The sequence below is a fragment of the Cohnella terricola genome (assembly GCF_007786475.1).
Taxonomy (GTDB): domain Bacteria; phylum Bacillota; class Bacilli; order Paenibacillales; family Paenibacillaceae; genus Cohnella; species Cohnella terricola.
In genome coordinates this window covers 1-57,671 of record NZ_VNJJ01000018.1, presented here as the reverse complement: position 1 = coordinate 57,671, position 57,671 = coordinate 1, and the positions used below count along the sequence as shown (strand labels likewise).

Annotated in this window: 48 protein-coding genes, 1 rRNA gene and 1 riboswitch (1 of these 50 running past the window's edge); of the genes, 36 read left to right on the top strand and 13 right to left on the bottom strand. The window is 53.9% G+C overall.

The features are described 5' to 3' along the window. Positions 1 to 82 carry the start of a tetratricopeptide repeat-containing glycosyltransferase family 2 protein gene (locus FPZ45_RS21990; protein WP_144706560.1) on the bottom strand. Its footprint begins 1,823 nt before the window's first position, so the window shows 82 of its 1,905 coding nt (coding positions 1-82); the start codon lies at positions 80 to 82; its stop codon lies off the left edge, out of view. A 96-nt stretch (positions 83 to 178) separates the two neighbouring features. On the opposite strand from FPZ45_RS21990, the gene FPZ45_RS21985 reads away from it, so the two are divergent. The 12 genes from FPZ45_RS21985 to FPZ45_RS21930 all read left to right on the top strand — a co-directional run bounded on the left by FPZ45_RS21985 (position 179) and on the right by FPZ45_RS21930 (position 15,244). Further along, positions 179 to 1,978 carry a glycosyltransferase gene (locus tag FPZ45_RS21985; RefSeq protein ID WP_144706558.1) on the top strand — a complete coding sequence of 600 codons (1,800 nt, stop codon included), beginning with the start codon at positions 179 to 181 and terminating at the stop codon, positions 1,976 to 1,978. Between the two features lie 178 nt (positions 1,979 to 2,156). Beyond that, the gene (locus FPZ45_RS21980) at positions 2,157 to 2,354 is read left to right on the top strand and encodes a cold shock domain-containing protein (RefSeq protein ID WP_094047522.1); all 198 of its coding nucleotides are present in this window, start codon (positions 2,157 to 2,159) and stop codon (positions 2,352 to 2,354) included. Positions 2,355 to 2,575: 221 nt separating this feature from the next. Then, positions 2,576 to 3,130, top strand: coding sequence for a ribosome hibernation-promoting factor, HPF/YfiA family (gene hpf / locus FPZ45_RS21975; RefSeq protein ID WP_144706556.1), 555 nt, complete (start codon positions 2,576 to 2,578; stop codon positions 3,128 to 3,130). A 193-nt stretch (positions 3,131 to 3,323) separates the two neighbouring features. Then, positions 3,324 to 5,837: a preprotein translocase subunit SecA gene (gene secA / locus FPZ45_RS21970; RefSeq protein ID WP_144706554.1), complete on the top strand. Its 2,514-nt coding sequence runs from the start codon at positions 3,324 to 3,326 to the stop codon at positions 5,835 to 5,837. Positions 5,838 to 5,874: 37 nt separating this feature from the next. Then, positions 5,875 to 6,994 (top strand): peptide chain release factor 2 gene (gene prfB / locus FPZ45_RS21965; RefSeq protein ID WP_186438512.1). Its coding sequence is split into 2 segments (ribosomal slippage): positions 5,875 to 5,952 and positions 5,954 to 6,994, totalling 1,119 coding nucleotides; the frame shifts between segments, so codons are not numbered across the junction. Between the two features lie 153 nt (positions 6,995 to 7,147). After that, positions 7,148 to 8,074 (top strand): YitT family protein, encoded by a 927-nt coding sequence (locus FPZ45_RS21960; protein ID WP_425457040.1) that lies wholly within the window; start codon positions 7,148 to 7,150, stop codon positions 8,072 to 8,074. Positions 8,075 to 8,397: 323 nt separating this feature from the next. Continuing rightward, entirely contained in the window at positions 8,398 to 9,450 is a 1,053-nt protein-coding gene (gene argC / locus FPZ45_RS21955) for an N-acetyl-gamma-glutamyl-phosphate reductase (protein ID WP_144706550.1), read from the top strand. Between the two features lie 30 nt (positions 9,451 to 9,480). After that, positions 9,481 to 10,710: a bifunctional glutamate N-acetyltransferase/amino-acid acetyltransferase ArgJ gene (gene argJ, locus FPZ45_RS21950; RefSeq protein ID WP_144706548.1), complete on the top strand. Its 1,230-nt coding sequence runs from the start codon at positions 9,481 to 9,483 to the stop codon at positions 10,708 to 10,710. A 13-nt stretch (positions 10,711 to 10,723) separates the two neighbouring features. Continuing rightward, positions 10,724 to 11,515, top strand: a complete 792-nt coding sequence (gene argB / locus FPZ45_RS21945) for an acetylglutamate kinase (protein WP_144706546.1) — start codon at positions 10,724 to 10,726, stop codon at positions 11,513 to 11,515. Between the two features lie 45 nt (positions 11,516 to 11,560). Continuing rightward, entirely contained in the window at positions 11,561 to 12,751 is a 1,191-nt protein-coding gene (locus FPZ45_RS21940) for an acetylornithine transaminase (protein ID WP_144706544.1), read from the top strand. A 21-nt stretch (positions 12,752 to 12,772) separates the two neighbouring features. Continuing rightward, positions 12,773 to 13,732: an ornithine carbamoyltransferase gene (gene argF, locus FPZ45_RS21935; RefSeq protein ID WP_246120542.1), complete on the top strand. Its 960-nt coding sequence runs from the start codon at positions 12,773 to 12,775 to the stop codon at positions 13,730 to 13,732. 273 nt (positions 13,733 to 14,005) lie between these two features. Continuing rightward, positions 14,006 to 15,244, top strand: a complete 1,239-nt coding sequence (locus FPZ45_RS21930) for an argininosuccinate synthase (protein ID WP_144706542.1) — start codon at positions 14,006 to 14,008, stop codon at positions 15,242 to 15,244. Between the two features lie 152 nt (positions 15,245 to 15,396). Here FPZ45_RS21930 and FPZ45_RS21925 read toward each other — a convergent pair whose 3' ends face one another. After that, positions 15,397 to 15,774 carry a hypothetical protein gene (locus FPZ45_RS21925; RefSeq protein WP_144706540.1) on the bottom strand — a complete coding sequence of 126 codons (378 nt, stop codon included), beginning with the start codon at positions 15,772 to 15,774 and terminating at the stop codon, positions 15,397 to 15,399. A gap of 113 nt (positions 15,775 to 15,887) precedes the next feature. On the opposite strand from FPZ45_RS21925, the gene argH reads away from it, so the two are divergent. The 3 genes from argH to FPZ45_RS21910 all read left to right on the top strand — a co-directional run bounded on the left by argH (position 15,888) and on the right by FPZ45_RS21910 (position 18,195). Further along, on the top strand, positions 15,888 to 17,303 hold the full coding sequence (gene argH / locus FPZ45_RS21920; protein ID WP_144706538.1) for an argininosuccinate lyase: 1,416 nt from the start codon (positions 15,888 to 15,890) through the stop codon (positions 17,301 to 17,303). A 158-nt stretch (positions 17,304 to 17,461) separates the two neighbouring features. Next, positions 17,462 to 17,800 carry an AbrB/MazE/SpoVT family DNA-binding domain-containing protein gene (locus FPZ45_RS21915; RefSeq protein WP_144706536.1) on the top strand — a complete coding sequence of 113 codons (339 nt, stop codon included), beginning with the start codon at positions 17,462 to 17,464 and terminating at the stop codon, positions 17,798 to 17,800. Continuing rightward, positions 17,797 to 18,195: a type II toxin-antitoxin system PemK/MazF family toxin gene (locus tag FPZ45_RS21910; RefSeq protein ID WP_144706534.1), complete on the top strand. Its 399-nt coding sequence runs from the start codon at positions 17,797 to 17,799 to the stop codon at positions 18,193 to 18,195. The genes FPZ45_RS21915 and FPZ45_RS21910 overlap by 4 nt, the downstream gene beginning before the upstream one ends. Positions 18,196 to 18,311: 116 nt before the next feature. On the opposite strand, the gene FPZ45_RS21905 is transcribed toward FPZ45_RS21910, so the two are convergent. Then, positions 18,312 to 19,778: a VanW family protein gene (locus FPZ45_RS21905; protein ID WP_186438511.1), complete on the bottom strand. Its 1,467-nt coding sequence runs from the start codon at positions 19,776 to 19,778 to the stop codon at positions 18,312 to 18,314. Between the two features lie 247 nt (positions 19,779 to 20,025). Between FPZ45_RS21905 and ftsE the strand changes: the two genes are divergently transcribed. The 8 genes from ftsE (at position 20,026) to FPZ45_RS21865 (ending at position 27,363) form a co-directional block, all read left to right on the top strand. Further along, on the top strand, positions 20,026 to 20,712 hold the full coding sequence (gene ftsE / locus FPZ45_RS21900; RefSeq protein WP_144706530.1) for a cell division ATP-binding protein FtsE: 687 nt from the start codon (positions 20,026 to 20,028) through the stop codon (positions 20,710 to 20,712). Next, positions 20,702 to 21,619 (top strand): permease-like cell division protein FtsX, encoded by a 918-nt coding sequence (gene ftsX / locus FPZ45_RS21895; protein WP_144706528.1) that lies wholly within the window; start codon positions 20,702 to 20,704, stop codon positions 21,617 to 21,619. The genes ftsE and ftsX overlap by 11 nt, the downstream gene beginning before the upstream one ends. A gap of 53 nt (positions 21,620 to 21,672) precedes the next feature. Beyond that, positions 21,673 to 22,842: a murein hydrolase activator EnvC family protein gene (locus FPZ45_RS21890; protein WP_144706526.1), complete on the top strand. Its 1,170-nt coding sequence runs from the start codon at positions 21,673 to 21,675 to the stop codon at positions 22,840 to 22,842. 148 nt (positions 22,843 to 22,990) lie between these two features. Further along, positions 22,991 to 24,472 carry a S41 family peptidase gene (locus FPZ45_RS21885; RefSeq protein ID WP_144706523.1) on the top strand — a complete coding sequence of 494 codons (1,482 nt, stop codon included), beginning with the start codon at positions 22,991 to 22,993 and terminating at the stop codon, positions 24,470 to 24,472. Between the two features lie 131 nt (positions 24,473 to 24,603). Next, entirely contained in the window at positions 24,604 to 26,010 is a 1,407-nt protein-coding gene (locus FPZ45_RS21880) for a PDZ domain-containing protein (RefSeq protein ID WP_144706522.1), read from the top strand. A 46-nt stretch (positions 26,011 to 26,056) separates the two neighbouring features. Further along, positions 26,057 to 26,167: riboswitch (guanidine-I (ykkC/yxkD leader) on the top strand. 133 nt (positions 26,168 to 26,300) lie between these two features. Next, on the top strand, positions 26,301 to 26,639 hold the full coding sequence (locus FPZ45_RS21875) for a DMT family transporter (RefSeq protein WP_144706520.1): 339 nt from the start codon (positions 26,301 to 26,303) through the stop codon (positions 26,637 to 26,639). Next, complete coding sequence (locus tag FPZ45_RS21870) at positions 26,639 to 26,956, top strand: DMT family transporter (protein WP_144706609.1); 318 nt, start codon at positions 26,639 to 26,641, stop codon at positions 26,954 to 26,956. The genes FPZ45_RS21875 and FPZ45_RS21870 overlap by 1 nt, the downstream gene beginning before the upstream one ends. Positions 26,957 to 27,144: 188 nt before the next feature. After that, positions 27,145 to 27,363, top strand: a complete 219-nt coding sequence (locus FPZ45_RS21865; protein ID WP_144706518.1) for a hypothetical protein — start codon at positions 27,145 to 27,147, stop codon at positions 27,361 to 27,363. On the opposite strand, the gene FPZ45_RS21860 is transcribed toward FPZ45_RS21865, so the two are convergent. From FPZ45_RS21860 to FPZ45_RS21840, 5 genes are all read right to left on the bottom strand, one after another. Continuing rightward, complete coding sequence (locus FPZ45_RS21860; protein WP_144706516.1) at positions 27,358 to 27,921, bottom strand: hypothetical protein; 564 nt, start codon at positions 27,919 to 27,921, stop codon at positions 27,358 to 27,360. The two genes, FPZ45_RS21865 and FPZ45_RS21860, sit on opposite strands and share 6 nt — an antisense overlap. 235 nt (positions 27,922 to 28,156) lie before the next feature. Next, positions 28,157 to 28,846 carry an SdpI family protein gene (locus FPZ45_RS21855; protein ID WP_144706514.1) on the bottom strand — a complete coding sequence of 230 codons (690 nt, stop codon included), beginning with the start codon at positions 28,844 to 28,846 and terminating at the stop codon, positions 28,157 to 28,159. Further along, positions 28,830 to 29,117 carry an autorepressor SdpR family transcription factor gene (locus tag FPZ45_RS21850; protein ID WP_144706512.1) on the bottom strand — a complete coding sequence of 96 codons (288 nt, stop codon included), beginning with the start codon at positions 29,115 to 29,117 and terminating at the stop codon, positions 28,830 to 28,832. The genes FPZ45_RS21855 and FPZ45_RS21850 overlap by 17 nt, the downstream gene beginning before the upstream one ends. A 389-nt stretch (positions 29,118 to 29,506) precedes the next feature. Then, positions 29,507 to 30,616, bottom strand: a complete 1,110-nt coding sequence (locus FPZ45_RS21845) for a TFIIB-type zinc ribbon-containing protein (RefSeq protein WP_144706510.1) — start codon at positions 30,614 to 30,616, stop codon at positions 29,507 to 29,509. Between the two features lie 12 nt (positions 30,617 to 30,628). Beyond that, a complete protein-coding gene (locus FPZ45_RS21840; protein WP_144706508.1) occupies positions 30,629 to 31,651 on the bottom strand; it encodes an SPFH domain-containing protein in 1,023 nt (340 codons plus the stop codon). A 274-nt stretch (positions 31,652 to 31,925) separates the two neighbouring features. On the opposite strand from FPZ45_RS21840, the gene uvrB reads away from it, so the two are divergent. From uvrB to uvrA, 3 genes are all read left to right on the top strand, one after another. After that, entirely contained in the window at positions 31,926 to 33,926 is a 2,001-nt protein-coding gene (gene uvrB, locus FPZ45_RS21835; RefSeq protein WP_144706506.1) for an excinuclease ABC subunit UvrB, read from the top strand. 177 nt (positions 33,927 to 34,103) lie between these two features. After that, on the top strand, positions 34,104 to 35,087 hold the full coding sequence (locus FPZ45_RS21830; protein WP_144706504.1) for a diaminopimelate dehydrogenase: 984 nt from the start codon (positions 34,104 to 34,106) through the stop codon (positions 35,085 to 35,087). Positions 35,088 to 35,222: 135 nt separating this feature from the next. Beyond that, positions 35,223 to 38,081, top strand: a complete 2,859-nt coding sequence (gene uvrA, locus FPZ45_RS21825) for an excinuclease ABC subunit UvrA (RefSeq protein ID WP_144706502.1) — start codon at positions 35,223 to 35,225, stop codon at positions 38,079 to 38,081. Positions 38,082 to 38,137: 56 nt separating this feature from the next. Here uvrA and FPZ45_RS21820 read toward each other — a convergent pair whose 3' ends face one another. Both FPZ45_RS21820 and FPZ45_RS25445 read right to left on the bottom strand, forming a co-directional pair. Continuing rightward, positions 38,138 to 38,683 (bottom strand): hypothetical protein, encoded by a 546-nt coding sequence (locus tag FPZ45_RS21820; RefSeq protein ID WP_144706500.1) that lies wholly within the window; start codon positions 38,681 to 38,683, stop codon positions 38,138 to 38,140. 72 nt (positions 38,684 to 38,755) lie between these two features. Further along, entirely contained in the window at positions 38,756 to 38,908 is a 153-nt protein-coding gene (locus tag FPZ45_RS25445) for a hypothetical protein (RefSeq protein ID WP_186438509.1), read from the bottom strand. Positions 38,909 to 39,155: 247 nt separating this feature from the next. On the opposite strand from FPZ45_RS25445, the gene FPZ45_RS21815 reads away from it, so the two are divergent. The 8 genes from FPZ45_RS21815 to FPZ45_RS21780 all read left to right on the top strand — a co-directional run bounded on the left by FPZ45_RS21815 (position 39,156) and on the right by FPZ45_RS21780 (position 54,204). Beyond that, complete coding sequence (locus tag FPZ45_RS21815) at positions 39,156 to 39,365, top strand: hypothetical protein (protein ID WP_144706498.1); 210 nt, start codon at positions 39,156 to 39,158, stop codon at positions 39,363 to 39,365. 150 nt (positions 39,366 to 39,515) lie between these two features. Further along, positions 39,516 to 42,041 carry a U32 family peptidase gene (locus FPZ45_RS21810; protein ID WP_144706496.1) on the top strand — a complete coding sequence of 842 codons (2,526 nt, stop codon included), beginning with the start codon at positions 39,516 to 39,518 and terminating at the stop codon, positions 42,039 to 42,041. Between the two features lie 194 nt (positions 42,042 to 42,235). Next, the gene (locus tag FPZ45_RS21805) at positions 42,236 to 43,723 is read left to right on the top strand and encodes a UDP-glucose dehydrogenase family protein (protein WP_144706494.1); all 1,488 of its coding nucleotides are present in this window, start codon (positions 42,236 to 42,238) and stop codon (positions 43,721 to 43,723) included. After that, on the top strand, positions 43,623 to 44,498 hold the full coding sequence (gene galU / locus FPZ45_RS21800) for a UTP--glucose-1-phosphate uridylyltransferase GalU (protein WP_144706492.1): 876 nt from the start codon (positions 43,623 to 43,625) through the stop codon (positions 44,496 to 44,498). Before FPZ45_RS21805 ends, galU begins: the two co-directional genes overlap by 101 nt. Positions 44,499 to 45,007: 509 nt before the next feature. Then, positions 45,008 to 45,712, top strand: coding sequence for a heptaprenylglyceryl phosphate synthase (gene pcrB / locus FPZ45_RS21795; RefSeq protein ID WP_144706490.1), 705 nt, complete (start codon positions 45,008 to 45,010; stop codon positions 45,710 to 45,712). 4 nt (positions 45,713 to 45,716) lie between these two features. Beyond that, on the top strand, positions 45,717 to 48,113 hold the full coding sequence (pcrA, locus tag FPZ45_RS21790) for a DNA helicase PcrA (protein ID WP_144706488.1): 2,397 nt from the start codon (positions 45,717 to 45,719) through the stop codon (positions 48,111 to 48,113). A 152-nt stretch (positions 48,114 to 48,265) separates the two neighbouring features. Continuing rightward, positions 48,266 to 50,272, top strand: coding sequence for an NAD-dependent DNA ligase LigA (gene ligA, locus FPZ45_RS21785; RefSeq protein ID WP_144706607.1), 2,007 nt, complete (start codon positions 48,266 to 48,268; stop codon positions 50,270 to 50,272). 35 nt (positions 50,273 to 50,307) lie between these two features. Further along, positions 50,308 to 54,204, top strand: a complete 3,897-nt coding sequence (locus FPZ45_RS21780) for an AAA family ATPase (protein ID WP_144706486.1) — start codon at positions 50,308 to 50,310, stop codon at positions 54,202 to 54,204. A gap of 118 nt (positions 54,205 to 54,322) precedes the next feature. Here the strand turns inward: FPZ45_RS21780 and FPZ45_RS21775 are convergent, their stop codons facing one another. The 3 genes from FPZ45_RS21775 to FPZ45_RS21765 all read right to left on the bottom strand — a co-directional run bounded on the left by FPZ45_RS21775 (position 54,323) and on the right by FPZ45_RS21765 (position 56,215). Then, positions 54,323 to 54,706: a hypothetical protein gene (locus FPZ45_RS21775; protein WP_144706484.1), complete on the bottom strand. Its 384-nt coding sequence runs from the start codon at positions 54,704 to 54,706 to the stop codon at positions 54,323 to 54,325. A 147-nt stretch (positions 54,707 to 54,853) separates the two neighbouring features. Next, positions 54,854 to 55,165 (bottom strand): DUF4395 family protein, encoded by a 312-nt coding sequence (locus FPZ45_RS21770; RefSeq protein ID WP_246120541.1) that lies wholly within the window; start codon positions 55,163 to 55,165, stop codon positions 54,854 to 54,856. 180 nt (positions 55,166 to 55,345) lie between these two features. Next, entirely contained in the window at positions 55,346 to 56,215 is an 870-nt protein-coding gene (locus tag FPZ45_RS21765) for a helix-turn-helix domain-containing protein (protein WP_144706482.1), read from the bottom strand. Positions 56,216 to 56,335: 120 nt separating this feature from the next. On the opposite strand from FPZ45_RS21765, the gene FPZ45_RS21760 reads away from it, so the two are divergent. Both FPZ45_RS21760 and FPZ45_RS21755 read left to right on the top strand, forming a co-directional pair. Further along, positions 56,336 to 57,295 (top strand): phytanoyl-CoA dioxygenase family protein, encoded by a 960-nt coding sequence (locus FPZ45_RS21760; protein WP_144706480.1) that lies wholly within the window; start codon positions 56,336 to 56,338, stop codon positions 57,293 to 57,295. 261 nt (positions 57,296 to 57,556) lie between these two features. Then, positions 57,557 to 57,671: ribosomal RNA gene (locus FPZ45_RS21755) — 16S ribosomal RNA — on the top strand; the annotation flags it as partial.

Below are 57,671 nucleotides of genomic sequence, written 5' to 3'. Positions count from 1 at the left end.
CTAACGATTGCACGCTTTCTAGACAGCGCGACAGAAGCTTTTCTTCGTCTCTGACAATCATGCAAAGAGAAATTAGATTCATAAATCCTCCAAGTCATTCTATTAACTATAATATTAATATATCGGATTGAAGAGGAAATACCGATATAGAACTTAAATAATGAGGGGTGAAAGCCAAATGAAAACAAGCATTATTATATTAACTTACAATAAATTGGACTACACCCGGCACTGTATAGACAGTATTCGTAAATATACAGCAGTGGATAGCTATGAAATCATTGTCATAGATAACCAATCAACGGATGGAACGGTCGAATGGTTGCACAAACAACCTGACATTCGCGCAATCTACAACGATACCAACCTCGGATTCCCGAAAGGCTGCAATCAAGGGATCGAAATCGCGACGGGCGACAACATATTGCTGTTAAACAACGATACGATCGTAACGAAAAATTGGTTGAATAACTTGACGGATTGCCTATATAGCGACGACAAGATCGGTGCCGTAGGCTCGGTCACGAACAATTGCTCTTACTCTCAAAGCATTCCAGTTAGCTATTCGACTCTAGAAGAGATGCAGGCTTTCGGGGCAGAGTACAACGAGAGAAAAACCGAGAAGTGGGAAGAGCGAATTAAGCTAGTGGGCTATTGCATGCTCATTAAGAATAGTGTTGTGAAAGAGATCGGGCTATTAGATGAAAGATTTACGCCCGGGAATTACGAGGACGATGATTATTCCCACCGCATTCGGTCGGCCGGGTATAAGCTGATGCTTTGCAAGGACACCTTTATCCACCACTTCGGGAGTACGTCATTCCGTGACGATGCCGACCATTTTAGGGCTTTGTTGCAAACGAACGCCCGTAAGTTCGAGGAGAAGTGGGGGTTTAATCCGAAATACTCCAGAAATATCCGCCTTGAAATTCTGAATATGATCGACGCTCCCAGTCACAAGAATATAAGGATACTGGAGATTGGCTGTGCGTGCGGCGCTACGCTGCTGGAAATCAAAAATCGATATCCCGGCGCCGAATTGTTCGGTATCGAACTCAATAAGCACTCGGCGAATATCGCTTCCTTAATCGCCGATGTGAGAGCAGAGAATATAGAACAAGAAAACCTGGCATACCCCTTGGAACATTTTGATTACATTATTTTCGCGGACGTGCTCGAACATCTATATGATCCCTGGTTTGTTGTCGGCAATATGATGAAATACTTAAAACCTGACGGGAGACTATTGGCGAGTATTCCGAACGTGATGCACTATAGCCTGTTAAGAGATGTGATAAACGGCAATTGGACCTATACGGATGCGGGATTGCTGGATCGGACTCACGTCAGATTTTTTACCTGGAAAGAGATTGTTCTTCTCTTCGATAAGGCCGGGTACAAAAATGTTCAATATTCGATGACGCAAGTACCGATTGCCCCGGAGGATGAAGAGTTTATTGACAACCTTGCTAGAATAAGCAACGGGACGGACAAGGCGCAATTCATGGCGTATCAATATATCGTGTCTGCCCAGAAGCCGATTGAAGATACTCTTAAGAGCGATGTTGCCAACGATGAACACTTGTCCCGGATACTGGAACTGTTAAATCATATCGAAAATAACCAAGACGTCGACAACAGCGTATTGGAACTTCTGTCGTTATTAGCGAACGGGACGATCGGCGACGAACAAATCATCCGATTCGCCGATCAGAGAACAATCAGTGATCGCACGTTAAATGCGATTGCCGTAGGCAGCTACCAACAAAAACTATACGATCATGTGCTTCCGCTGTTGGAGAAATCGTATTCCCTGAATCCTCGGAACGAGGATACGCTCTATAATTTAGGCAGCGTCTTATCCGATTTCGGTGAGCTCGAAATGGCGATATCTTTCTTGGAACAGATAGAAAATAAAGACGAAGAAATTGTAAATATGATACAAGCGATGAAAGACGAAAGCCTCCAAACGAGGTAATACAATCGGCATTTATCGCGAAATCCAATCGACTCCCGAAAAGGCTGTCACCTAAGGAGTGTATCCGCTTACAAAAAATCATTGACACCAATCTTTACCTGATGGTATATTCGGTTTGTGGGCTAGGTAAGGATTCCTAAGTCTAACGTCATTTGAATATGAAGGGAATGTTTAACACATGCAAGGTAAAGTAAAATGGTTCAACGCGGAAAAAGGTTACGGTTTCATTGAAACAGAGCAAGGTGGCGACGTGTTCGTTCACTTCTCCGCTATTCAAATGGACGGTTACAAAGCTCTTGAGGAAGGTCAATCGGTAGAATTCGATATCGTTCAAGGCGCAAGAGGCCCTCAAGCCGCTAACGTTACCAAACTGTAATCATCCCGGCGCGTTTGCGTCGAACAAACATACATGTTTTGAAGTACATGCCAAGTTCATCTGTTACGAACCCTGGAGAAATCCAGGGTTTTTTCTATTGTAGTAAGCCTCTTAGGATTCCACATTAAAGTTTTCAAAAAATTCAAAATTATTAACGGAATGTTTTGAAACGCCCATCCCGAATGTGGTAAAATGAAATCAAGCAAAGGAGGAGTTGCCCCATGAAATACAACATTCGAGGTCAGCGTATGGAAGTTACGGATGCTTTAAGAGAGTACGTCGAGAAGAAGCTGAGTCGTCTGGACAAGTATTTTGAAGCACCTCCACAATCCGATGTTCACGTAACCCTGAGCGTCACGAAAGGCCAGCAAACTATCGAGGTTACGATTCCTCTGCCGGGAGCACAGTTGCGCGCGGAGGAGAAACGGGAGGACATGTACGCATCGATCGATTTCGTAGTGGACAAACTGGAGCGCCAAATCCGCAAACATAAGACGAAGATCAATCGCAATTTCCGCGAGGCGGGTTCGGCAAGGGCGCTGTTCAAGGAAGACTTCGGAAACGGCGTAACGACGTTGGCCAGGGATGAAGAAGAGGATATGGAGCTTGTCAGAACGAAACGCTTCAACCTCAAGCCGATGGACGTCGATGAAGCGATTCTGCAGATGAACCTCGTCGGACACAACTTCTACGTATTCGCCAACACCGATACCAAGGAAGTTAACGTGGTATACCGCCGCAACGACGGCAAATACGGGCTGATCGAAGCCCAATAATCCATAATCATTCATCCGACCCCGGCGTCCGCGCCGGGGTTTTATTGCCATTAGAGACGTAAATCCCGACCAAGAGGCGGTTTTTTGTATTAAATAACTCCCATTTCCAGTCGCCCTTTCTTGCCCAGCCTTCTCCGAACTGATAAAATGTAAAGATATAGTTAGACCCGCGAGAGAGAGGGGTATATTCGATATGCTTGGACTTGTCAAAAAAATATTCGGAGATGCCAATGAACGTGAGGTGAAACGGCTTCTTAAGACCGTCGATCAAATTAACGGGTTGGAGTCTTCCGTAACCCCGCTAAGCGACGATCAGCTTCGCGCGAAGACGGATGAATTCCGTGGGCGCATCGCCAAAGGCGAGTCCTTGGAAGATATCCTTCCGGAAGCGTTCGCCGTCATCAGGGAAGCGGCTAAGCGCGTGCTCAACATGCGCCATTTCGACGTGCAACTGATCGGAGGCATGGTGCTTCACCAAGGCAAGATCGCCGAGATGAGAACCGGCGAAGGGAAGACGCTTGTAGGTACGCTAGCGGTTTATTTGAACGCGTTAAAAGGCGAAGGCGTCCATGTAGTAACAGTCAACGATTATTTGGCGCAACGCGATAGCGCGCTGATGGGACAAATCTATTCATTCTTGGGCATGACGGTCGGCTGCAACCTCCATGGGCTTTCCCATGAGGAGAAACAAGAAGCTTACGCATGCGATATCACATACGGCACGAACAACGAGTTCGGGTTCGACTACTTGCGCGACAACATGGTTCTGTACAAGGAACAGATGGTTCAGCGTCCGCTTCATTATGCGATCATCGACGAAGTCGACTCGATCCTCGTCGACGAGGCGCGTACGCCGCTTATCATTTCAGGACAAGCGCAGAAATCGACCGAGATGTATTACGCAGCGGATCGGATGGTTAGTCGTCTGACCGATACCGAGGACTTTACGGTCGACATTAAGATGCGCAGCATCGCTCTTACGGAAGCCGGCGTGTCGAAAGTCGAACGCGCGTTTAACATCGACAACTTGTTCTCCCACGAGCACGTCACGCTGAACCATCACGTTAATCAAGCGCTCCGCGCGCGTTATATTATGAAACGGGACGTCGATTACGTCGTTCAGGACGACGAAGTCGTGATCGTCGACGAATTCACCGGGCGTTTGATGGCCGGCCGCCGTTACAGCGAAGGCCTCCATCAAGCGATCGAGGCGAAGGAAGAGATCACCGTTCAGAACGAGAGCATGACGCTCGCGACGATCACGTTCCAGAACTACTTCCGGATGTACCGCAAGCTGGCCGGCATGACCGGTACGGCGAAGACGGAAGAAGAAGAGTTTAAGCGGATTTACGGCCTGGAAGTCTTGCAAGCGCCGACGAACCGTCCGATGGTCCGTGACGATATGCCGGACGTCGTTTACAAATCCGAGAACGGCAAATACAAATCCGTTGTCGAAGAGATCGTTCGCCGTCACGCGACGGGACAACCCGTGCTCGTGGGTACCGTCTCGATTGAGAACTCCGAGCGCATCTCGGAACTGTTGAAGAAGAAAGGCGTAGCCCACCAGGTGCTCAACGCTAAGCACCATGCCGCGGAAGCAGAGATCATTTCCAAAGCGGGGCAGCACGGCGCAGTCACGATTGCGACGAACATGGCCGGTCGCGGTACGGATATTTTGCTCGGAGACGGCGTTGCCGAAATAGGCGGTCTCCACATTATCGGGACGGAACGGCACGAATCGCGCCGGATCGATAATCAGCTGCGCGGACGCGCAGGCCGTCAAGGCGACCCGGGTTCTTCGCAGTTCTACCTGTCGATGCAGGATGAACTGATGAGAAGGTTCGGCGCCGACAACATCATGGGCATGATGGAGCGTCTCGGTTTCGACGAAGAATCTCCGATCGAGAGCCGTCTCATCTCGAGAGCGATCGAGTCCGCGCAGAAGCGAGTCGAGGGCAGCAACTTCGACACCCGGCGCATCGTCCTCCAATACGATGACGTCATTAACTTGCAGCGGGAGAAAATTTACGGAGATCGCCGCGCGGTTCTGAACGCCGAGAACATTCGGGAGATTATCTCCGGAATGATCCGTTCCGTCATTACGAAAGCGGTCGAGAGCCATTGTTCCGACAGCGACGTTCCGGAAGATTGGGATATGGACAGCCTCGTCACCTACGCTCATTCGCACTTCTTGCCGGAGGATCGGTTAACGAAGGAAGATCTGTGGGGCAAGGAAAAAGAAGAAATGATCGAGTTGCTCGTCGAGATGGTCAACAAGCTATACGACGAACGCGAAGAGTCGATCGGCGAAGAGACCATGCGCGAATTCGAGAAAGTTGTCGTTCTGCGCGCAGTAGACAGCAAGTGGATGGATCACATTGATTCCATGGACCACCTGCGTCAAGGGATTCACCTTCGCGCATACGGCGGTAACGATCCACTTCGCGAGTATCAATTCGAAGGCCATAATATGTTCCTCGACATGATCTCTCGGATCGAAGAAGAGGTAACGATGTATATCATGAAGGCCCAAGTGCAGGCTGCGCCGAAGCGCGAAGCCGTGGCAGAAGGCCAAGCCGTCGATACAAAAGCGGACGAAGGTCCGAAGAGACCGGCAACCCGCAGCGCCAATGCAGTCGGACGTAACGATCCATGCCCATGTGGCAGCGGGAAGAAATACAAAATGTGCCACGGTCGCATAGACTGATAGCAGCGGCACGAAGATTTCAATGAGGTGATTCATCATGTTCGAGCTAGACGTTTCCTTAAAGCAAGACCTTCGCGCGAACGCGAAGCGACTTCAGCAACTTAGGGGGTCTCTTTGACTTAGATCTGAAGAAAGAACAGATCGAGAACTACGAAGTCAAGATGAGCGATCCGAATTTCTGGGACGATAACGAGAAAGCCCAATCCCTGATCGGCGAGATGAACGCGATCAAGTCGGTCGTCGAGCAGTATGAAGGCTTGGCGAGCGAATGCCAGGACCTCGTGGATATGCTTGAGATTCTGGAAGAGGAAGCCGACGAACAGATGGCGGCCGAATGGGGCGAGAGCGTGGAGAAGCTGACAGGCAAGGTGGACGGCTTCGAATTGCAGCTGCTGCTGAACCAGCCGTACGACAAGCTGGACGCGATTCTCGAGCTTCATCCCGGCGCCGGCGGCACCGAGTCGCAAGATTGGGCGCAGATGCTGTACCGGATGTACACGAGATGGGCGGAGAAGCGTGGTTTCAAGATCGAACTGCTCGACTATCTTCCGGGCGATGAAGCGGGAATCAAGAGCGTGACGCTCCAAATCCGTGGGCATAATGCTTACGGTTACCTGAAAGCGGAGAAAGGCGTGCATCGCCTTGTGCGAATCTCACCGTTCGATGCTTCGGGCAGACGCCACACGTCCTTCGTTTCCTGCGATGTCGTGCCCGAGATCAACGACGAGATTCAGATCGACATCCGTCCCGACGATCTGCGTATCGACACGTACCGTTCCAGCGGAGCGGGCGGACAGCATATCAACAAGACGGACTCCGCCATCCGGATCACGCACTTGCCTACGGGGATCGTCGTCGCTTGCCAGACGCAGCGTTCTCAGATCCAGAACCGGGAGAAAGCGATGAAGATGCTCCAATCCAAGCTCTATGAGTTGAAGATCCAGGAGCAGCAGAAAGAACTGGCCGAAGTTCGGGGCGAGCACTTGGATATCGCGTGGGGCAGCCAAATTCGCTCCTACGTTTTCCACCCGTACAGCATGGTTAAAGACCACCGCACTTCCGTCGAGACGGGGAACGTCGGCGCGGTCATGGACGGAGATCTGGATGCCTTCATCGACGGCTACCTGCGCAGCCAGATTAAACAGGAAGTCCAATAAGGGATTAGCGATAAGGAAAACTTCTTGCGCCTGACCGCGCAAGAAGTTTTTTGTTTCATAAGTTATTCGGTGCGCATCCGTACATAATTAAAGGTAAAATGCCGATCCATATCGAAAGAAGCAATAAGTCGAATATCGGAAAGAGGAACGCTCATGTCCATGAATGAAAACGAGCAGGAAAATCGAGTTCCTACCGTTCCTACGCTGCCGAACAAAAGGAAAATGCCTCGTTACTCAAAGCGCGCGCGAACGATATACAGTTATATCGCGATGTTGGTCGGCTCTTTTTTCATCGCGGCAAGCTTTAACTTATTCCTGTTGCCGAACCGGATCGCTTCCGGCGGCGTATCGGGGATCTCCGTCATTATCGATACGCTCGCGAATATCCCTCCCGCTTATACGCAGTGGGCTCTTAATATACCGATTTTCATTGCAGGCGTTCTCGTGCTGGGGAAACAGTTCGGAATCAAAACGGCGATCGGCACGATCGTCTTGCCTTTATTCGTTCTTCTGACCTCCCATTGGACGCCTCCGACGGACAATCCGCTTCTCGCGGCGCTCTATGGGGGACTGGGCGTCGGCCTCGGGTTGGGCCTAGTGTTCCGAGGCCGCGGGTCGACGGGCGGGCTCGATACGATGGCGCAGATCATTCACCGCGTAATCGGAATACGCCTTGGACTTGCGGTGGCGATGTTGGACGGTCTCGTCATTATATCCGCGGGTTTATTCATTTCTCTCGAAAATGCGCTTTATGCATTAATCGGTTTATTCGCCACCAGTAAAACGATCGATGTTATTCAGTCCGGCTTTCAAACTTCCAAAGCCGCGTTTATTATTTCTAAGCATCCCGACCGCGTCTCCGATGCCATCCTGCATGAGTTGGATCGCGGCTTAACCCGGCTGCAAGGGGTTGGAGGATATACGGGGGATGATCGCCCCGTGCTGCTAGCCGTAGTCGGTCAGAACGAAGTGGTCAGGCTGAAGTTGCTCGTGCGAGACGCGGATCCCGACGCTTTCGTCATCATTACGAACGCGGCCGAAGTGCTCGGAGAAGGTTTCCATGACGAGCGATTGCTCTAAAGATGTTACCCATCGCTAATGTTCTTGAACGAGAGGATCGTTCAGGGTTAGCGATGTTTTTATTTTTATCGTATTGTTAACGATTTCCTCAAAATTAGGGCGCATCAAACCATTGAATAATTAATACATTGAATGTATAATAATACACAATTCAACCGAACGGATCGTGAGGTTGGCCTCTCAAAATCGTTAAAACTTGGATCGAAACAATCTTTCAATCAGACAAGTAATCCGTTACAATTGAGGATGGTTTTGTTTATGGTCGGCGAGAGGCCGGCTGCATTGGACGGCTTCGTACTTATGATATGCATGGGGGAAATCTTATGAATTCTGCGCTTATCCGCGCGGCTATCGTCGGATCTACCGGTTATGGCGGCGTCGAACTCATTCGTCTGCTTCAATCTCATCCCAAAGTCACCGTGACTTCGGTCATTTCGTCTTCAACGGCGGGGGCGCCGATTGCCGAGGGGTTTCCTCATCTGACGGAAATCCGCACCGATCTGCTCGACGGTCTCGACGTCGATCTAATTCGCGGCAAAGCGGATGTCGTTTTCCTGGCGACGCCTCACGGCGTCAGCATGAAGCTGGCTCCGGAATTTCTGGCGGCAGGCCTTAAAGTGATCGACTTGTCCGGAGATTTCCGTTTGAAATCCGGCGAAGTCTATCGCCAGTGGTACAAACACGAGCCGGCGGACCAAGAGCTGGTGGAACGGGCCGTATACGGTTTGTCCGAAGTATACGGGGAGCAGGTCGCGAAATCCGATTTTATTTCCAATCCCGGTTGTTTTACGACGACGTCGCTTCTCGGTCTCTATCCGGCGGTCAAAGCAGGTTGGATTGATCCTAACAGCATCATCATCGACGCGAAATCCGGCGTATCCGGAGCGGGTCGGGGACTGAACCTTAGCTCCCATTACTCCGAGATCAATGAGAACTTTAAAGCTTATAAGATCAATCGGCACCAGCATACGCCAGAGATTGAGCAAGTGCTGACGGAAGCCGCGGGACGCCCAGTCGTGACGACGTTTACGACCCATCTCGTGCCGATGACCCGGGGCATTATGGCGACGATGTACGCCTCTCTGACGGAGAAACGGTCCGACGCCGATTTCGTCGAGTTGTACCGTCAATTTTACGAAGGGCGCAAGTTTGTTCGCGTTCGTCCCGCCGGGCATTGGCCGGCGACGAAGGAAGTGTACGGCACGAACTATTGCGACATCGGGTTCTCCGTCGACGAGAGAACCGGGCGCCTCACGATCATTTCCGTTACAGACAACTTGGTCAAAGGCGCGGCCGGCCAAGCGATTCAGAATTTGAACCTGCTCATGAACTGGGACGAGACGCTCGGGCTGCAGTTCACGCCGGTTTATCCTTAATATACGGACGAGAGGAACGGACCGATTATCATGGGAAAACAAAGCTACACGATCGTGGAAGGCGGAGGCGTCACGACGCCGAAAGGGTTTAAGGCTGGCGGGCTCCATTGCGGCTTGAAAAAAACGGAGCGCCACGATCTCGGAGTCATCTTATGCGAAGTTCCGGCCGCGGCTGCGGCCGTATATACGACCAATCTTTTTCAAGCGGCGCCCCTTCAGGTAACCCGTGAAGCGCTGGGCGCTGGCGGCGTGCTTCGCGCGGTCATCGTGAACAGCGGCAACGCCAACGCGTGCACGGGAGCGCAAGGGGATGCGGACGCGCGCGCGATGCAATCGAACGCGGCGGAAGCGCTCGACGTGAGCAAAGACGAGGTCGCGGTGGCTTCCACCGGCGTCATCGGCGAATTGCTGAAGATGGACCGCGTCAATGCGGGCATCGAGAAGCTTCCGGGCAAGCTGCGAAGCGACTTGCAGGGCTCCGACGATTTCTGCCAGGCGATTCTGACGACCGATCTCGTGAAAAAAACGAGCTGCGTCGCCGTCGAGATCGACGGGCGGCAAGTGACGATCGCGGGCGCGGCGAAAGGCTCCGGCATGATCCACCCGAATATGGCGACGATGCTCGGCTTCGTGACGACCGACGCCAAGATCGGTTCGGGTCTGCTGCAAGAAGTTTTGCGGGAAGTGACGAACCTCAGCTTTAACATGATCACGGTAGACGGGGATACGAGCACGAACGATATGCTGGTGGCGATGGCAAGCGGTCTTGCCGATAACAGCGAGCTTACCCGTTCGCATCCGGATTTCGCCGCATTCGTCGATGGTTTGCGGCATGTCTGCACGGAGCTGGCCAAAGCGATCGCCAGAGACGGCGAAGGCGCGACGAAGCTGATCGAGACGACGGTCGTCGGCGCGGACAGCGACGAAGCGGCGCAGGCAATCGCCAAGACGATTATCGGCTCCAGTCTCGTGAAGTCGGCTGTATACGGCGCGGACGCCAACTGGGGACGCATTATCGCCGCCGTCGGCCGGGCCGGACAGCCGGTGAACGTTGGGACGGTAGACATCCGTTTGGGCGACATTCTCGTGTTGGAACAATCCCGTCCGATTCCTTTCGACGAAGAGATAGCGTTAGAGTACTTAAAAGGCGATACCGTCGCGATTCACGTCAACCTGAATATGGGAAGCGGGCAAGCGACGGCATGGGGCTGCGATCTGACGTACGATTACGTGCGCATCAACGCTGCATATCGGACGTAAGGAGAACGGGCTTATGGGGAAACAGCGATTCGTGATGAAATGCGGAGGAAGCACGCTTGCGGCTCTTCCGAACGTTTTTTTCGAGGACTTGCGAGAACTGCAGGCGAAGGACGTCGAGCCGGTCATCGTGCACGGCGGCGGGCCTGCGATTAACGAGACGCTCGGCAAGCTCGGCATCGAGAGCCGGTTCGTGAACGGTCTTCGCGTTACGGACGAAGCAACGCTCGACGTTGTCGAGATGGTGCTGGCCGGACGTATCAACAAGGAGATCGTGCGCAAGCTGCAGCAGAACGGCGCCAAAACGATCGGACTTTCCGGCACGGACGGCAAGCTGATCGAGGCTCGCCCGGTCGCGAACGCCGCCGAGGTCGGTCTCGTCGGTGATGTCGTCGGCGTGAACGCATCGCTCGTCGAAGGCGTCATCGGGCTCGGTTATTTGCCCGTTATCGCTCCGATCGGCATCGACGAAGCGGGACAGCGGTACAACATTAATGCGGATACTGCAGCGGGAGCCGTCGCTTCCTCACTAGGCGTGGACACGATGATCGTCGTCACGGACGTTCCGGGAATCATGCGGACGGTGGACGGCGAGAAGAAGGTGCTGCCGAAGGTTACTTTCGCGGATATCGAAGAGATGATCGCCAGCGGCGAAATCTACGGCGGCATGATTCCGAAAGTACGGGCGGCGATGAGCTGCCTGCACGGCGACGTGAAGGAAGTGCGGATCGTGGACGGAGCGGTTGAACGGGTGCTCAGCCGAGCGCTGACGGAAGGCGATATCGGAACGCGGATCGTAAGAGCGTAATTCATATAAAGGCAACCCGAATCGGTGATAAAAGGAGAGAGCGATATGAGTGAAAGCGCAATGTTCTCGACGTATGCGAGATATCCCATCACTTTGGTGAAGGGGAAAGGAAGCCGCTTATGGGACGATCAGGGGAAAGAATACCTGGATTTCATGACCGGCTTAGCGGTAACGAGCCTCGGCCATGCGCCTGATGCGGTCAAAGACGCGCTGGTGCAGCAGCTTGATCAGCTATGGCACGTATCTAACCTGTTCAGCAATCCGAACCAGGAGAAAGCGGCGAGACTGCTCGTCGACAACAGCTGCGCCGATGCGGTATTCTTCTGCAACAGCGGCGCGGAAGCGAACGAAGCGGCGATCAAGCTCGCGCGCCGGTATCATCAGAAGGTCAAAGGCAACGACCGTTACGAGATTATTACGTTTAATCAATCTTTCCACGGACGTACGCTGGCGACTTTGACGGCGACCGGCCAGGACAAAGTGAAGGAAGGCTTCCTTCCGTTGCCGGAAGGTTTCCGCCATGTGCCGCTGCATGATTTGGCAGCGCTGGAAGCCGCGGTGAACGATAAGACGGCTGCGATTATGCTCGAACTCGTGCAAGCCGAAGGCGGCGTCATCCCCGTCGATCCGGATTTCTTGCGGGGAGTTCGCGCGCTGTGCGACCGCGAAGGTATTTTGCTGATTCTGGACGAAGTGCAGACCGGCATGGGACGCACAGGCAAGCTGTTCGCGTATCAGCATTACGATGTAGAGCCCGACGTATTCACGCTTGCCAAAGGGATCGGCAGCGGCTTTCCGGTCGGGGCAATGCTAGGCAAAGCGCACCTCAAGCCCGCATTCGTGCCTGGCGCGCACGCCACGACGTTCGGCGGCACGCCAATCGCGATGGCGGCCGTCGCGGCGACAATCGAGACGATGCTCAAAGAGAACGTCGTTGAACGCGCGGCGGAAGCTTCCGAATACCTGATCGGACAACTGGAGGAGAAGCTTGGCGACTTGCCTAACGTCGACCAAGTGCGGGGCAAAGGCCTGCTGATCGGCATTCTCTGCAACGAGCCGGCCTCGGAAGCGATCGCCGAGCTGCATAAGCGGGGATTGCTCGTCGTGCCTGCCGGCCCGAACGTCATCCGGTTGCTCCCGAACCTGCTCGTTACCCATGAAGAGATCGACACGGCGGTCGGACTGATCGCATCGGTGCTCTCCGAAAAAGCGGCGGCGAAGTCCGTCAGCCCTTAAATATAAAGGAGGTTGTTGCGCTTGACTACGGCAGCAAACCTGGAACAGATTGCAGCGCAATTGAAAGGCCGCGATTTTCTCGGCTTGGTCGATTATACTCCGGAGGAAATCCGGTACTTGCTCGACCTCGCCATCGAGATTAAACGCAAGCAGAAAGCCGGGGAAGTCTATCAGCCGCTGAAAGGCAAATCCCTCGGCATGATTTTCGAGAAATCGTCCACTCGTACGCGCGTTTCCTTCGAGGTTGGGATGTACCAGCTCGGCGGCCAGGCTTTGTTCCTGAGCCGCAACGATATTCAGATGGGTCGCGGGGAAACGATCCTCGACACGGCGCAAGTCATGTCCCGTTATCTGGACGGCATGATCCTTCGCACGTTCGGCCATCGCAACGTCGTGGAACTGGCTCGCGGAGCGACCATTCCCGTCATTAACGCCTTGAGCGACCAATCCCATCCGTGCCAGGCGCTTGCCGATTACCAGACGGTGCTGGAGCACAAAGGGAAATTGGAAGGCCTTAAGGTCGCCTACATAGGCGACGGCAACAACGTGCTCCATTCCTTGATGATGGGAGCGGCTAAGCTCGGCATGCGCTTTGCCAGCGCTTCTCCGGAAGGCTACGATCCGGATGAGAAATCCGTGAAGTCGTCCAAGGAAGCGGCGGCGGAGACCGGCGGCAGCGTCGAGATCCTTCGCGATCCTCGCGAGGCGATCGAAGGCGCGGACGTCGTCTACACGGACGTATGGGCGAGCATGGGCTTCGAGGAAGAGCAGAAGGAACGCGAGAAAGCGTTCAAGAACTATCAAATCAACGAGGAACTCGTTAAATACGCGAACTCGGACTATCTGTTCATGCACTGCTTGCCGGCTCACCGCGGCGAGGAAGTGACCGAAGGCGTCATCGATGGCAAAAACTCGGTCATTTTCGACGAAGCCGAGAATCGCCTGCACGCGCAGAAAGCGATTATGGCCGCGCTTATGTAAAGCAGGTCGACGATCCAGCGGGATTAGTTGCATAAAGAGCAATTAATTCCGGGAAAAACCGTCGCTTCGAAGACTTAGTTGCATTTTCTACACTTAATTGTTGCGTTTTCCCTCTCGGGTAGTGAAAAGAAGGAAATTAGTTGCACAAAATACAACTAATTCGCGGATCGCACGTTTGGCTCGGTAATTAGTTGCACGAAATGCAACTAATGCGGTTCCTGAACGAGAGGGATACCGACTGATATTTTTCAATAAAAGGAGCTTCAAATTCCCATGGCAAAAAACAAAATCGTGTTGGCCTACTCCGGCGGCCTCGACACCTCGGTCATCCTGACGTGGCTGAAAGAAACGTACGATGCGGAGATCATCACCTTCACCGCCGACATCGGCCAGAAGGACGAACTGGACGGCCTCGAGGAGAAAGCGCTCAAGACCGGCGCGTCCAAAGTATACATCGACGACCTTCGCGCCGAGTTCGCGAAAGACTTCATCTTCCCGATGTTCCAAGCGGGCGCTCTTTACGAAGGGCAATACTTGCTTGGCACGAGCATCGCGCGTCCGCTGATCGCCAAGCGCATGGTCGAGATCGCGATTGCGGAAGGCGCAACGGCGATCGCGCACGGCGCGACCGGCAAAGGCAACGACCAAGTTCGCTTCGAGCTGACAGCGGCTGCCCTTGCCCCGAATATCCAAGTAATCGCGCCTTGGCGCGACGAAGCGTTCCGCGCCGCGTTCCCTGGACGCGCCGAGATGATCGCTTACGCAGAGAAGCATGGCATCCCGGTTCAGGCTTCGGCCGCCAAGCCGTACTCCACGGACCGCAACCTGCTTCACATCAGCTTCGAGAGCGGCATGCTCGAGGACCCTTGGTTCGATCCGAGCGCTCCGGAAGTTGAAGAAATGTACGTACTCAGCGTTTCCCCGGAGAGAGCTCCGGATCAAGCCGAGTACATCGAGCTCGACTTCGAAGCTGGCAATTGCGTCGCCATCAACGGCGAACGTCTGAGTCCGCTCGAAGTGATGGACCAGCTGAACGAAGTCGGCGGCAAGCACGGCATCGGCCGCGTCGACATGGTGGAGAACCGCTTCGTCGGCATGAAGAGCCGCGGCGTGTACGAAACCCCAGGCGGAAGCATCCTGTTCGCCGCTCACCGCAAGATCGAGTCCTTGACCATGGATCGCGATGTCATGCATCTTCGCGATTCCTTGATCTCTAAATATAGCTCTCTCGTGTACAATGGTTTCTGGTTCGCGCCGGAACGTCTCGCTATTCAAGCTCTCGTGAACGAGAGCCAGAACAACGTGACGGGCACCGTTCGTCTCAAGCTGTATAAGGGCAACATTATCGCCGCCGGACTCAAGAGCCCGGTCAGCCTCTACAACCCGCACATCGCGACGATGGAGGCCGATCCTACGCAAGCGTACGATCAAGGCGACGCTACCGGCTTTATCCGCCTGAACGCTCTGCGCCTGAAAGTTTCTTCGGGCGTCAACGGAGCTTCCGGCATTTAATTGATAAAGTGCAAAAGGGAGAACCGGGCGCGAAGCCTGCCGAACCATCCCTCGCCGAGCGAGGCTATGACGGGAGGCACCTTCGCCGCACGGCGCTCCCCTTTTGCCGTTTTGCGGGGGCTAACGATGGGCGGTCTGCGATACGTCACGAGTTACCCCGACAGTGGGCCAGAAACGCCGGTGTAACGGTCTCCGAGACCGTTACAGGTCGATGGAACGGGCGAATAGCCGGCGTAACGGTCTGCGATACCGTTAGAGGTCGACGGAACGGGCAATTGGCCGGTGTAACGGTCTGCGAGACCGTAAGAGGTCAGTGGACTCGGTAAATTGCCGGTGTAACGGTCTGCGAGACCGTTAGAGGTCGATGGAACGGGCGAATAGCCGGTGTAACGGTCTGCGAGACCGTAAGAGGTCGATGGAACGGGCAATTGGCCGGTGTAACGGTCTGCGAGACCGTAAGAGGTCGATGGAACGGGCAAATTGCCGGTGTAACGGTCTGCGAGACCGTTAGAGGTCAGTGGAACCGACAAATGGCTGGCGTACCGGTCTGCGAGACCGTTATTTTCTCCCGGTTACGCCGTTTGGCTCTTGGAGATAGATGCGTATTGTGAGAAGCAGGGACTAAGAGAGGGGTATGCGGAAAATGAGCAAGCTTTGGGGCGGCCGTTTCACGAAACAAACGGACCAGCTGGTTGAAGAATATACGGCGTCGATCACGTTCGATAAGGAACTGGCCGAGGAGGATATCCAAGGCAGCCTGGCGCACGTGACGATGCTCGGCAAATGCGGCATCCTCCCGGCGGAAGACGTAGAGACGATCAAGGCAGGCCTGCTGAAGGTCCGCGAGAAAATCCGCAGCGGGGCGCAGGAGTTCCTGATCTCCGATGAAGATATCCACATGAACATCGAGAAAGCGCTGATCGAGGAGATCGGTCCTGTAGGCGGTAAGCTGCACACGGGCCGCAGTCGCAACGACCAAGTGGCAACGGACATGCATCTGTATCTGCGCAAGCGCGTCGTCGAGTTCGTGGAGATGCTGCGCAAGCTGCAAGCGGCGCTGATCGGACAAGCGAAGACGAACCTGGACACGATCGTGCCCGGTTATACGCACCTTCAGCGGGCGCAGCCGATTCTGTTCGCGCATCACCTCATGGCGTATGTGTCCATGTTCGGCCGCGACATCGAGCGCTTGCAGGACAGCTACAAGCGCATCGACGCGCTGCCGCTCGGCGCGGGCGCTCTGGCCGGCACGACATTCGCGATCGATCGCCATTTCACCGCCGAGCAGCTCGGCTTCGGGCGCGTCTACGAGAACAGCCTCGACGCCGTCAGCGACCGCGACTTCATCGTCGAGTTCCTAAGCGGCGCGTCGCTCATCATGACGCATTTGTCTCGTCTGAGCGAAGAGCTGATCCTCTGGTCGAGTACCGAATTTCAGTTCGTGGAGCTTGACGACGCCTTCTGCACAGGCTCAAGCATTATGCCGCAGAAGAAAAACCCGGACGTTCCGGAGCTCGTACGTGGCAAAACCGGCCGCGTCTATGGCAATCTTGTCGGCTTGCTGACCGTCCTCAAGTCGCTGCCGCTCGCTTACAACAAAGACATGCAGGAAGACAAGGAAGGCATGTTCGATACAGTCAAGACGTTGCAAGGCGCGCTCCAACTGTTCGCTTCGATGATCGAGACGATGAAAGTGCGCAAGGACAAGATGCGCCGCGCCGTCGACCAGGATTTCTCCAATGCGACGGACATCGCCGACTTCCTCGTTGGCAAAGGCTTGCCTTTCCGCCAAGCGCACGAAGTCATCGGCAAAACGGTGCTGTACTGCATCCAACAGAACAAGTTCCTGCTCGATCTGACGTTGGAAGAGTTCAAGCAGTTTTCCGACTTGTTCGACGACCGGATTTACGCCGTACTGCAGCCGGAAGCGGTCGTTAACGCCCGCAATGTCTATGGCGGAACGGCGACGACGCAAGTGGAAGGCGCGATCTCCCGCGCGGAAGCGGAGCTTTCGCATACGGCCCAGTGGGTCGAGGAGTACGAGAAGAAGAGCCGATAATTTCGAGATTCGGCCGTGAAGCACACGCCGCTTGTTTTCCTTAAACGAGGAAACGGGCGGCGTTTGTTTTGACGCGGTCTTTTTTTGTCACGCGAAGCTTAGAAATTGACTATAGTGTATATACTCATGTATATACACTATAGTCAAGGTGGGGTACAATGGAGCCAAGAGAAATAAAACCATCTAACAAGGGCGTGGAACAAATGACGGTACTCGATGCACCAATAGGACGGGGAACGTTGGGAAAATGGGGAAACAGTGTCGGTATTCGCATCCCTTCGGAAGTTTTAAAGGTGGCGCATCTTGCCGAAGGAACGACCCTTGACTTCTATCTCTCAACGGATGGAGCGATCGTGCTGCGTCCGAAGCGGGAATCCGGCCTATCGGAGCAGGAGCGCCTAAGAGCCTTATATTTGGAATTAGCGGCTCAAGTAACTCCGGATATGGAGGGCCATGAAGAAGACTGGGAGCCTATGGGGGATGAAATTTTCGAATGAGTGTCCAAGGTGAAGTGGTGCGAGGCTCGATCGTCTGGCTTAAGCTGCTGCCCAAGGTCGGGAATGAGCAGGCTGGATATCGGGCTGCAATCGTTCTTTCGGATGGATTTATTCGGTCGTTCTCGAGTTCTAAGCTCGCATTTATCATTCCCATTACAACGAAAGTGAAAAATACCCCGTTCGAGGTTCCGGCTCCAACCGGCGTCGATGCGATTTCTCTCGATGGCCAACTGGCCGATCGCCCGGAAATCTCCGTTCTGGAAGGCGTTGCGCTCCCGGATCACGCCAAATCGGTTGATCTCCACGCGAGGAATGCTATCGTCATCGGTCGTGCTGATCCAGGGTCGACATTCTATATTCGAGTTTCGGATTACGTAAAAGCGATTCTCGCTTGATGCGGGCTGAATTGATATCGAATATATTCGGATTTCCAGGTTTGGGATTACTCAAGGTTCGGGCCGCCTTTCGGGCGGCCCGTTTTATCATTATTTTCGGCGCTGCCGGAGTTCCCTCACACCGGCTCTACAATCTCTCCGCCCTCCATGGGAGGCTGGGGCTGTTTGCCCTCTCCGGCCCCCGGCATAGGCTTCTTCCCGCTTTCCGGAACCAACCTCGGATCGTCCTGATGGACGGCAATGAGTGTGTCTTGAGCACGGTACGTGTCCTTGGACAGCTTCTTGCGTTCAACGACCTTGCCGTCGATCATTTTCACCAGAAACGATTCCACCAAGTAACCGTTCGAGCCTTGTTGAAGCAATTGCTGCCGGCCGAGCGCTATGCCTTCTCCGGCGACGTAAACCGTCTTCGGAGGGATGACTTTCAGCTCCTCCGTTTCCGTTCGGTAAGAGATGCGCTCATCCATCGTTCCGAACAGTTTTACCGTGATCGTCTTATCCTCGACCGTCGTGCGAATCAGCAATTGTTTACCCGTCGAGTTCCGGAACTTGAAGTTCACGAACCCGTCCGCGAACGTCGCGTCGAGCCCGCGCGGCAAGTAACTGACCGGCAGAGAATGGTTGCGCCGTTCGACAATCTCAAGACCAGTCAGCAGCGCGGCGTTGTACAGCGTGCTGGATACTTGGCAGATGCCCCCTCCGATGCCTGGGGTCAGCTTTCCTTTCAGGATGACGGGGGCTTCCATGTAGCCGTATTCCTTCTCCGCTTTGGCGACAATTTTCCCGTACTCGAACACTTCGCCGGGCATCAGCAGCGTATCGTTAAGAGCCATCGCGGCGACAGCGACGTTGTGGGAGCGACCTTGGCCGCTTGTCGCGAAGGAGGTCGTAAACTCGATCAGCTTGCGATCCAGACCGTCCGCTTTCAGCGAAGCGACCGTAATCTTCGGCAGAGTTTCGTCTATGGAGGCTTTAACCAAACGAACACCGCTTTCCGTGTCCGTCAATAAAGTCGGACCAAGCCGCCGAATATCCTCGATCGCAGAAGCGAGTTCGATTCGCTTGCCCATTTTCTCGGTCGTATAGACGACGATATCCCGATCGTCGATCTTTCGAGAGGCGTTCTCTCCGCTTTCCTTGATCAGGTCCCCCCAAGCTTCTTCCGCGACGAGATGAAGTTTTAGTTCATCCCAGCGCGCGACCACGTCATACGACTCGCCCTTGGTCCCGTAGTACCGCAATTTGGCCCGTTCCCACCAAGAGTAGTCCCGATGCCGTTCGATCGCCTTTATCGCGTCGACTGCGTCGATCTGGAATCCCAGCTCTTTTAGAGTCTTCGCCGGTATTTCGACCGTCGTCCCCAAATTGGCCGGATCGATGCCGACCCGGGTCGATTCCAACTCGTTCACCTTCGTTCTAACCTTCTCGATAGCCTCATCCGGAGTCATACCCCCGACATTTAATCCGCCGACTCGGAATCCGTCCGGCAGCGCCTCGTCGTTACCATAGCTCATCGCGGCTCCCAAGCCGGCGCCAAACAGAAGAAAAACAACGACAATGACGATGATCCCCAACTTTTTCACGTTCCAAACACACCCCGATCCCGCCATTCTGTTTTCTTACAAATGTTACTAAAAGGTTATACAACAATTCCCGAGTTTCGTTCTTCTCAAAAATTAAAAAATTCTAAAGTTTTCCGTAATTCCAAGCCGGGCAAAGGATTTCAGACTCGTGTCGACAGATTTTCCCTCGAAAGCGATCGACAAAGAGAGGATTATCAGGCATGATGTCGAAGTATCTTAAGTCTGAATCTTAACAGGAAGTGATACCGTGATTGAAATGCATGACATATGGAAGACCTACGCTGACGGCACGACGGCGCTTCAAGGGGTTAACCTTGTCATCGACCGCAACGAATTCGTGTACGTCGTAGGACCTTCCGGAGCGGGTAAATCCACGTTCATGAAATTGATTTACCGGGAAGAAGTTCCGACCAAAGGCCAAATATCCGTCAACGGGTTTAATATAGGCAAGCTGAAGCACCGCAAAATTCCGTTCGTTAGACGCAACATCGGCGTTATTTTTCAGGATTACAGGCTGCTCCCCAAGCTGACCGCTTTCGAGAACGTGGCGTTCGCCATGGAAGTCATCGAGACGCCCCGGCGCCTGATCCGCAAACGCACGATGGAAGTGCTCGAACTTGTCGGGCTTAAGCATAAAGCGGGAAGCCTGCCTGCCCAGCTGTCCGGCGGCGAACAACAGCGGATAGCGATCGCTCGCGCGATCGTCAACAATCCCTCGGTTATCGTGGCCGATGAACCGACGGGGAACTTGGACCCGGAGACTTCCTGGGGCATTATGAACCTGTTGGAAGAGATCAATTTTCGCGGCACGACAATCGTCATGGCCACCCACAACAAAGAGATCGTGAACACGATGCGCAAGCGCGTCATCGCCATCGAGAACGGAAGCATTGTTCGCGATCAGCAGAGAGGGGAATATGGCTATGAGATTTAGCACCATTGTCCGCCATATTCGCGAAGGCTTTAAGAACGTCGGCCGCAACGGCTGGATGACATTCGCATCCATGAGCTCCATCTCGGTTTCCTTATTCATTCTAGGAATTTTTATGCTGCTCGCCCTTAACGTCAACAAGCTTGCCGATCAATTGGACAACCAGGTTCAGATTAATGTCTATCTCCAAGTCGATACGCAGACTCAGAAAGCGGAAGAGATCGAACGGTTGATCAAGCGGATTCCGGAAGTCAAATCCGTCACCTACATACCTAAAGCCGAAGGCTTGCAACGGTTCCGCGAGAGCATGGGAGAAGAAGGCAAGGAAGCGCTCGACGGCTATGACAAGGAGAACAATCCCCTCCCCGATGCTTTCGAAGTCGAAGCTTTCGATCCGCAGAAGATCGGTTACATAGCCAAACAGATCGAAGCGCTCAACCTGACTGACCCGGACAAGTCGATTTCCAAGGTTAAATACGGCAAGGACACGATCGAGAAGCTATTCAGCATCACGAACGCGGTCCGCAATATCGGTCTCGTAATCGTGCTCGGGCTGGCCGTCATGGCGATGTTCCTGATCTCGACGACAATCAAGATGACGATCATCGCGCGCCGCCGCGAGATCTCGATCATGAAGCTGGTCGGCGCTACGAATAGTTTTATCCGTTGGCCGTTTTTTATCGAAGGAGCAATTATCGGATTTTTTGGTTCATTGATCAGCGCGACGATATTGCTGGTCGGATATTCGCAGTTGGTACATACCACAAGCGCAACGATCGGGTTATACATGATTCAATTCGCGACTGTAGACGAAGTAACGGGAATGGTTGGCGGATCGGTTATGATCTTAGGTACGCTTTTGGGCATTTTCGGCAGTACGATTTCGGTTCGCCGGTATTTGCGGGTATAACGACAAGACACCGATATCCGGGAGCGGCGTGCCGTTCTCGAAGGAGGCTTATTGTGAAGAAGAAATTGTTGCTTCTGGTTGCGATGCTGATCGTCGTAGGAATGGTGGCGAAACCTTACGACGGACAAGCCCTGTCCGAGCTTGAGAAAATCGAGCAAAATCTGAAAAAAGTCAGAAAGGACATGGAGAAGGCGGCTAGCAATCAGAAACATGCCGAGAATAAAGTTAATGAATTGACGGGCAGACAGCAGTCGACCAAAGCGGATATCGAGACGCTGCTTGCACGCATCGAGACGGTTCAGAAGCGGCTTCAGAACACTCAAGTGAAGATCGCCGAGGCGGAAGAGCAGCTGTTCCTGACGGGCCAAGAGCTTGAAGATGCCATCAAACAGCGTGACAATCGCGACGAACTGATGGCTTCGCGGGTCCGGATGGCCTATACGGCTGGACCGGTATCGTTCCTGGATGTCTTGCTCAACTCGGCAAGCTTCTCCGATTTCCTGAGCCGGTTCGACGCGGTAGAATCGATCGCCGCCCAAGACCGTAACATTCTGGACGAGAAGAAAAAATATGCCGACAATGTCGCGGACTTGAAGCAGCAAAGCGAACAGGAGCTTGCCGACATCAAGTTGCTGTATGAAGAAATGGCAAGCCATAAGGCGACTTTGGAGAAAGAAGAAAGCGATAAAGAAGTGCTTATCTCCAAGCTGACCAAAGAGATCGAAGAAATGGAAGAGATCAGCGAGGAATCCGAGAAGCAACTGACGGAGCTCGCGAAGCAAGCCTCGGCATTAGAGGCCCAGAAAAACCGGATCAAAACGTATTATAAAGGCGGCAAGCTCGGCATGCCGTTAAAATCGGAATACCGTTTGTCCTCTCCGTTCGGTTACCGGATTCACCCGATTACCGGCTCGAAGAAGCTTCATACGGGCTTGGACATGGCCGCTCCGAAGGGAACGCCGATCTATGCGGCCGAGACGGGCGTCGTCACGGTTGCCCAATCCTGGAGCGGGTACGGCAACTGCGTCATTATCGATCATGGCGGCGGGTTGTGGACGCTGTACGGGCATATGAGCCAAATATTGGTCGAGAAGGGCCAGACCGTCAAGCGGGGCGAAAAAATCGGATTGGTCGGCTCGACCGGGCAATCGACGGGTAACCATCTGCATTTCGAAGTTCGTAAAAACGCCGAACCGGTCGATCCCGCGCCTTATTTGAAGTAATCCCGCGAGCAGCAGCCGATCTCCGACGAGCGTGTCGGGCGACGGCTGTTTTGCGTATAGCGCCGGAGCTCATCTTGTAAAAAGAGGATTTTTAGACTAAGCTTGTCATAAACTAATTATTATGGATAAATTCGGGGAGTTGGGGTACGTGTTATTCCGAGGTCGCACCGTCGCGGCTATGATGGTGCTGACGGCTGTTGCCGCCTGCGTTGCGACTTATGCATTGTTCGAATTTCCGGAATGGAAATTCGTGAGTTCCGGCGCAAAGGCGAGCGAAACTTCTCCCAGTGGGTCCGAGGGGCTTAGCCAGGACGAACTGTATAAATTAAATAAAACGTTGTCGCTTATCGAAAGGCGATATGCGCTGCCAATGGAACGGGAGCAGCTTATTGACGGCGCGATTCAGGGAATGGTGGAGTCGCTTCATGATCCTTACTCCGTCTATAAGCCGGAAGAGGAAGCGGAGAAGTTCAGCGACGCCCTCCATGGAGCGTTCACCGGAATCGGAGCAGAACTCCGAATCGAGAATGGCTCGGTCATCGTCGAATCCCCGATCCGCGGAACTCCCGCAGAGAGAGCGGGGCTGAAGCCGCTGGATGTGCTGTTGTCGATCAACGGCGAAAGCTTGAATGGCCTGACGCTAAGCGAGGCCGTATCCAAGATTCGGGGTCCTAAGGGGACGAAGGTCAAGCTGAAAGTGCAGCGAAGGGGAGTTGCGACCCCTCTCGACCTGGAGCTTGTCCGGGATCGGATCAATCCGGAAACGGTAGATTCCGGAATGGCGGCGAGCGGAGTCGGTTATCTTTCCATATATCAATTTACCGACGAGACGGCCGCTCAGGTGAAAAACGAGCTCGAGGAACTGGAGGCTCAAGGCTTAAAGGCGCTTGTCGTCGATGTACGGGATAATCCGGGCGGGTTTCTGCAATCAGTGGTTGAGGTGGCTGACCAATTGCTGGAGAAGGGTAAACCGATCGTTCAATCCGAATACAGAGACGGTACTCGCAAGGTCGATGTCGCCGCGCACGGAGCGAAAGGCAATAAGCCATACCCGATAGTCGTGCTCATGAACAAAGGCAGCGCCAGCGCAGCGGAAATTCTGGCGGGCGCGTTAAAGCAATCCGCGGGAGCGGTGCTGATCGGAGAGACGACTTATGGCAAAGGAACCGTTCAGGTCCCCTTTAACGGAGAACTGGGTGATCGCAGTATACTCAAGCTGACCGTCTACAAGTGGCTCCTTCCCGACGGAACGTGGATCAACGAGAAGGGGATCGATCCGGACGTTCGGGTCAAGCAACCGACTTATTTTCAGGCATGGAGATTGCCCCGGGATAACGTGTTGAAATACGATACCACGGGAGAACCTGTCGAGAATCTTCAGAACATCCTTCTGGGAGCCGGTTTTCCCCCGGATCGGAAGGACGGCTATTTCAGCGAAGGAACGAAGAAGGCGGTTGAGAGCTTCCAAAAGAGCGAATCACTGCCGGTTACCGGAGAAGTCGACGAAGAGACGGCACAGCGGTTGGAAGAAAAGCTATACGCCAAAATCCAGGATCGTAGCTACGATGCCCAGTGGCAGGCGGCGATCTCCAAAGCCGGGGAGCTGCTTAACATGTCGAAGCGCCCCTAACAGAACATCGGCGATACAGACGGGCGGAGAAGGAATTCCCTGCCCGCCGTCGAATAGTAAGGAGGTTGGCCTTAGGTCAACTTCCTTTTTTCTCGTAAAGGCTGACTTGGATGACGAAAGGGGAGCGGCCGGTGGATCCTCTGTTGGACGTATTGCGGGAAGTGGGGCAAGCCGCGCTCGGCTTGCTGACCCTCCCGTATTTCTATATCGCGGTTGCAATCGCGTGGTGGCATGCCCGCCATGCGGTTACGCTGCAACGCAAGCTGTACCATGTTCGATTGTATGGAACGTTATATTTGACGTTAATGAGAATCGCCGCGGGCGTTGCCGTCGGCGCGGTATTATCCGTCGCCGGATTGGGAGTCGGAGCGGAGTTGAATTCGGAAACGTTGATGTTCTTGTGGGTCGCGACGGGGATACTGGCTTTATTCCGATTGAGATATATGTGTTTGGCCTACGCGGCGGGAGCCTTAGGCGTATTGCAGGCGCTGTTCGAGTGGACCGAGATCACACCGGGGGAAGGCGCGATCGCGGATGCGTTCAGAACGCTGTCGGCGATCGATGTGCCCGGGCTGCTTTTCATGGCGGGTTTGCTGCATATCGCGGAAGGCTTCTTGGTCAGGCTGCAAGGCAAACAGCTTGCGATTCCCCTGTTCCTCTTGGGCAAGAGGGGAAAACCGATGGGCGCTTACGCGTTCTCCGGAGTATGGCCGATTCCGCTGTTATGGATGATACCGGCGTCCGGCGGAGGTTTCGCGTTGCCGTGGGCGCCATTGTTCGGCGGAGATACGAGCGTGTGGAGCTTGCTCGCCTTTCCGGTATTGATCGGCTTCAGCGACCGAACGAAGGCGTATTGGCCGGAAGAGAAAACCAGATCTTCGGGTAACTTGCTGATGTTGTACGGGGTCGTTATCGCGGCCCTTGCGGCGGGTGCCGAATGGTGGCCGCAGCTTACGATCGTCGCGTCCGCGGGGGCATTCGTCCTGCATGAAGCGCTTGGCTGGCTCGGCCGCATGAAGGAGAGCGGTAAAGATCCCCTTTATGCGCAGGATGGCAAAGGCGTCAGGCTGCTCGCGGTACTGCCGGGTACCCCGGCGGCCGAACTCGGTCTTCATGCCGGGGAACTGATCAAGAAAGTGAATGGAGTCGCCGTCCGTACCAAAGAGGAGCTTCATGCCGCATTGCAGCTTCAATCCGCTTTCTGCAAGCTGGAAGTCGTCAATCGCGAAGGTCACGCTAAATTCCTGCAGCGCGCCAGATACGAAGGAGAGCATTATCAGCTCGGACTCATTCTCGCGCCGGACGAAGACGTTGAGTTTGTGGCCGCGTCCCGTTCCGCATCGATCTGGCAAGTACTAAGGGGAAGGGCGCGCAGGCAGAAGAATTCTCCGACGATGAAAATGCAGGCCCGCAAGGAAGCGGAGCAAGCCGCCGCCGAGCTTGCGGCCGCGGAAGAAACGGCGAAGCTGGCAGCGGAGGCGGAGAAACCCTCGGAGGATGAGGGGTTGCCGCCGCGCGGCGCCGGAGCCAGAAAATAAGGATTGACATCAAGCCTATACTAAAGTATTTTGGAATGAATCATCAGATTAGGGTCCCTAGGGTTCCACGGTTGCAGGATGGCGCCGGTTCGGTCCAAGAGGGAGCTCATCTTCTCGCGTGAGAAGATGGACACGGAGGGATAAAAGCCCGGGAGTATCGATGAGGTACGCGACGAATTCGGATCGTTGCGGCGGCCTTGCGATGCGCTCGGGCTTTTTGCTGCGCAACGGCTCCTGTCGAGGAATCCGGTTCGTTCGCGGGGACAACATACAAACGGAGGTGCAGTGGAATGAATCGTTCATGGGGGTTGCTTATCGCCGCGGGAGTATGCGAGGTCGGCTGGGTATCCGGGTTGAAGCATGCTTCGAACGCGGGAGAATGGGTGCTGACCGCGCTCGGCATTTTGCTCAGCTTCGCCGGGTTGATCTACGTTTCCCGTTTTCTTCCGGTCGGAACGACCTATGCTGTGTTTACGGGGATCGGTGCGGCGGGAACGGTAATGGCGGAATTTCTATTTTTCAGCGTTCCGTTGAACGCGGGGAAGCTGATCCTGGTAGTGGTCCTGATCGTCGGGATCGCCGGTTTGAAAATCACATCGGAAGTCGAGAAGAAGGAGGCGAGAGAATGATGGCATGGATTGCGCTTCTATTGGCGGGATCGTTCGAGGTTGTCGGAGTACTGGGAATGAATCGTTTAAAAGAGAAAAAAGACGTCACGAGTGTGCTGCTGCTCGTTCTCGGCTTTATCGCCAGTTTCTCTCTGCTGTCGTTCGCCATGAAATCCATCTCCATGGGGACGGCCTATGCGATTTGGACCGCAATCGGAACGGTCGGCGGAACTCTCGTTGGCATGCTGTTTTACGGAGAGTCCCGCCAAGTCCGCCGGATCTTTTTCCTGGCTTTGGTCGTCGGCGCGGTGATCGGCCTTAAAGTAATCGGGAACTAATTTTTAAAACAAATCAGAAAGCATAAACCCCCTGACGGTTTATCTTAAAACTTATTAGAAAGGGATGATTAGTGATGAAAAACATCATACTTCTGCTTTGTGGGGTGCTCGTAGAGAACAAGTAAGATGAAAAACATCGCTATAGGAGTGTGCCAACCACTATTTGTTCGATTCCTGGGTGATTAGCGATGAAAAACATCATACTTTCGCCTAGAGGGGCGCCGGTGGGGAGCAAGTACGATGAAAAACATCGCTACAGGAGCATGCCAGCCACTTTCTTGACGGATTCGGATATCCAATTTTACCGCGAGTTCGTTCAGAACGTGGCATTAAGACAAGTCGAGAAACGGTTGGCTTTATCGGGCTTGCCGGAACAGGGTTACTCTCACGCGAAGTGGATTTTATAACAGTATCATCGCCCATTTGAGATCCGAAATAAAGATTCTGTTTGCTCCCTCATCGTTAAAAACAAAAGATATCATGTAAGTGGATTCCTTAGCATCGGGTACCTTTAAGTTTTCCACAGATACAGAATCAAGATATTTCTTCTTTGTATTGTCATAGAAGTAATCGAGATAGTATGTAGCCTTATCGATGCCGTATTTTTCTCCGTAAAGTTCTTTGACTTTTTCTTTGGTAGTGCCGACCACGGCACCGCGAGCTGTTTTGAAGACACCTTTCGACTCCTCATTTAACCAGATCGCAGCTGCGATTTCGTCTCGATATCCAACAGATACCCCAAAATCATATTCAACGATCCCTAAACCTTTTTTGACGCCATCACCTATAACTTTTTCGATCGAATCTTTACTGTCTCCATAGCACACTTTTTTCGATGGTTTGTTGACTTTTACAATACATAAGTCTTTTTCTGAAAAAGCATCCTTTTTGAACCCTTCACTACTTGAACAGGCGGAAAGAAGCATGATCATTACTACGAAAATAATACCTAAACCCTTCTTCAAATCTCCATCCCCTTTATTTATATTCCGTCATTTTCTATTCTCCTATTTTGTCGAATGTCCTCCTTCTGAATGAATGAAAGAGATGATCATCAAGGACTACCAGCAGAAGCTGGAAATGTCGACTGCGCGATTGAAAATGTTGCAGGGCCCAGAATACCCCGCATTTTTTGTACCGGGGGGAGCGGTCCGATGTAGAAGAGATAAGCCGGAAACCGGCCTATCTCAATCCATTAAGTTAGCCGTTCGATGCTCGACGATACAACATGTAAGAATAGACCGCGGGGATCAATGCGCTGCCTAAGGCGCTGACCAGAATGACGGCGGCTATCCAGAAGGATGAGACGAACCATGCGCTTACGAACATGATCAAACCGGCCGCGAACCATACGCGCGCTCCCAAGCGGTGGGTGAGACGCCAGTTTTGTTCGTCCATTAGCGCCCACGGCGTACGGATGCCGATGAAGAAGTTGCTCCGGACTTGCCCCATCCGGTTGCCGAGAATCATCCAGAGGACGCCGATTCCTCCGACGACAATATTAATGGTCGGCAGCTTGTAGCCGGCATTGTCCAGAATAATGAGCAGCATGACGGCATGCAAAAACAAGCTGACCGCCCATCGTATTAAGTAGAAATAACCTTCGAAGCGGGAGTAGTTGTTCTTGCGCGGATCTACGAAACGCGTCGCCGTCAGGATTGACGGCAATGCGATGCCGGTTGCGGCGTAAAGCAGCCAGAAGCTCCATTTGGCCATCATGCGGTCTTGCTCCCCATTGATATTGTAATGGGAAGCCATTTGATCAGGAAGCTGATGGTTGAAGACGAGGAACAGGACGATGAACAAGAGCGCATTCGCTCCGAGCAGAGTCCAGTCTTTGCCCGACCAGCCAACTTTGGCGTTGTTATTGTTGTCATCGAGGTTCGTCATGGGAAGTCTCTCCTTTAGTTCCGATCATGCCGAGAAACCAGCCCATGGCTTCTTGCATCACCGAAAGGTTAATAGAGTAAATGATGCTCTGTCCTTGTCTTTCGTCCTGCACCAGTTTGGCTTGCTTGAGAATGTTCAAGTGGTGGGAGATGCTCGGTTTGGAGATGTTAAAATGATCGGCGATATCGCCGGCGGACAGATCCTTTTCCTTCAGAAGTTGCAGAATTTTTCTGCGGGTAGGGTCGGACAGTGCTTTGAACGTGTCATTCATAGGGCGGGTTCCCCCCTTTCATGAAGCGGGTTTATTTTGATGTTTAGACAATTGTCTAAATCTTATATTTAGATAATAAGCTAAATATTAAACTGCGTCAAGAAGGCGTGCTCTAACGGACCTCACAGCCGCTAACTGTCCCATGATCCGCCGTTTGAAAATCTAACGGACGTCACAGTCGCTAATTGCGCAAAAATGGCCGAATTCACTCTTTTTCAGACAAATAAGCGCACTGGTGTCCGTAAGGTTGAAGAAAACCCGGTTTCGACGAAATAGCAGCGCCTACGTCCGTTAGCCCGAGCAAACAATCGGACAATTCTCCACGACGGCGGCAGCAACAAAAAAAGCCGCCCGATTCGGCGATAACCGAATAGCGCGGCTGCGAAGCATTAAGAGAAAAATTCCGGATTGCTCATCAAAAACCAAATCACCAAACCGGCCAGTCCAAGACAGAAAAGCGTGAACAAGGTGATCTTGGCGGCGCTGCGGGGCACATGGCCGGAGACCGTGCCGGTCTGGCCGTTCACCATGTAATAGAATGTTCGTGCTTTATAGTGATAATTGGCGTTCCATACGGGAAGCAGCAAGTGCTTGTAAGTGACATGATCGTACGAAGTTCGGATTCTCAAGTTGCGGATCTCGTCGCCACCGATCCGTCTTTTGATCTCGGCATCGAGTGTGTGGTCGGCTTCTCTTTTCGCACGTTCCCAGCCTTCGTCTCGGGTGACGTTATACAGCTCCGAGATGTAGCCGCTCAAATATTCGGGCTTATAAGCATGGAGCTCGCGAAGTCTGAAGTCGCCGAGCTTCTCCAGCAAATCCTCGTCGTAATGCCCGGAAGCGGGGATGAGAATATCATCGAAGCTTCTGTCGTAATCGCCTCGCGTAGAATGCCAGACGGTATATCGTTCGGTCGTCGTATAGGTTTCCGTTTTGCCGTTCACGACTCTTGTGCGGGTAACGGTCCGGTAATGGTAAACGCCGACCTCGGCGGAGTATACGGAATACGTATCGGTATCATAAGTCCAATAAGGAATATAAATCCCGTTAAGCTGTGAGCTTACGTTCATCTTCTTGAATTCGTTCGGCAGGAACCACCGTTTTTTCTTCCAGGCCGCGAACGAACGTTGCGCCTCGTCTCGGGACAGCTGAAAAGGGATCACCGATTCCGGCCGAATGCTGCGAAATTGCTCTTGAAGCAGCACCTTCGGCGAGCCGCAGAACACGCAGGTCGACGTCGTCTGGCCCGCCGGGATCAGCGTTTCCCCGCCGCAAGCTTCGCAGTGGATCGCTTGCTGCTCCGTCCCCCAGTCCCGCAAACTATCCAAATCTTCGTCGCGGTCGTCGAGGGGATGCTCGACCGGTTCGTTCATGACATCGTCGATCGGCTGCTCCGAGGCGCAATATTGACACTTCAAATGTTGGCTTCCCGCATCGAAGACCATGGGGCCACCGCAGCTTGCGCACGGAAAACGGATTGCCGTAGATGGGTTGGTCATATGCGCCTCCGCCTAAATTTTACTCCCGCACTCGGAGCAGAATTTGACGTTCTCGGCCAACTTGCTGCCGCACTCGGAGCAGAATTTTTTGCTCCCGCCCGAAGGCTGCGAGGTAGAGCCTCCCTCCTGCGCAGAAGCTTGAGCTGCACTCTGCTGAGGCTCGGCGCCCTTGCCGTTCATTTGGCTGAACATTTGCCCCATCATCTGACCCATCGCCATGCCGGCGCCGAGTCCGGCTCCCGTCCCCGCCGCGCCGCCGTCCGGGTTGTTCGCCGCTTCGCGAATCGCTTCCGCCGTCTGATACTTCATATAATTGTCGAGATTGCCGGCGATGTTCATCGACGATTTGCGGTCGATCATTTGCTCGACTTCTGCCGGAAGCGAGATGTTCTCGATCGTCAAGCTCGTCAGCGACAGGCCGATCGCCGAGAAACGGTCCTGCAACTTATCGACGGCAAGCCGGCTGAGCTCGTTGTACGAGCTGGCCAGATCCGCGACGGGGATTTTCGCTTCGCCGATCAGGTCGCTGATGCCCGAGACTACGGCGGACTTCAGGAAGCCGGAAATGCCATCTGTCGTAAATACCTGTTTCGTGCCGAAAATATCTTTAAGAAACACAACCGGATCGTGAATTCGGAACGAATAATTGCCGAAGCCGCGCATGCGGATAATGCCGAATTCCGGATCTCGCATGATGACGGGATTGGTCGTGCCCCACTTATGATCGGTGAAATTCGTCATATTCAGGAAATATACATCCGCTTTAAAAGGCGAATTGAAGCCGTATTTCCAAGAGTTCAATGTGGTGAGAACCGGCAGGTTCTGCGTGCTGAGCGTATGCGTTCCCGGCCCGAATACGTCGGCGATCTGGCCTTCGTTTACGAATATGGCGGTTTGCGACTCGCGGACGACAAGCTTGGCGCCCATCTTGATCGCATGATCGTATGCGGGAAAACGATAGACGAGTGCACCCGTATCGTCCATCCATTCGATAACCTCGATAAACTGTCCTTTAATGAAATCAAACAAACCCATACTCTGCGCTCCAGTCTGCCGCCGTCCCCGTATCAGGGGCGGAGAAGCTTTTTTTCTATCATATCAGAAAAAGACCGGCGTCAGCGCAATTCCGCAAATTTCGACGCACGATATTACGCCCTATTTTCCGCCCTCGGCCGCCTCTGTCCCTTTTGACGCTGACCCTTCAAATCGATATAATGAACGGGAACACACATTCTGATGACGGAACGAAGAACGAACGGAATCCGCAAGTTCCGGGATCGTTCGCGATTAAGGAAAGGGGAGATCACGATTGGCAGTATCGGACGTGGAAAATAAACCGTTTAAGCTCGTGTCAGAGTATACGCCTTCGGGCGACCAACCGGGCGCGATCACGCAGCTGTCTGAAGGAATTGTCGGCGGTAAGCGACATCAGACGCTGCTCGGGGCGACAGGCACGGGGAAAACGTTCACGATCGCGCAGACGATCGCCAAGGTGAACAAGCCGACGCTGATCATCGCGCACAACAAGACGTTGGCGATGCAACTTTGCAGCGAGTTCAAGGAATTTTTTCCGGAGAACTCGGTTGAGTACTTCGTCAGTTACTACGATTATTATCAGCCGGAGGCTTATATTCCTTCGACCGACACCTATATCGAGAAAGATTCGAGCATCAACGACGAAATCGATAAAATGCGGCACTCATCGACCGCTTCACTGTTCGAGAGAAGAGACGTCATTATCGTCGCCAGCGTGTCCTGCATCTACGGTCTCGGTTCACCGGAAGAGTATCGCGATTTGCGACTTAGCCTGAGGGTAGGCATGGAGAAGTCAAGAAACGCTATTCTACACAAGCTGATCGACATTCAATACGAGCGCAATGACCTCAACTTCGTGCGGGGCACGTTCCGCGTGCGCGGAGACGTCATCGAGATTTTCCCGGTGTCCCGGGGGGATTCGGCGATTCGCATTGAGATGTTCGGGGACGAGATCGAGCGGATAACGGAGATCGACGTGCTGACGGGCGAGATTACGGGAGAACGGGACCATGTCGTCATATTCCCGGGATCTCACTTCGTCACCGGCGAAGAAAAAATGAAGCGGGCCTTGGTGAATATCGAGCGCGAGCTAGAGGAACGGCTGGTCGAATTAAGAGAAGCTGGCAAATTGCTCGAGGCGCAACGGCTGGAGCAGCGTACCCGCTACGATCTGGAGATGATGGCGGAGATGGGGTTCTGCTCCGGCATCGAGAACTATTCGGGTCCGATGACATTCAGGGAACGCGGAGCGACCCCTTACACGCTAATGGACTTTTTCCCGGACGACTACCTCGTCGTCATTGACGAGTCGCACGTAACGCTGCCGCAGCTGCGCGCCATGTATAACGGTGACCAAGCGCGCAAGACGGTGCTTGTCGACCACGGTTTCCGGCTGCCATCGGCCAAGGACAACCGGCCATTGCGATTCGAGGAGTTTGAGGGGAAAGCGAAGCAGCTCGTCTACGTATCCGCGACGCCTGGTCCTTACGAGCTCGAGCATTGCCCGACCGTCGTCGAACAGATCATCCGTCCGACCGGCTTGCTCGATCCCGTGATCGAGATTCGCCCGACGAAAGGCCAGATCGACGACCTGCTCGGGGAGATCCGCGATCGCATCGCCAAAGACGAAAGGGTGCTCGTCACGACCTTGACCAAGAAAATGTCCGAGGACTTGACCGATTATGTGAAGGAAGTCGGCATTAAAGTACGCTATTTGCACTCGGACATTAAGACGTTGGAGCGGATGGCGATCCTGCGCGATCTGCGGCTAGGCGTATTCGACGTCCTCGTCGGGATCAACTTGCTCCGGGAAGGGCTCGATCTGCCGGAGGTCAGCCTGGTGGCGATTCTAGACGCGGACAAGGAAGGATTCCTTCGTTCCGAGCGTTCGCTCATTCAGACGATCGGCCGGGCGGCCCGGAACGCGGGCGGCCGTGTCATTATGTACGGCGACCGGATGACGGAATCGATGGAGAAGGCGATCGGGGAGACCGAGCGCCGCCGGACCATCCAGATCGCGTTCAACGAGAAGCACGGCATTACTCCGCAAACCATCGTTAAGCGGGTGAGAGATCTGATTGAAGCGACGAAAGCGGTCGAGTCGAAGAGCACGTTCCTGTCCGGAGCGGAAGATCTGAGCAAGCTCTCGAAGAAGGATCGCGCTTCCGTGATCGAACGTTTAGAGTTCGAGATGAAGGAAGCGGCGAAGAGCCTGCAATTCGAGCGCGCCGCCGAGCTGAGGGACGCTCTGCTTGAGCTGAAAGCGAGCATGTGAGCCGGGTCGATTTATATTATTTCAACTAATCTTTACATTATTTCGCAGAGTCCGCTTTTTCCCTTTCGCCTATTGATGTAAAATGGTTGAGTGTTAAAAATGCTCGGGTTACCGATAATTATAGGTCGCATGGATGAATGCGATAGCTGCTGCACATGACTGGGAGGAAGATTACAAGTGAGCAAAACGATTTCGATTGGCATTGTAGGTTACGGCAACTTGGGACGCGGCGTTGAAGCCGCGATTCGCCAAAATCCGGACATGAAGCTGGAAGCGATTTTCACCCGCCGCGATCCAGGCTCCATCACATCCGGCACCCCGATGGTATCCATCGCGAACATCGAACAGTACAAAGGAAAGATCGACGTCATGATCCTGTGCGGCGGTTCCGCCAAGGACTTGCCGGAGCAGGGGCCGTCACTGTCCAAACATTTCAACACCGTGGACAGCTTCGATACCCATGCCTTGATTCCTGAATATTTCGGTAAAGTAGACGATGCCGCGCAATCGGGCGGTCATGTCAGCGTCATCTCCACCGGATGGGATCCGGGCTTGTTCTCCTTGAACCGTTTGCTCGCGGAAGCGGTACTGCCGGAAGGCAAGGAATACACGTTCTGGGGCAAAGGCGTCAGCCAAGGACACTCCGACGCGATTCGCCGCGTGAGCGGGGTCAAGAACGGAATCCAATACACCATTCCCCGCGAAGAAGCGGTGGAGCGCGTGCGCGGCGGAAGCAACCCGGAGCTGACGACACGAGAGAAACATCTTCGCGAGTGCTTCGTCGTGCTGGAAGAAGGCGCGAACGCGGAAGCGGTGGCCAGCGAAATCAAGAACATGCCGAACTACTTCGCGGACTACGAGACAATCGTTCATTTCGTAAGCGAAGAAACGCTGCGCGCGGAGCACTCCAGCATGCCTCACGGAGGTAATGTTATCCGCACCGGTAAAACGGGGCTGGACAAAGAGAACACGCAGCTGATCGAATTCAGCCTGAAGCTCGACAGCAATCCGGAATTTACGGCCAGCGTTCTGGTCGCTTACGCTCGCGCGGCTTACCGTCTGGCTCAAACCGGACAAACTGGCGCGAAAACGGTATTCGATGTGCCTTACGGCTTGCTCTCGCCGAAATCGCCGGAGCAGCTTCGCAAAGAGCTTCTGTAAGTTTTTACAAATCATTTGCATGACCGGCCGCAGTTCGGTATAATGAACGGGAACACACATTCCTATTTGGTGTGCGACTGCGGCCGGCATTCATGAGATAAGCCCCCGCTTTGTCGCGAAAGGGGCTTTTTCGTTTTGGCTAACGAGAAGATTGTCATCAAGGGCGCCCGCGCCCATAACTTGAAGAATATTGACGTCACCATTCCGCGCGATAAGTTCGTCGTGCTAACGGGATTGTCCGGATCGGGCAAATCCTCGCTCGCGTTCGATACGATCTATGCCGAAGGGCAGCGCAGGTATGTGGAATCGTTGTCCGCCTACGCCCGCCAGTTCTTGGGCCAGATGGACAAACCGGACGTCGATTCCATCGACGGGCTGTCGCCTGCGATCTCGATCGACCAGAAGACGACGAGCCGCAACCCGCGTTCCACCGTCGGCACGGTTACCGAGATCTATGACTACTTGCGTCTGATGTTCGCCAGAGTCGGGAAACCGCATTGCCCGGAACACGGTATCGAGATTACATCGCAGACGGTCGAGCAGATGGTGGACCGGATTATGGAATATCCGGAGCGCACCCGTCTGCAGATTCTCGCGCCCGTCGTATCGGGCCGCAAGGGCGAACATACGAAGCTTCTGGCCGACATTCAGAAGCAGGGCTTCGTACGCGTACGCGTCAACGGCGAAATCCGCGATCTGTCCGAGAAGATCGAACTGGAGAAGAACAAGAAGCATTCGATCGAAGTTGTCGTCGACCGGATCGTCGTGAAGGATGACGTGCAGACGAGGCTCGCTGACTCTTTGGAGATTGCGCTTAAGCTATCCGGGGGGCAAGTTCTCGTCGATATTATCGATAAAGAAGAACTCATGTTCAATTCAAATCTGGCGTGCCCCGAATGCGGCTTCTCCATAGATGAGCTCGCTCCGCGAATGTTCTCGTTCAACTCTCCTTACGGAGCTTGCCCAGAATGCGACGGGCTCGGCGTCAAAATGATCGTCGACCCCGACTTGCTCGTCTCGGATCGCTCCAAGAGCATCGATGAAGGCGCGTTCGAAGCTTGGGCGGGAAGCACGTCCAACTACTATCCGCAATTTCTGGCCGCCGTGTGCGCCCATTACGGCATTCCGACCGACGTACCCGTAGAGCAGCTTAACGACAAACAGATGCAGGTGATTCTGTACGGTACGGGAGGGGAGCGGATCCGCTTCCGCTACGAGAACGAATTCGGCCATACGCGGGATGCGCAGGTTCCTTTCGAAGGGATCGTTAACAATCTGGAACGCAGATATCGGGATACAGGCTCCGAAGGCATTCGCGAGTTCATCGAAGTGTACATGTCCGCGAAACCATGCGGCAAGTGCCGCGGGCAACGCCTGAAGAAGGAAGTGCTGGCGGTTACGATAGGAAGCCAGAACATCGCCCACGTCACTTCGCTCTCGATCGGGGAAGCGCAGCGCTTCTTCACCGGATTGGAACTGACCGAGAAGGAACAATCGATCGCGAACCTGATCCTTAAGGAGATTAATAACCGGCTTGGTTTCCTCGTGAACGTGGGCCTTGAATATTTGACGCTTTCTCGCGCAGCCGGAACGCTGTCCGGCGGCGAGGCACAGCGGATCAGGCTTGCAACGCAGATCGGCTCCAGTCTAATGGGCGTTCTATATATCCTGGACGAGCCAAGCATCGGCCTGCATCAGCGGGATAACGATCGTCTGATCCAGACGCTTAGCCATATGCGCGACTTGGGCAATACGTTGATCGTCGTCGAACACGATGAAGACACGATGATTGCTGCCGATTGGATTATCGATATCGGACCGGGAGCGGGCAAGCATGGTGGAACTGTCATTGCTGAGGGCACACCAAAGCAGATTATGGCGGACGAGAAGTCTCTTACTGGCGCGTACCTGAGCGGACGTAAGTTTATTCCCGTTCCGCTGGAACGACGCAAGCCCAACGGCAAGTGGATCGAGATCAAAGGCGCCAAAGAAAACAATCTCAAAAACTTGAACGCGAAGTTTCCTCTAGGCGTCTTTACCGCGGTTACTGGCGTATCGGGCTCGGGCAAGTCAACGCTCGTCAACGAGATCCTGTATAAGACGTTGGCGCGCGATCTGAACAGAGCAAAGACTCGGCCCGGCGCTTATAAAGAGATCAACGGCTTGGAGCACTTGGAGAAGGTCATCGACATTGATCAATCTCCGATCGGTCGTACGCCGCGATCCAATCCGGCTACGTATACCGGCGTATTCGACGATATCCGGGACGTGTTCGCGATGACGAACGAGTCCAAGGTGCGGGGCTACAAGAAAGGCCGGTTCAGCTTTAACGTCAAAGGCGGACGCTGCGAAGCGTGCAAGGGCGACGGCATCATCAAGATCGAGATGCACTTCCTGCCGGACGTTTACGTACCGTGCGAGATTTGCAAAGGCAATCGTTATAATCGCGAGACGCTCGAAGTCAAATACAAAGGCAAGAGCATTGCCGAAGTGTTGGCGATGACGATCGAGGATGCGACCGAGTTTTTCGTCAACATTCCGAAGATTCACAGAAAGCTGCAGACCCTGATGGACGTCGGACTTGGTTACATGGATTTGGGTCAGCCGGCGACGACGCTGTCTGGTGGCGAAGCACAGCGCGTGAAGCTCGCGGCGGAGCTTTACCGCCGCAGCACCGGGAAGACGCTCTATATCCTGGACGAACCGACGACGGGGCTTCACGTCGACGATATCGACCGGCTGCTGCAAGTGCTGCATCGCCTAGTCGATTCCGGGGAGAGCGTGCTCGTCATTGAGCATAACCTCGACGTCATCAAGACCGCTGACTATCTCGTCGATCTGGGTCCTGAAGGCGGAAGCGGCGGCGGGACGATCGTCGCGACCGGCTCGCCGGAGGACGTGGCCAAGGTTGAGAAGTCGTACACCGGCAAGTACCTCGGACCGATTCTCGAAAGAGATCGCACCCGGACAGAGGCGTCGCTGGCTAAAGCCTAAGTTGTCCATTAAAAAAGACGAATCCAGCTTCTTGAAGAAGAAGGATTCGTCTTTTTTTATTCGTCGGCGAAAAGATGCGACTGTTGTGTCGGAGCCATAAGCATAATCAACTGCTTCTGCAGTTTGATGATATTTTGCTGCTTCTCGACGATCTGCCTTTTTTGCTTGATGATCGTTTGCAGATCTCCTTTAGCGGAGCTCCACTCTTTCTTGGCCGCGTGGTCATGGAAGCTCTGCCAAGCGTCTTGCTTGAGATCGCGCAGATTGTGCATTTCATCGCGCGAAATTCTCATTTTATCGATCAGCTGTTTTGCCGGTTTTTTGAGCGTTTTGCGCTTTTCCGTCGTCAGAGCTTTGCGCGCTTCCTTGATTTGCTCGTTCTGCGACTTCATCTGTTCGAATAGGCTCTTCTGATCCGCTCTGATCTGATCGAGTTCGGTTTTCAGCGCTTGGAAGTCGGCAGGCAGCGCGCTCCAATCGATTTGCGGCTTAGATTGTTCATGGTGATGGTGGTGATGCTCACCCGGGTGGGCCGCGGCCAGAGCCGGAGTGGACATCGTTAGCGCGCCTAATGCGAGCAGAGCAAATAGTCTGCGTGTCATGGAAAGTTCCTCCCAGAAGATGGATTCTCTTCTAGTATGGACAATATGACGCGATCCATTCTTGCGCGGCGGTTAAGAGTCGGAGCTATCGTTGGCTTCGTGCGCCTCGTAAGCAATCAAGCTGATCGTGTGACCGGCCTTATCGGACATACGCTGCTCCATTTTCCTGATTTCCTCGAGTTCTTCCGGATCCAACGTTGCGAGCGAATACCGAGGTTGAACCATTAAAGACACCTACCTTAATATGAATGTTGTTAATTATTATGGAGCGAAAAGCGACGCTTCAATCAGGAATTGCCGAATACAGGAATATGAAACGGCGAAATACGGATACTATCGGTAACCCTTCTTCGATCGTTGCCAATGTGTGACAAAGTTGTTACGACCGCAACTTCGGACTTGCAAGCAAGGCGTTTGGAAGCTAACATATATAAAGATGGGTTCATTAGGTCAGATAAAGGAGGTCCCCTTTATGTTTCTAGCCGATGCGGCAACTGAGGCTGTAGAGAGCACATACTCGCATTTCGATATTTTCATGGTGATATTCACGGTCCTAATTGCAATCGGATTAGTGCGTCTGTTACTGCAGAGGCCTCGCAAAAACGTGTTTGCGATCGGATTTTCTACGGTTGCGCTTCTTGTTTTCCTTGTTGCGGATTACAAGATGATCAGCGGTTGGTAAATCGAATAATACGTTACATAGAACGAGCCTGGGCTTTGCCCGAGGCTTGTTTTTATTTTGGAAAACCCTAATTCTTGACCTGGCTATCCGTTCACGCAATAATGAGAACAGCGATTGCCGCGCGTCAGACGCGGCTTGGAGGTATGCATAATGAAAGAAAAGAGCGCCTTACGGCGTGAAGATATTGAGATGCTCGCGCCAGCGGGCGATTGGGAATGCTTGCGGGCAGCGGTAGCCAACGGAGCCGATGCGGTGTTTTTCGGCGTAGAGAAGTTTAACGCGCGGGCGCGGGCGCACAATTTCCAGACGCCCGAGCTGCCGGAAATTATGGCGTTCCTGCATAAGTACGGCGTGAAAGGGTTTCTTACCTTTAATATACTAGTATTCGAGGACGAGCTTCCGGAGGCTCGCAAGCTGATCGAAGCTTGTATCGACGCCGGCGTGGACGCGGTGATCGTGCAGGATTTGGGACTTGTGAAAATGATCCGCGAGATTTCCCCGGACTTCCCGATCCACGGCTCCACGCAGATGACGATCACGTCCCCCGAAGCGGTCGAGTTCACGAAGCCGTTCGCGATGGAGAGGGTCGTACTCGGACGGGAGAATAACCTTAAACAAATTCAGAAAATCGGTGAGCAGGCGAAGCTGCCGATGGAAGTATTCGTGCATGGCGCGCTTTGCGTCTCTTACTCGGGGCAATGCTTAACCTCGGAAGTATGGGGAGGCCGTTCCGCCAATCGGGGAGAATGCGCGCAGGCTTGCCGTCTGCCGTATGATCTGATGGTGGATGGCGTGCATCAGCCGATGGGCGATATTGCTTACTTGCTGTCGCCGAAGGATTTGGCGGCGATCGATATCGTGCCGGAGCTGATAGAGGCGGGCGTAACGTCTTTCAAGATCGAGGGCCGTCTGAAGAGCCCGGAATACGTGGCGAATGTCGTCAGCAAATATACCAAAGAGATCGATAAATATTTCGAGGGTGACGAGTCAGGACCTTCTAAGGACGAAGTCCGGGAATTGCAGCAAAGCTTCTCGCGCGGCTTTACGCACGGCTTCTTGGATGGAACGAACAATAAGAAGCTTGTGGAAGGTACGTTCCCGAAGAGCCGCGGCGTATACTTGGGCCGAGTGGAGAAAATTCTTCGCGATGCGGTCATATGCAAACTGGAAGCTCCGCTGAAGCGCGGCGACGGTATCGTATTCGACGCCGGCGATCCGACGAAGAAGGAAGAAGGCGGGCGGGTGTACGACGTTCGCGTGTCGGGGACGAAGCTGGAGGGCGAAGCGTCGGAAGGTTCACGAATCGAAATCGTTCCTGGGCGCAACGACATCGACCTGAATCGGGTTCATGAAGGCGATCGGATCTGGAAGACGAGCGATCCCGCTCTGGATCGACGGTTGCGCGCCAGCTTCGAGACGGAGAAGCCATATCGGACGTTCCCGCTCGCCGTATCCGTGTTCGGCCAGGAAGGCGTTCCTCTGCGGACGATCTGGACGGACGTCGGGAAAGGAACGACGCTGGCCGTGGAGTCGGAGATGCTTCTTGAGCGAGCGGAGAAACGACCGCTTGGCCACGAAGTGCTCGGAGAGCAGCTTGGCCGCTTGGGCGGAACGCTCTACTACCTGGATCAACTGGAAGTATCTCTGAAGGGCGACGTTATCGTTCCTAAGAGCGAGCTTAACCGGATACGGCGCGAGGCCGCCGAGAAGCTGGAAGCGATGCGCGAGCTGCCGCCGAAGTATGTCAAACGACAAATCGACGAGTTCGCGGACGCCTTCGATTCCGATACAGTGGACGTAAGCGTGCGGTCAAGCGAAGTGAAGCTGAAGGCGCTGTGCAGGACGCTCGAGCAGGTGAAGGCGGTCGTCAAGACGGAAGTCGAGCTGATCTATGCGGACTTCGAATTTATCAAGCAGTTCCCTGACGCGATTCAAGCGTGCCGCGAGGCGGGCAAGCGGATTGCGCTCGTTACTCCGCGCATTCATATGCCGGGCGAGAACGGGTACCATCGCAACATTCTGAATCTGAAGCCGGATGCGGTGCTCGTGCGCAATACGGGGGCTTTGTACTATTACTTGCGCGAACGGATGGAGAAGCCGGACGAACAGCATCCGATGCTGATCGGTGATTTCTCGCTGAACGTGGCGAACCACAAAACGGTTAATCTTTTCCGCGAAGCGGGCCTGGATTGGGTGACGCCATCGTACGATCTGAACATTCAGCAGATGGTCGACATGCTGCGACGCGCAGATACTTCCCGCCTGGAGATGGTCATTCATCAGCATATGCCGATGTTCCATACCGAGCATTGCGTCTACTGCACGTTCATGAGCGAAGGTACCAATTACACGAACTGCGGCCGACCGTGCGAGGAGAAACGGGCGTCGCTGCAGGACCGAATCGGCATGTCGCATCCCGTGCGCGTCGACGAAGGCTGCCGCAACACGGTGTATAACGCGATCGAACAGTCAGGAGCCGAATACTTGGGCCTGTTCATGGAACTGGGCGTTCGTTCCTATCGTGTCGAGTTTCTCGAGGAGAGCGCGGACAAGGTCCGCGAGGTGCTTACGCTGTATCGCGCGGCGATTGACGGGAAGATTGACGGAACCGACGTGTGGCGTAAACTCAAGGCGACCAATCAACTGGGAGTTACGCGCGGGCAGTTGGTAAAATAAATTAAGTTAAGAGGCTCCGTATTCTGCTATTCAAGCGGGATGCGGAGTTTTTTTAATTCACAGTGGCTCGAAAGATGTCGACAGAATTTACATTCCCATAACATAATCGCGGAAGTTTGTTTTCATTCCGGTGCTACAATCGGTGCAAGAGAACTTGAATACGCCTGTGGCGATTGATATAGAGGGGGAAGCGAATGATGAGAATAGCGGTCGTGGGGGCGGGATACGTAGGATTGACTACGGCGGCGGGGTTTGCCGAGCTTGGCCATACGGTGCACTGCGTGGACGGCGATACGGCGAAGATCGGCCAATTATCGCGGGGAGAAGTGCCTTATCGGGAGCCGGGTCTCGAATCTTTAATTCTCAGAAACGTATCGGCGGGGAGATTAACTTTCGGCTCTGACGCGTCGCGATTGTTGCGGGGCGCGGAACTTATGTTTATTGCCGTGAAGACGCCTTCCGACGAGAAGGGCGATATGTCTTTGGCGTTATTATGGTCGGTCATCGATCAACTGGAAGCATGGCCAGAAGCCGATGGTAAGAAGCTGATCGCGATTCGCAGCACCGTTCCGATCGGGACCGCGGAGAGGGCGGAGGCGCGGCTTAAAAACCGTTTGTCCGCGAGCTGCGAGATCGAGGTCGTGTCCGTCCCCGAATTTATGAGGGAAGGCAGCGCGGTTCGCGACTTTTTCGAGCCGATTCGGATGGTCATTGGAGCCGATACGCCGGATACTGCCGATCGGTTAACGCAGCTCCATCAAAGACTGCCCGGCCCGATCGTCACAACTGACCGCAGAAGCGCGGAGCTTGCCAAGCTGGCTGCCAACGCTTATCTTGCTGTTAAAATTTCTTTCGCGAACGAGATGGCCGCTTTTGCCGAGCAGGTCGGCGCGGATTATCCTTCGGTCGCGCATACGCTGGGACTGGATCCAAGAATTGGGCCTCACTTTCTATCTGCCGGGCTTGGTTTCGGGGGCGCGAGCATGCCGAAGGACGCCCGAACGCTCGTCCGCATGGCCGACGAGGCGGGCGCGCCTCAGACGCTAGTCGAAGCCGCGGTCCGCGCGAACGCAATGCTGCCGCTGCGCATGGTGCGCAAGCTGGAAGCCGCGCTTTCGGATCCCGGGCGCCGCAAGGTTGCTTTGCTGGGTCTTGCTTATAAGCCGGGTACTGACGATATGAAGGAGGCGCCTTCGCTCCGCTTGGCAGCGGAGCTTAGCCGTCGCCATCCGGGCATTACGTTGACCGCATACGATCCGGAAGCGAACGCGGCCGCGCGGAGGGTGCTGCCTGCTATGGTAACGGTCTGCGAATCCGCAGAGGAGGCTCTAAGCGGTGCGGACGCGGCAATCGTTGTTACCGAATGGAGCGAATTTCGCCAAATTAAGGCGGACGACTTTAAAACTTGGATGAACCGACCTATAATTATGGATGGAAGAAACACCCTGGACGCCTCGGCGCTTAATGCGCAAGGTGTGGTATGTATCGGGGTTGGACGACTTCCCGTCATTCCGAAAGGGTTGGCGCGACAGGCGGATAACGAACGTGTCCGTACCGTAATTGCAGAGAGGATGCCGGCAAATGAAAATTCGCAAGGCGATCATTCCCGCGGCGGGATTGGGAACGCGTTTCCTCCCGGCGACGAAAGCAATGCCCAAGGAAATGCTGCCCATCATCGATAAGCCGGGAATCCAGTATATCGTGGAAGAAGCCGTCGCTGCGGGGATCGAAGATATTCTGATCGTAACGGGTAAAGGCAAGCGCGCGATCGAAGACCATTTCGACAGTTCGTTCGAACTGGAGCAGAATCTGCTGCAGAAAGGCAAACTCGACTTGTTGTCCGAGGTGCAGAAGCCTTCGGATTTGATTGATATTCACTATATTCGCCAGAAAGATCCGCGCGGGCTGGGGCACGCCATCTGGTGCGCGCGCAAATTTATCGGCGACGAGCCGTTCGCCGTCCTGCTCGGTGATGATATCGTGCAGTCGGATGTGCCCTGTCTGAGACAAATGATGGACGTCTACGAACAGGTTCACGGTTCGGTGCTCGCGGTGAAGAACGTCTCTGACGACGAAGTATCTCGTTACGGGATCGTCGATCCGGATCCATTGGGCGGCGACGGCGATCGTATTCTGAAAGTCCGGGGCGTCGTGGAAAAGCCCGCGCCGGGACAAGCCCCCTCCAACGTGGCGATTATCGGACGTTATATTTTGACGCCGGCGATCTTCGATATTCTCGAGACGCAGGACGTCGGGGCAGGAGGAGAAATCCAGCTTACCGACGCGATCTTCCGTCTAATGGAGGACGAATCCGTCTATGCCTACAAATTCGAGGGCACGAGGTACGACACCGGAGAGAAGCTGGGTTATCTCAAAACGATCATCGATTTCGCCCTGGAGCGTCCGGATCTGCGAGACGAAGTTCGGGCTTATTTGGAAGAGAAGCTGGACCACTGACTCATATATCGCGCGAAGATAATGCCGCACATTTTCCGGTTGGGGGTGTGCGGCTTTTTGTATTGCTGTTCGGAAGCCCCATCCCGCCACGATGTATATGATTTTTCATATAAATAGTCGATTCCCGGGCCGCCGAAGCAGAATTACTCGATATTTTCGAGCAACTCCCCGGTTTCCACGCCACTGTAGCAGAATTACTCGATATTTTCGAGCAACTCCCTGCGTTTCCTGTCACTGGAGCTGAATTGTTCGATTATTTCGAGTAACTCCCCGGTTTCCCCGCCACAGTAGCAGAATTGTTCGATTGTTTCGAGTAACTCCCTGGTTTCCCCGCCACAGTAGCAGAGTTGTTCGATTATTTCGAGCAACTCCCTGGTTTCCTCGCCACTGCAACAGAATAGTTCGATTATTTCGAGCAACGCTCCACCGATACCCTTTCGTTTCCTTCTTGGAAGAATAGGCGAATTCCTGTAGACTAGATTTATACTTTCATGTTTATTGGAGGCGCTATGCTCCCCTCATTTTATAGCGATTGGAAACATGTATTTAAGCTGGACCCCGACAGGGAGATCGATGACGACGCGCTGGAAGCAGTCTGCATGTCCGGAACGGACGCGATTCTGGTCGGCGGTTCGAGCGGCGTGACATTCGAGAATACGGTGGACCTGATGTCCCGTATACGCAGATACGAGGTGTCTTGCGCGTTCGAGCTGTCCGACGCTTCTTGCGGAGTGCCTGGATTCGACGGTTATTTGATTCCGAGCGTGTTGAACACGAGAAGATCCGAGTGGCTGATCGGCCGCCATGTCGAAGCATTGCGTGATTTCGGGCATTTGCTTCCGTGGGAATCGGTCGCGGGCGTGGCTTATCTGGTGCTTAATCCGGATTCGACGGTTGCGCGGCTGACCGAGGCTGAAGCAGGCATTTCCAACGCGGAAGCGATCGCCTACAGCCAAGTTGCGGACAAATTGTGGACTGTTCCCATCCTATACGTAGAGTATAGTGGAACATACGGGGACATGGATCTGCTGCGGGACATTCGCGCGGCATTGCAGAGCGCACAGCTCATTTACGGCGGCGGAATCGATGGACCCGAGCGAGCGGCGCAGGCGGCGAGGTTCGCGGATACGGTCGTCGTCGGCAACGTCATTTACGATAATTTAGCTGCCGCGATAGCGACAGTTCACGCGGTTAAAGAAGCGGTAAAGGAGTAAACTCATGTTTTTCGAAAGAGATAACGAGAACTCGATCGATATCGATCAATCTATCAATAAATTAAATCCGAAGCAGAAGGAAGCCGCGGTAACGACCGAAGGCCCGCTCTTGATCATGGCCGGGGCGGGCAGCGGCAAGACCCGCGTGCTGACGCACCGCATCGCTTACATTATCTCCAAGCGGCTTGCCGCGCCATGGAGCATTTTGGCGATCACGTTTACGAACAAGGCAGCGCGCGAGATGCAGGAGCGGGTGTCCAAGCTTGTCGGTCCGTCCGGACGGGACATCTGGGTGAGCACGTTCCACTCGATGTGCGTGCGCATTCTGCGCAAAGATATCGAGAAGATCGGCTTCGGCTCGAACTTCAGTATTCTCGATTCGACAGATCAACTATCGGTGATCCGGAACGTCATGAAGGACAATAACTTGGACGTGAAGAAATTCGAACCTAAAGCGGTGCAGGGGGCAATTAGCGCGGCAAAGAACGAGCTTCTGTCTCCGGCGCAGTACGAACAGCGGCAGGGGGACTATTTTGAAGCGATCGTGGCCAAGGTATATACGCAATACCAACGTCGGTTGAAAGCGAACAATTCGCTCGACTTCGACGATCTGCTGCTGCTGACGATCCAATTGTTCAAAGACGCTCCTGAAGTGCTCGACTTCTATCAGAACAAGTTCAAATACCTTCACGTCGACGAATATCAGGACACGAACAAAGCGCAATACACCCTCTGCAAAATGCTCGCCGAGAAGCACCACAATATTTGCGTCGTAGGTGACAGCGACCAATCGATCTATCGGTGGCGCGGGGCGGACATAACGAACATCCTGAACTTCGAAGCGGATTATCCCGAAGCTCGCAGCATTTTGTTGGAGCAGAATTATCGTTCGACGTCCAATATATTGGATGCCGCCAACTCGGTCATCAAGAACAATTTCGGCCGCAAAGCGAAAAATCTGTGGACGGACCAGTCCGGCGGGGAAAAGATTACGGTATATCAAGGCGACTCCGAGCATGAGGAAGGGTATTTTATCGCTGGTGAGATTCGCAAGAACCGCCAGAACGCCAAGCGCTTCGGCGATCATGCCATTCTCTACCGCACGAACGCCCAATCCCGGGTCGTGGAGGAAATTCTCATCAAGTCGGAGATTCCGTATCAGATTGTCGGCGGCATCAAGTTCTACGATCGCAAAGAAATTAAAGATATTTTGTCCTACCTTCGACTGATCTCCAATCCGGACGACGACAACAGTCTGCTGCGGATCGTGAACGTACCAAAGCGGGGGCTGGGCGACACGTCGATGGCCAAAGTCCAGGAAGAGGCCGCGCGCAAAGGCGTCTCCATTTTGCGGCTGCTGAACGAAGGGGATGGCCTGCTCGGGGATGGATTGTATCATCTGGACATCCAAGGCCGTGCCAAAGCGGCGCTCTCTGGATTCCGCGATATGCTCAATAACCTCAGCTCCATGGTCGAATATTTGTCGGTGACGGAACTGACGGAGAAGCTGCTCGAGATGACGGAGTACCGTGTGGAGCTGCAACGCGAGAATACGTTGGAATCCAAGTCCCGGCTGGAAAATATCGACGAGTTCCTGTCCGTTACGCAAGAGTTCGAGAAGCGCAATGAAGATAAGTCGCTGCTGAGCTTCTTGACTGAGCTGGCGCTCGTGGCGGATATCGATTCGATGGATGACGACGAAGACGGCGGCGACGCGGTCGTGCTCATGACGATGCATAGCGCCAAAGGACTGGAGTTCCCGGTCGTGTTTATCGTTGGCATGGAAGAAGGCGTATTCCCGAGCAGCCGGTCGTTTGCGGATAACGAAGAGATGGAAGAGGAAAGAAGACTCGCCTACGTCGGCATTACGCGGGCGGAGAAGAAGCTTTACCTCACTTGCGCGAGAATGAGGCTGTTGTACGGGCGGACGAATGCGAATCCGCCTTCGCGGTTTCTCGAGGAAATTCCGTCGGCGCTGAAGGAAGCGGTCGAACCCGCGGGGGGCGGGCGTCCGGGCTCTTACGGGGGCTATGGGTCCCGACTGGGCGGCGGCAATTCAGCTTACGGTTCGCGTTCGTCTTACGGAGGCGGCGGAGGCGGTTATCCGCCGTCGGGCTTTGGCGCGCGTCCGACCGTGGCGCCTGCGAACAGACCGTCGACTCCATCATCCGCGTCTTCGTCTTCGGTCGTTCGTCCGCAGACGCCTTCCGCAGCCAAACCGGTCGGCGACGGCATGGCGATCGTCGCAGGAGACAAGGTGCAGCATGCGAAGTGGGGCGTCGGTACCGTCGTCGCCGTGAAAGGAACGGGCAACGACGCGGAATTGCAGATTGCATTCCCGGCGCCGACGGGCGTGAAACGGCTGCTTGCCGCTTTCGCTCCGGTAACGAAAGTAGAATAGATTCGCATTGAATGGTTGAGCATCGAGAGTTAAGGCGTGCTCAACCTTTTTGCGTGGCGGAAGGCCGATTTGACACTGTTCAAGCGCTAAAATAGACTATTGGAGAGCCTGCAATTAATTTATTGAAGCGAGGTTATCGAGGCATGGCACACATGGAATTAACGGAACGGATGCGGAAGCTCGTGGACGAGCTGAACGCGCATGGCCATCGTTACTATACGGAAGACAACCCGACGATCAGCGATAAGCAATACGATGCGCTTTACGACGAATTGGTTGCTCTGGAAGCCAAGGGAGGGACAGTGCTTCCCGACTCTCCTACTCGCAGAGTCGGAGGGGAGATTTTGAAAGGGTTCGAGCCTCATCGGCATCTCTCCCGGCTATGGAGCTTGGACAAGGCGCAGAATATCGAGGATTTGACGGCTTGGGCGACGCGCGCGAACAAGCTGATCGCGGACTACAACGCGAAAAATCCGGAGCAGCCGCTGCCAGCTCCGGAATACGTCGTCGAGCTGAAATTCGACGGATTGTCCTTGAATTTAACATACGGAGACGGAGCGTTGGCGCAGGCAGCCACCCGCGGGAACGGAGAAGTTGGGGAAGGGATTCTGGCTCAGGTTCGCACGATACGTACCGTACCTCTGACGATCGGATACGCAGGGGGGACGATCGAAGTGCAGGGCGAGGGCTTTATGCGCCTGTCCGTCTTGGAGGAATATAACAAGACTGCCGCGGAGCCGCTGAAGAACGCGCGCAACGGAGCAGCTGGGGCTCTTCGCAACCTCGATCCGAAAGTAACGGCTTCCCGGAGGCTCGATGCATTTTTCTACAACATCGGTTACGCGGAAGGCGTATCGTTCTCTAACCATAGGGAGATGATGGCGTTTCTGCGCGAGAACAAATTCCCAGTCAATCCATACATCGCTTATTTCTCTTCTATTGACGAGTTGATTAAGGAGTTGGAATCGATCGTTGAACGGCGCGCATCGCTCGATTATTTGATCGACGGAGCGGTCGTCAAACTGACCGACATGAGAACGAGGGAAGCTCTCGGCTACACGGACAAATTTCCGCGTTGGGCCGTCGCGTTTAAATTCGAAGCGGAAGAGACGACGACCGTGCTTGAATCGGTATCTTGGGAATTGGGACGAACGGGCAAGGTCACGCCGCTTGCGCGAGTTGAACCGGTAGAACTCGCGGGGGTAACGGTTCAGAACTGCACGTTGAACAACATCGGGGATATCGAACGCAAAAACCTGCTGAACGGACTCGGAACGCGCGTGTTCATTCGACGCTCCAATGACGTCATTCCGGAAATTCTCGGTAAGGCGGACGACGAGGAAGGCGGCGCGATCGAGATTCCGACCGTATGTCCGGGCTGCGGTTCACCGCTTGAAATGCGCGGAGCCCATCTGTTCTGCAACAACCGTCTGGGATGCAAACCGCAAATTATCGGACGGATTACCCACTTTGCTTCCCGCGATTGCATGGACATCGAGACGTTCAGCGGGAAAACGGCGGAGCAGCTCTATGAGGATCTGAACGTTCGCGAACCGGCTGATCTGTACGGTCTGACTCTTGAGCAGTTGGTCGGCCTGCAGCGTTTCGGAGAGAAGAAAGCGTCGAACCTGATCGATGCACTGGAGAAGTCGAAGTCCCGCGGACTCGCTTCCTTCCTGAACGCACTCGGCATTCCGAATACAGGCAAGGCGACGACGAAAATGCTGGCGGATCATTTCGGTGATCTGGATCGCCTGATGGCGGCCGAAGTGGACGAGTTGGTCGGTTTGCCGGATGTCGGAGGGATCGTAGCGGAGAGCATCTATCAGTATTTCCGCGATCCGCTCAATTTGGCGGGGATTACTCGGATGCGTGAGCTTGGCGTCAAAGCGGAAGCGGCTGCTCCCGCCGCGGCGAGTGCGGATGCAAGCCATCCGTTGTTCGGCAAAACCGTCGTACTGACAGGCAAGCTGACGCTGATGACTCGGGACGAAGCCGCAAGGAAGCTCGAAGCACTCGGCGCGAAAGTGTCGGGCAGCGTTTCCAAGAAAACGTCATTTGTTCTTGCGGGAGAAGATGCAGGAAGCAAATTAACAAAGGCAGAGGAATTAGGCGTTAAAATAATTAGTGAAGAAGAATTTACCAATATGATAAAGTAACAAACCTATATCCGTTACTATCAGAGGTATTCGGCATGAATCGCAAACGATCAGAACAAACGGACGAACAATACAATTCGTGTAACAATCAAGGACGGATATATGGCAGGAAACACGAAATTTCGCTGCTCTCCCAGGCGTTCCATTCCACTTGCCTCGGGTCTGCGGAAATCGTGTACGTCTCGGGTGCGCCCGGCGTCGGCAAAACAAGTCTCCTGGAGTGGGTATTTCGCCAGGAGCATAACCATCCGCGCACTCCGATCTTCTTAACTGGCAAGTTCGAGCAGATCGCCAAGGACAGTCCTTATCATCCAATCATTCAGGAATTCCGGGGATTCATGCGGCATTTGCTTGGCGAAAGCTCGCATCAGGTCGACGCATGGGCCAAAAAGCTGAGAAACGCCTTACGATCGAATGAAGCGGTTATCGCCGCCATTATTCCGGAAGTCGGGCTTCTGATCGGCGATATCCCTGCAGTCTGGGAACTGCCGCCGGACGAGGCGAAGAAACGGTTCGTATATGCGTTCCGCAAATTTGTGCAGACGCTCGCTTCCAAGGAACATCCTCTAGTTCTGTTCATCGATGACCTGCAATGGGCGGATTCGTCGTCGCTGCAGTTGCTGCACGCGCTGCTATGCGATCCCGAGCTGCAATATGTGCTGTTTGTCGGCGCTTACCGAGATGGCGAGATGGAGAGCAAAAAGCTGCCGGGCTACGAGGACGACGGCAATATCGCGAAGGAAGCCGTCGTTCGCCATATTCAACTTCGAGAACTATCGTTGGAGGAGATGAACCCGATTGTCATGGAGGCGCTCGGCTGTAGCGCCGCCGAAGCGACACCTCTAACGGAGGTCATGTACCCTGAGTCGCAGGGCAACCCGTTTCATTTCAAACAAATTGTTGGACGGCTGCTGGATGATCGTCTCTTGACCTACGACCTCGAGCGGCGGAGCTGGGAGTGGAATCTGAGCGACCTGCTCGAACGGGAGCAGCATTTGGCCGTGGGCGAACTGATGGCGCATAAGCTGCTGCGTCTTACCCGATCGGCGAATGAAGTGCTTGAAATCGCGGCTTGCCTCGGGAGTCGATTCGAACAGGGATGGATCGCCGACGTTACTCAGCGTAGCGTTGGTGACACTTCCGCCGATTTGGCGGCTTCGGTGGAAGAGGGCTTTATCGTTCGTCTTGGTCCGGATCAATACCGCTTTGTGCATGATAGCGTACAAAACTTGATATACAGCCGAATGGACGACGCGACAAGGCGGTGGACGCATCTGGCGATCGGCAGACGGCTCCTGGAGGCCGGCTCGAGTCATCCCGAAAGTTTGTTTGAAGCGGTGAACCATCTTAATAACGGGTCTTCGGACATTCAAGATGCGGAGGAGTTGCAAAGGTTGGTTGAACTGAATTTGGCCGCCGGACAACGGGCCAAAGCTTCGACGGCGTATGACATCGCGCTTCAGTATTACCGCAAGGGGGTAGAGCTGCTGACGGCCAACGCCTGGGAGCTTCATTTCACCCTATGCTTCGAGCTGCATGTGGAACGGGCCGAATGCGAATATTTGTGCGGGAACCACGATACTACGGAGCAATTGATTAAACAACTGCTGCGCCGGGCGCGTAACCCGATCGAACGTTCCAAAATCCAGATGATCCGCATGACCCAATACATCAATCGGAAGGAATATCAGGAGGCCACCCTACTTGGGCTGGAGAGCCTGAAGGAATTCCATATCAACGTTTCGCCGAACCCTCTGCAAGCGACGGTCGTTGCCGAGGTGTTGCGAGTGGATATGCGGCTTCGCAGCCGCATCGGGCAGCTTGCGGATTTGCCGGAAATGACCGAGCCGAGCCAAATCGCTGCCGCCAACATCCTATTTGCAACTTTGATCTCCTCCTTCCGCACGGACAAGAAGGTGTATTTCCTGCTCGCCTGCAAGGCCGTTCAATTATCGCTGAAGTATGGGAATACGCCGGCCGCTGCCGATGTCTATACGGTATACGGTCTGGTTCTGGCACTAGTGGTCGGCAGGCGGGCCAGAGGTTATGAGGTTGCAAAGGTTGGCCTTGAGCTTGCGGAACGCTACGACATCGCATCTATCAAGTCTAAAACGTATGCGACATTTGGCGGCATCATTTGCCAGCTTGCTGGAAAGATACGCGAAGGCGAGCCGTATTTGGAGCAGGCGGTTCGCTTCGCTATGGAGTCTGGCGATGACGTCTATTTGAACACAGCGATCGGGGCGTACATCCATGCCTTGTACGCACGGGCGCCGCTCGCGGTTTTGTCCAGGGTGCTGACGGAATATACGGAGGCGCTCGCGGAGACGAAGGACGATTTCGTGTTGCAAAATCTTTACTTGTGCCGTCAGTTTGTTTTGGCGCTACAAGGAGGGACGGAGAGTCCCTGCTCGCTAGACTCGGCCGCTTTCTCGGAGCGGAGCTTCGTTGAACAGAGCGGCGGCGAGGAGACGGCATCGGCAACGTTGTTCCAATACTACGCCTACAAGACGCAGCTTTGTTATTTGGACGGGAAATTCGAAGAGGCGGTTCGTTGGCACAAGGAAGCAGAGCCCTTCAAGCTGTATGCAGCCCATCTTACTCATTTGCCGGACTGTATGTATTACGGGGCGCTGGCGGGACTGGCCATCTACGGTAAAGGCGGCGGGAAGGGAACGCCTCCGGATGTCGGCTCGTTGCGCCACGCTCGCAGCCAGCTCCGCCATCTGCGGAAATGGGCGAAGAGTAACCCTGACACCTTCCTGGCGAAGCAAGTTTTGGTCGAAGCGGAGTTGGCGCGGGTCTGCGGACGCTATGCTGCAGCCGAAGCGGAGTACGATCGGGCGATCCGGGAAGCTCGCGAGCAGGACAATGTGCAAGTCGAGAGCGTCGCAAACGAGCTGGCGGGAGATTATTACGCTCGTCAAGGGAAAACGAAGGTCGCGTTCCATTATTTGCAGGCCGCGTGCGACGCTTATGCTCGCTGGGGCGCAAGCCTGAAGGCGAGGCAAATCGGAGAGCGGCTGGCTGCGATGGGGGACGAGCGCTGGGCGGAAACGGCATCAGAGAGTTTGGCACCGACGCTAAGCGAAGTCGCTGCGGCAGCGGAAGCGCAATCGACTGATGTCCACCGGGAAGCGGGCGCGCTCAATACGGTCGATGCGGTAGATCTCGCCGCGATTCTAAAAGCGTCTCAGGTGCTCACGGACAAGATGGATCTCGATGCCGTCCTAGCGGAAATCATGAGTACCTTGATGAGCTACGCAGGCGCTCGCAAAGGCGCTTTGTTGACAGCCAGCCGCGGCGAGTTGTACGTGCAGGCTTGGTCGGACGCCGAGGTTCGGGTCTTGGCCGAGCCGTCGCCGCTTGAGGACGACGGGCTACTGCCCGGCGGCATCGTCAGGTACGTGGCGAGAACGCAAGATGCGGTACGGTATGCCGGAGACGAAGATAGCTGGTTGCGTCACAATCCTTATATGGCGAAGCACCGTCCGCAATCGGCCTTATGTATGCCCGTAGCCATTCACGGGTCGGTGGTTGGCGTATTGTATTTAGAGAATTACGCCGCAACGAGCTTTGTGTCCGAGGATCGTATCCATATTCTACATGCGATGGCTTCGCAAGGCGTGTACATTTGCGAGTTGCTGAGATCGTTAAGCCGATTCGACGGGGAATCGGATATTAGCGAGGAGCTGGATGCGGAGAAGGGCGGCAGTATGACGCAGGCTTCGATTGAGGAGCCGCTCACGGACCGCGAGATGGAGGTGCTGGCACTTCTTGCGGCAGGGCTGTCCAACAAAGAAATTGCTGAGCGGCTAGTCGTAGCTGTCGGCACAGTCAAGGTGCATGTCAAAAACATTTTTACAAAATTGAAGGTTAACCGCCGCACGAAAGCGATCGCCCAAGCAAAGGAGCTTCATTTGCTGGATTAGTCGCGTTAGAAGTTTCTGAAACAATAAGAGTCTGTTGTATATAGGGTGGGAAGAGCGTCGTTTTCGCTCTTCTCACTTTTTTTCGTCATTTAATATAATTAAATTTGTATCTGGTTATTTAATTCACCACGGACAGGATCTTATGGCTATTGGCGGCGTCCAACTGCATGTAACCGCCTGACGGTTCACTAACGACACTGACGATCGACTTGTCAGGGGAAAACCATATCCCATACACCCGCGATGCCTCGGAACCGGAATCCTTTGCATTCGCGACTTCGATTTTCCGATCCGCGGAACGGGACATCGAGACTTGTGCATTGCTTCGGTCGGCTGTCATAAGGATTAGCCGAATTTCATTTGCTTTTGCGGAATCGTTGATGGTTTTGTAAATCTCGTAGGTCGCCCCGGTTGAATCAGGTTTACTGATCCGAAGCATATCCCCGGCTCCTGTAGCGGGAGTTCGGAAGGAAGCGCACCCCGTCGCCAATAGAATTACCAATAAGATGACTCCTGCATAGCGAGTTAATGACATATTCATCACTCCAAGTCCATTTGATATATATGACGCAGGACACAATCCATTTGTTGCCAAGAAAATCAAAAAGCCGTTACCCGCGAACGGGAAACGGCTTTGACTTGAGACAATTTACGTACGGCGAAATCTTCCCGCACGAATCTGCTTCACCCAGAAGTAAACGGTGCATCCGATGCAATAACCGAGCAATGCAGCGCTCGCGGCCAGTAACAAGAAAGCGGAGAAAATATATCCCGCGATCGGCCATCCGAGCCCGAACGAAACGAGAGCAAGGGTCAAAAAAAGGATGGCGAGCGTATTGTTGAATCTTGTAAGCTCGAGGGCCTGCGTTTCTTCGCCCTTTCCTTTGAGCAGGATCTTGGCGATGGCCACGAACGGATTAAGCCGACCTTCGGACAAAGCCCAACGACTTGAATCGCCCACAATGCCGCCAATACCCAAGGGGAGTGCAATAGATAAGAGAGAACGACGAATATGACGATACCCGTCTGATTAGCCTTGACGTATCGCATTGGAACTTCGCGCAAACAATCACCCCAATTTCGATCAGTATACTTGTATTTAATGTATCCAATTATGTGAGGAGTGGCAATAGGCAAATTATTAAATCATTCGTCTCTGTTTCCGATAGGCGGTAGGGGAGAGACCTGTCATTCGGCGAAACCACTTGCAGAAATAATGAACGCTTCCGAAATGAAGCCTATCCGCGATTTCAGTTATCGTCATCCCCGTGCTTTCAAGTCGGTTTTGAGCGGCGCGCAGTTTCATGCGTTGATGATAGGCATGAGGAGACAGGCCGACGATTTCCTTGAATGTTTTCGAAGCATAGTCGTGGCTGTATCCCGTACACTTTTCCAACCACTCCATGGCGTAGCTCGATTCCGCTCTCTCCTCCAACATCTGTTGAATTCGTTCTGCGAAGGCATGCGGCTGCGACGAGCCGGAGGCGGGGGCCATGGCGTTTCCTCTCTGAAGCCTTGCGTACAGTTGGCATAATATCCCCCTCAGCGCTAGCGGAGACAGATCATCGTTGCGGGTATATTCCTTAACCAAATCTTCGAAATAAGGGAGCGCCCATAATCCGACGATACTATAAGAAGGGATGCGCGCATCGTCTATCTCCGATCCAGATTTCGTGAATTCAAAAGAGCTTTCGATCTCCTGAATGCCCAGCTGTTCCGGATGAACCGTGCTTTCGAGCAGGTTGTCGGGTATAAAGTGAAGTCCGTATAACACGAAAGGATCGGTAAGGCTGGCCGAGATCCGGTGGGGAACTCCGGGACCGTAACCGAGCAGGCAGCCCGGGCCTACGCTATGATTTTGTTCGCCGATCATGACTTCCCCGGATCCTTTCTCTACGAACAGCCATTGATAATCCTTGATTATCCTGGGACCAAACGTCTCTCCGGCATTGCAGGCCAAGCGGTTGGCAAACCGGACGACGGGATTAAAAGCCGATGCTGCATCATCCATGGATAAGCGCCTCCAAATAAGAAACCGATAAATGACAAAAAGCGGCCGATCGATTCTAAATGATTTTATCGAACCACATGATAAGATCGCTTATAAGAATATGATGAGGAGAGATTGGCGATGGAAACTTTGCCGATTAATGACAACAATCTTAAGCCGATTTCAGGCAGTTTTCAAGACTCTACTCCAATGCTCAAGAACCTTGCGGCTCTTCGGGAACGGGCTGAGGCGGACGGAATGCTTTATTTCAAAGGTCTTATTCCTCGGGAAGACATTGTCCGGGTTCGCCTAGACATTTTGGAAATATTGAAAAAACACAGCTTGACCGATCCTCGTCGCGAACTGATCGAAGGCATGGCTGACTTAGATGAGGTTTGTCGGTATTCCGGGCAAGAGTTATTGTGGAACGGCGTGGGCGTCACGTTGGAAATCTACCGCGAGATTCAGAAGCTGGAATCATTTCATGCGTTGGCCCATCATAATCATCTTCTTTCTATGTATAGCGGGCTTTTCGAATCCGAACCGTTCCCGCATCCACGGAACATCGGGCGGATCATGTTGCCGCACCCCGCAGCAAGGGCTACGCCATCTCATCAGGATTATCTGCACATTCAAGGCGAAACAGAGACATGGACGGCCTGGATTCCGCTTGGGGACGTTCCGCAATCGGTTGGAGGGCTTGCCGTGCTGAAGGGCAGTCATAAATCAGGTCTGCTCGGCGTTTCGGAGGCGCCCGGAGCGGGCGGATTGGAAACAATTCTGTGCGGGCTAAACTATGAGTGGGAGACAGTAGATTATGAAGCGGGCGACGTGCTTACTTTTAACAGCTTGACCGTTCACAAGTCGATGCCCAACCAGGTATCGGGCAAAATCCGGATGTCTTGCGATTTTCGCTTCCAGGCTCTAAAGCCGGGCGTGGTGATCGAACCCCGCTCATTGTTGCCTCACGGGCCCTATACTTGGGAGGAACTATATGAGGGCTGGCAGCATAAGGACCTTCAGTATTATTGGGAGAACGTCGGGTTCCGCTATTCGGAATTTGATGAGACAATCCGTTGGCAGAAGGAAAAGATCTGTTGATGCGGGGTTGGAGAAAAGGCCGCCGAAGGATCGATATCGATAGTCCGGCGGTCATGCAAAATAAATGTATTATATTTCCATGATAAAAAGTGTTGCATTCTTTATTCAGGCTGTGATATATTAATCAGGTCGCTTCTTGAGGGCGCGACACACAAGACAAAAAGCAACACCGATTGTTCTTTGAAAACTGAACATTGAGCGTAAGAAACAAAAACGTCGAAAGACGAAACCAGCAATACAGATTGAGCCTTCTGGCTCTCTATTATGGAGAGTTTGATCCTGGCTCAGGACGAACGCTGGCGGCGTGCCTAATACATGCAAGTCGAGCGGAGTTATTTAGGAGCTTGCTCCTGAATAACTTAGCGGCGGACGGGTG

What these genes read in the sequence shown, in the direction of transcription:
- FPZ45_RS21985 (WP_144706558.1), top strand. Translation starts at nt 179, where the DNA reads ATGAAAACAAGCATTATTATATTAACTTACAATAAATTGGACTACACC.
- FPZ45_RS21980 (WP_094047522.1), top strand. Translation starts at nt 2,157, where the DNA reads ATGCAAGGTAAAGTAAAATGGTTCAACGCGGAAAAAGGTTACGGTTTC.
- hpf (WP_144706556.1), top strand. Translation starts at nt 2,576, where the DNA reads ATGAAATACAACATTCGAGGTCAGCGTATGGAAGTTACGGATGCTTTA.
- secA (WP_144706554.1), top strand. Translation starts at nt 3,324, where the DNA reads ATGCTTGGACTTGTCAAAAAAATATTCGGAGATGCCAATGAACGTGAG.
- FPZ45_RS21960 (WP_425457040.1), top strand. Translation starts at nt 7,148, where the DNA reads ATGTCCATGAATGAAAACGAGCAGGAAAATCGAGTTCCTACCGTTCCT.
- argC (WP_144706550.1), top strand. Translation starts at nt 8,398, where the DNA reads ATGAATTCTGCGCTTATCCGCGCGGCTATCGTCGGATCTACCGGTTAT.
- argJ (WP_144706548.1), top strand. Translation starts at nt 9,481, where the DNA reads ATGGGAAAACAAAGCTACACGATCGTGGAAGGCGGAGGCGTCACGACG.
- argB (WP_144706546.1), top strand. Translation starts at nt 10,724, where the DNA reads ATGGGGAAACAGCGATTCGTGATGAAATGCGGAGGAAGCACGCTTGCG.
- FPZ45_RS21940 (WP_144706544.1), top strand. Translation starts at nt 11,561, where the DNA reads ATGAGTGAAAGCGCAATGTTCTCGACGTATGCGAGATATCCCATCACT.
- FPZ45_RS21930 (WP_144706542.1), top strand. Translation starts at nt 14,006, where the DNA reads ATGGCAAAAAACAAAATCGTGTTGGCCTACTCCGGCGGCCTCGACACC.
- argH (WP_144706538.1), top strand. Translation starts at nt 15,888, where the DNA reads ATGAGCAAGCTTTGGGGCGGCCGTTTCACGAAACAAACGGACCAGCTG.
- FPZ45_RS21915 (WP_144706536.1), top strand. Translation starts at nt 17,462, where the DNA reads ATGGAGCCAAGAGAAATAAAACCATCTAACAAGGGCGTGGAACAAATG.
- FPZ45_RS21910 (WP_144706534.1), top strand. Translation starts at nt 17,797, where the DNA reads ATGAGTGTCCAAGGTGAAGTGGTGCGAGGCTCGATCGTCTGGCTTAAG.
- ftsX (WP_144706528.1), top strand. Translation starts at nt 20,702, where the DNA reads ATGAGATTTAGCACCATTGTCCGCCATATTCGCGAAGGCTTTAAGAAC.
- FPZ45_RS21875 (WP_144706520.1), top strand. Translation starts at nt 26,301, where the DNA reads ATGAATCGTTCATGGGGGTTGCTTATCGCCGCGGGAGTATGCGAGGTC.
- FPZ45_RS21870 (WP_144706609.1), top strand. Translation starts at nt 26,639, where the DNA reads ATGGCATGGATTGCGCTTCTATTGGCGGGATCGTTCGAGGTTGTCGGA.
- FPZ45_RS21865 (WP_144706518.1), top strand. Translation starts at nt 27,145, where the DNA reads ATGAAAAACATCATACTTTCGCCTAGAGGGGCGCCGGTGGGGAGCAAG.
- FPZ45_RS21855 (WP_144706514.1), bottom strand. Translation starts at nt 28,846, where the DNA reads ATGACGAACCTCGATGACAACAATAACAACGCCAAAGTTGGCTGGTCG.
- FPZ45_RS21850 (WP_144706512.1), bottom strand. Translation starts at nt 29,117, where the DNA reads ATGAATGACACGTTCAAAGCACTGTCCGACCCTACCCGCAGAAAAATT.
- FPZ45_RS21845 (WP_144706510.1), bottom strand. Translation starts at nt 30,616, where the DNA reads ATGACCAACCCATCTACGGCAATCCGTTTTCCGTGCGCAAGCTGCGGT.
- FPZ45_RS21840 (WP_144706508.1), bottom strand. Translation starts at nt 31,651, where the DNA reads ATGGGTTTGTTTGATTTCATTAAAGGACAGTTTATCGAGGTTATCGAA.
- FPZ45_RS21820 (WP_144706500.1), bottom strand. Translation starts at nt 38,683, where the DNA reads ATGACACGCAGACTATTTGCTCTGCTCGCATTAGGCGCGCTAACGATG.
- FPZ45_RS25445 (WP_186438509.1), bottom strand. Translation starts at nt 38,908, where the DNA reads ATGGTTCAACCTCGGTATTCGCTCGCAACGTTGGATCCGGAAGAACTC.
- FPZ45_RS21815 (WP_144706498.1), top strand. Translation starts at nt 39,156, where the DNA reads ATGTTTCTAGCCGATGCGGCAACTGAGGCTGTAGAGAGCACATACTCG.
- FPZ45_RS21810 (WP_144706496.1), top strand. Translation starts at nt 39,516, where the DNA reads ATGAAAGAAAAGAGCGCCTTACGGCGTGAAGATATTGAGATGCTCGCG.
- FPZ45_RS21805 (WP_144706494.1), top strand. Translation starts at nt 42,236, where the DNA reads ATGATGAGAATAGCGGTCGTGGGGGCGGGATACGTAGGATTGACTACG.
- galU (WP_144706492.1), top strand. Translation starts at nt 43,623, where the DNA reads ATGAAAATTCGCAAGGCGATCATTCCCGCGGCGGGATTGGGAACGCGT.
- pcrB (WP_144706490.1), top strand. Translation starts at nt 45,008, where the DNA reads ATGCTCCCCTCATTTTATAGCGATTGGAAACATGTATTTAAGCTGGAC.
- pcrA (WP_144706488.1), top strand. Translation starts at nt 45,717, where the DNA reads ATGTTTTTCGAAAGAGATAACGAGAACTCGATCGATATCGATCAATCT.
- ligA (WP_144706607.1), top strand. Translation starts at nt 48,266, where the DNA reads ATGGAATTAACGGAACGGATGCGGAAGCTCGTGGACGAGCTGAACGCG.
- FPZ45_RS21780 (WP_144706486.1), top strand. Translation starts at nt 50,308, where the DNA reads ATGAATCGCAAACGATCAGAACAAACGGACGAACAATACAATTCGTGT.
- FPZ45_RS21765 (WP_144706482.1), bottom strand. Translation starts at nt 56,215, where the DNA reads ATGGATGATGCAGCATCGGCTTTTAATCCCGTCGTCCGGTTTGCCAAC.
- FPZ45_RS21760 (WP_144706480.1), top strand. Translation starts at nt 56,336, where the DNA reads ATGGAAACTTTGCCGATTAATGACAACAATCTTAAGCCGATTTCAGGC.